The sequence below is a fragment of the Arcicella lustrica genome (assembly GCF_034930985.1).
Taxonomy (GTDB): domain Bacteria; phylum Bacteroidota; class Bacteroidia; order Cytophagales; family Spirosomataceae; genus Arcicella; species Arcicella lustrica.
The window spans coordinates 1-57,671 of the sequence record NZ_JAYGIM010000017.1; the positions used below are offsets into that span (position 1 = coordinate 1).

The window sequence follows — 57,671 nt, forward strand, 5'->3', positions numbered from 1 at the left end:
TTAAAATACATTTAGAAATAAAAAATAAATGGTGTAATCTTGGTAATACAATAAAAAAAACTTGACAATCAATTCAGTTTTTAACCCCTAATACTGTCAAGCTTTTTTAGGATGAGACACTTAGAGTGGTCTTTAGTTCACTTGGAGTAGTCTTGTAGTTCACTTAGAGTGGTCTTTAGTTCACTCGGAATGGTCTTGTAGTTCACTTAGAGCGGTCTTTAGTTCACTCAGAGTGGTCTTGTAGTTCACTTGGAGTGGTCTTTAGTTCACTTAGAGTGGTCTTTAGTTCACTCGAATGGTCTTATAGTTCACTCGGAGCGGTCTTTAGTTCACTCGGAGTGGTCTTATAGTTCACTTAGAGCTATTATAATTTCCTCTCAAACGTTTTAGCAATGCTTTTGTAAACCTGTAAATAGCTGTCAAATTGAATTGGTGCAATTCCAACGATTAAATAATAAGAGCTATTTGAAAATAGCATTACTTCATAAATTAATTCTTTTTGTCCTTTTTCATTTTCGCCAGTTCCAATTACTTCGTAGCCAGTCATACCATCAATTTCAATGGTAGATACTTTTTCAATTTTAGTTTTCTTGCCATTGGGGAATTTCTGCATTGTTTCAATAGCCAATAGTTTTTTGTCTGGAACAGTCGAAGTATTGACAAGTATTTGACCAACCGAAAGAAAAGCTTTGTCTGTATCGACAGGAGGTAATTGTCCGTCACTAGTAAAAATTAATGAGCCAGAAAGTGAATGAGCAAATTTGAACTTTGTATCAGCGGTATTTATCTTGAAATTTGCTTCTTCAAGCGGATTTACCTGTTTAGTACTTTGATAAACAACAGACGCTATTGCTTTGTCCATTTGTTCGGCTAAAGTTTTATCGTTTTCGGGGTACAGAAAATTTACTAAAAAGACTTTCTTAGAATCTCCAAAAACTAAAATTGTTTTTGAAAAATCCATACCATTAGCAGATTGCTTGGTGATGAGTAATTTTGCAGGTGTATTTTGAAAAGAAATATCTTCCGTTTTAATCAGAATAACTCCTCTCGTTTTAAGGTTTTCAGCAGTAAAAGATTTTACCATTTCTGGATAAGGAGCAGGAATTTCGGCAACTAAAATTGATGAATTCGTTTCGGCTTGTTGAAAGCCACTAAAGCCAACCCCTTTTGCAAAATTTGGCGGAGGAACTAATGCTATTTTTGTGGCTGAAATGAAAATATGTTCAGAACCAAGCTTGTTGTTAATAGAACGTTTTTGAGCAAATGTTTCTAAAGTAAAGAAACATAAAAAAAGGAAAAGCAATTTTTTCATTGGAGTGTAAATTCGTTAAAAGATTATTGTGATAAAATATTTCCAATATACAAGCTTCACGCAAACAAAACCAATCCCTTAAATTTTTATAGGTATTCTTTTTCAAAACCGCTAAATTTGCAACTCTTTAGCAATTCGGCTGTATTTATGTTGTTTTAGAAATTAGCCGACAAACAACCAACAATCTGTTTCATCATGATTCATTTCTTCGGGAGTCACTCCAGCACAGTTTATGCCGTGCAAACGCATGCCATTCTTTCAGATGAAGATATTCAAAAACTCTTTTGGCTTTTCAACAGTAAAATCGACCATACTTTTACCCTTGTAAACCAAGAAAATGCTACTTTGGAAGCTGTTTTTGTAGGTCCACGTGCAGCCATGATTACGCCGTGGAGTACCAATGCTGTTGAAATTACCCAAAATATGGGTATTCAAGGAATTGTTCGTATTGAGGAATTTACGGCAGTAGCGGAGGATTTTACTGATTTCGACCCGATGCTTTCGCAAAAATATACGCAATTACATCAAGGAATTTATACCATCAAGATTGAGCCTGAGCCAATTCTTGAAATTGATGACATTGCCGCTTATAACAAAGAACAAGGTCTCGCATTGAGCGAAGAAGAAGTTGGCTACTTGAATGGTTTGGCAGCAAATTTAGGTCGTAAATTGACAGACTCAGAAGTATTTGGTTTCTCTCAAGTAAACTCGGAACACTGTCGCCACAAAATCTTCAATGGTACTTTTGTGATTGATGGTGAGGCAAAACCAAGTTCTTTATTTAAACTTATCAAGAAAACTTCTGAAACGAATCCGAACGACATCGTTTCTGCTTATAAAGATAACGTTGCCTTTATTAAAGGCCCACGTGTTACCCAATTTGCTCCTAAATCTGCCGACAAACCAGATTTTTATGCAGAAAAAGAATTCGATTCTGTGATTTCTGTAAAAGCTGAAACGCACAATTTCCCAACAACTGTAGAACCTTTCAACGGTGCTGCAACAGGTTCTGGTGGTGAAATCCGTGACCGTTTGGCAGGTGGACAAGGTTCATTACCATTGGCTGGAACAGCGGTTTACATGACTTCTTACTCTCGTTTAGAAGAAAATCGTCCTTGGGAAAAAGCGGTTAACGAGCGTGATTGGTTGTACCAAACGCCAATGGATATTTTGATTAAGGCTTCAAACGGTGCTTCTGATTTTGGTAATAAATTCGGTCAGCCATTAATTACGGGTTCTGTTCTTACTTTTGAACACGAAGAGGAATCTCGCAAATTAGGTTTCGATAAAGTAATCATGTTGGCTGGTGGTATTGGTTATGGCAAAGAAAGTCAGGCGATAAAACAAAAGCCAAGCGTAGGCGATAAAGTAGTGGTATTGGGTGGTGAAAACTACCGCATTGGTATGGGTGGAGCAGCGGTTTCTTCGGCAGATACTGGAGCTTTTGGTTCGGGTATAGAGTTGAACGCTATCCAACGTTCAAACCCAGAAATGCAAAAACGTGCTGCCAATGCGATTAGAGGTTTGGTAGAATCTGACCATAATCCAATCGTTTCTATCCACGACCACGGTGCAGGTGGACACTTGAACTGTTTATCTGAATTGGTAGAAGAAACAGGCGGTTTGATTGATTTAGATAAATTGCCAGTAGGCGACCCAACGCTTTCAGCTAAAGAAATTATCGGTAATGAATCCCAAGAACGTATGGGCTTGGTGATTGGTGAAAAAGATTTAGCAACTCTTCAACGTGTTGCAGAACGTGAGCGTTCGCCAATGTACACTGTGGGAGATATTACTGGAAATAACCGCTTTACTTTCGAATCGAAATCGACTGGTGCTAAACCAATGGATTTTGCGATTTCAGAAATGTTCGGAAGTTCTCCTAAAATCGTGATGGAAGACAAAACCATTGAGCGTAACTACGCAGGTTTGTCTTATTCAGAAGCCGAAATTCCAACATATTTAGAACAAGTATTGCAATTAGAAGCCGTAGCTTGTAAAGACTGGTTAACCAACAAAGTTGACCGTTGCGTAGGCGGACGAGTAGCTAAACAGCAATGTGCAGGACCATTGCAATTACCTTTGAACAATGTAGGCGTAATGGCTCTAGACTTCAAAGGAAAAGACGGAATCGCTACTTCTATTGGTCACTCGCCAGTAGCTGCTATCGTTGACCCAGCGGCTGGTTCACGTACTGCCATTGCGGAGGCACTTTCAAACATCGTTTTTGCTCCGTTGAAAGACGGCTTAAAATCGGTTTCGCTTTCTGCTAACTGGATGTGGGCTTGCAAAAATGCGGGTGAAGATGCACGTTTGTACGAAGCCGTACAGGCTTGTTCGGATTTTGCTATCGAATTGGGTATCAATATTCCAACAGGAAAAGATTCACTTTCGATGAAACAAAAATATCCAAACGATGAAGTAATCGCTCCGGGTACAGTTATTATCTCGGCAGGTGCACATTGTTCGGACATCAATAAAGTAGTTGAGCCAGTTTTACAACGCAATGGCGGAGCAATTTACTATTTGAACTTATCAAAAGATAGTTTCAAATTAGGTGGTAGTTCTTTTGCTCAAATCTTGAACAAAGTAGGTAAGGAAGTGCCAACGATTCAAGATGCAGCGTACTTCAAAACAGCATTCGATACTTTCCAAGACTTAATCAAAGCAGGCAAAATCGCAGCAGGACACGACATCGGTAGCGGAGGTTTGATTACGACTTTGTTAGAAATGTGTTTTGCCGACGTAAATCTTGGAGCAAATATTGACCTTTCAGGTTTGGGAGAAGTTGATACTGTAAAAGCATTATTCAACGAAAACATTGCCTTGGTATTCCAAGCGGATGCTTCGGTTGAAGCGGTTTTTGCTGAAAACAATATTACTATCGTTAAAATTGGTGAAGTAGTAGAAGGTAATACAGTTTCGGTGAAAAACAATGATACTTCATTTGACTTTGCAGTAGCTGAATTAAGAGATGTTTGGTTCAAAACTTCCTTCTTGTTAGATTCAAAACAATCGAAAAACGGAACAGCTTTAGAACGTTATAGCAATTACAAAAACCAAGCTTTAGCTTATACTTTCCCTTCACATTTCACTGGAAAATTAACGGATAACAGTACAATTTCAGCTCGTCCGAAAGCGGCAATTATTCGTGAAAAAGGCTCAAACTCAGAGCGTGAAATGGCGAATGCGATGTATTTGGCAGGTTTTGATGTAAAAGATGTTCACATGACTGACTTAATTGCTGGTCGTGAAACCTTAGAAGATATTCAGTTTATTGGTGCAGTAGGAGGTTTCTCTAATTCAGATGTTTTAGGTTCGGCAAAAGGTTGGGCAGGAGCATTCTTGTACAACGAAAAAGCCAACGCCGCTATCAAAAAATTCTTTGCTCGTGAAGATACCCTTTCGGTAGGTATTTGTAATGGTTGTCAGTTGTTTATGGAATTGGAATTGATTAATCCAGACCACGAAGTACACGGCAAAATGCACCATAACGAATCGCATAAACACGAAAGTATCTTTACTTCGGTTACTATCCAGCAAAATAATTCAGTAATGCTTTCTACTTTAGCAGGTACTACATTAGGCGTTTGGGTATCGCACGGAGAAGGAAAATTTGTGTTGCCTTACGGAGAAGAAAAATACAGTATTGTAGGAAAATACGGTTACGAAGCCTATCCAGCCAATCCAAACGGCTCGGATTTCAACACCGCCATGATGTGTGATGCCACAGGTCGCCATTTAGTAACCATGCCACACATCGAACGTTCAACCTTCCCTTGGAACTGGGCAAACTACCCAGCCAACCGCAAAAACGACGAAGTAAGTCCTTGGTTAGAAGCATTTATTAATGCAAGGCTTTGGATTGAGGAGAAGAATAAATAGAAACAGAACTTTACTTTTTCTATTAGCTGGCGAATTAATTCGCCAGCTAATAGAAAAAAATAGGCTTTCAAAAGCCTGTATAAGCTGATTTTATAACGTAATGCTTAATCAAGCCTCTTTCTTGCAAGTTTATATATACTTCAAGAAACGTAATTAAGTGAAAGATTTAAAGCCCGTCGTTTGTCGATGGGCTTTTTAATTTAATGTTTTCACTTCTTTTTCATAAAGTAGATTGACGAGTATCTAATTGATTCATTCGAGCATTAAAACGATACTCACGAGCATCCAATTGATTCAATCAAGCATTAAAACGATACTCAAGAGCATCTAATAGATTCATTTAAGTCTTAAAATGATACTCACGAGTATCGAATTGATTCATTCGAGCATTAAAACGATACTCACGAGTATCGAATTGATTCAATTGAGCATTAAAACGATACTCACGAGCATCGAATTGATTCAATCAAGTCTTAAAACAATACTCACGAGTATTAAATTGATTCATTCAAGTATTAAAATGATGCTCTTTCTACTTCATCACCACTCCACCAGACCCTTCTTCCGAAGGAAATAATTGAAATATATTTCTTGGAAAAAGTCCTGCTTCGTTGCGATGCGAGACGTACAAAATGGTACTTTCACTTTCGTTAGCAATTTTGTTGATTAATGATATAACCAGTGAAGTATTGTGGTCATCTAAACCAGCGATGGCTTCATCTAAAATCAATAGTGGCGGATGTTTTACCATTGCTCTGGCTATCAAAGCCATGCGTTGTTGCCCTGTCGAAAGCATAAAAAATGGCTTTTTACTGAGCTTGTTCATCTCAATTAAAGTAAGCCATTGTTTGGCGAGCTTGATTTGTAAATCAGAAGGTTTATTATACAAGCCAATAGAATCATAAAAGCCAGACATTAGCATTTGTTCTAAAGTGTGACTTGCTGTAAATAAATCCGTCATGGCAGGCGTAACGTAGCCGATATTATTTTTAATCGACCAAACTGTTTCGCCAGTACCTTTTCTTCTACCAAATAGGGTTAAATCCTGTCCATATCCTTTGGGATTATCACCCGTAATCATCGACAACATAGTAGTTTTCCCAGAACCATTTGGCCCGACTAAATGCCAAAATTCATTTTTATGGATTGTCCAAGTAATGTCTTTTAAAATATGTTTTTCACCATAACTTACATTTACTTTGTTGAATTTAATCAATTCAGGATTGGGCAAATCGTAATGCTTGATAGGAGGAGGGATTTCTCCTGAAAAAGAAGAGGTTTGATTTTTTCTATAGTTTTTAAGAAAAATTTGAAGGTCTTCGTGTACAACTAATTGGTTATTTTTTTCGATACTTACAACATTACTGATGAAAGACAATAAGTCTCTTTCACGATTGATTAGCTGAATTAATGAAGTATGTGTACCAATTTCATGGAGCATTGCTAATAAAGAAGCCTGAGCCGCTACATCCAAATTATCAAAAGGATTATCTAAAATCAAGTAATCGGGCTTTTGTGCAACCAAGTAATTCAACAAAGCTTTTTTCTGTTCTCCGCTCGACATCGACTTCAAACTTCTGTCAAGATGTTTGGTTACAGCCGTAAATCCATGTCGATTTTCTTCATCAATAAAATCATTGACCGTCAGGCTTGAAAATAACAAACCGTTTGACTTGTTTAAAACTTCAAAAATTCCCGTAGCTTTCTGAGATAGCAATTGTTGAATAAATACTTGTTTGTTGGCACTGTTTGATAAGAATATTGCCCAATGTTTGGTGTTTTTCATAAAATAAACCGCTTGATTTTGAATATTTCTGCAAGAAGTAAAGGCCTTTATATTTAGGAGAAATAAAAAACTCCTCAAAAGCATTGCTAATGAGGAGTTTTTTGAATGTTAATTTGAAGTTTTGAAGGATAATTTAACTCATAATTCAAAACTCAAAATTCAGAATTGATATTACATCATTCCACCCATTCCGCCGCCACCACCGTGTGCGTGTGGAGCTTCAGCAGCTGGTTTGTCAGCAATAACACATTCAGTAGTCAATAATAACCCTGCGATAGAAGCAGCGTTTTCTAATGCTAAACGAGTTACTTTAGTTGGGTCGATGATACCCGCAGCAATCATATCTTCGTATTTGTCTTCACGAGCGTTATAACCGAAGTCACCTTCGCCAGCTTTAACAGCGTTAACAACTACTGAACCTTCACCACCAGCGTTAGCAACGATAGTTCTCAATGGAGATTCAATTGCTTGACGGATAATGTTGATACCAGTTGTTTGGTCTTCGTTGTCACCAGTTAAACCGTCTAATGCTTTGATAGCACGGATTAAAGCAACACCACCACCAGCTACGATACCTTCTTCAACAGCGGCACGTGTAGCGTGAAGAGCATCGTCAACACGGTCTTTCTTTTCTTTCATTTCTACTTCAGTAGCAGCACCGATGTAAAGAATAGCAACACCACCTGACAATTTAGCCAAACGTTCTTGCAATTTCTCACGGTCGTAATCAGAAGTAGTATTTTCGATTTGTGCTTTGATTTGGTTAACACGAGCTTCGATACCATCTTTAGCACCAACTCCGTTCACAACAGTAGTGTTGTCTTTGTCGATGATGATTTTTTCAGCTTGTCCTAAATATTCAATAGTAGCATTTTCTAATTTGAAACCACGTTCTTCAGAAATTACAGTACCACCTGTTAATACTGCGATGTCTTCTAACATAGCTTTACGACGGTCACCGAAACCTGGAGCTTTAACAGCAGCAACTTTCAATGCACCACGGATTTTGTTAACTACTAAAGTAGCTAAAGCTTCTCCGTCAACATCTTCAGCAATAATTAATAAAGGACGACCAGTTTGAGCAACGCCTTCTAATACTGGTAATAATTCTTTCATTGAAGATACTTTCTTCTCAGAAATCAAGATGAACGGACGCTCTAATTCAGCTTCCATTTTCTCAGTATTCGTTACGAAGTATGGAGATAAATATCCACGGTCGAACTGCATACCTTCTACTGTTTTAACTTCAGTTTCAGTACCACGAGCTTCCTCAACAGTAATAACACCTTCACGACCAACTTTGTCCATCGCATCAGCAATCATTGTACCGATTGTAGCATCCGAGTTAGCAGAGATAGTAGCTACTTGAGCAATTTGTTGTGAAGTTTCGATTGCTTTAGATTGAGATTTCAACGAAGCAACAACAGCACCAACTGCTTTGTCAACACCACGTTTCAAATCCATTGGGTTAGCACCTGCAGCAACGTTTTTAGAACCGATAGTGTAAATAGCTTGTGCTAATACAGTAGCAGTAGTAGTACCATCACCAGCTTGGTCAGCAGTTTTAGAAGCAACTTCTTTCACTAACTGAGCACCCATATTTTCAACAGCGTCTTCTAATTCGATTTCTTTCGCTACTGAAACACCATCTTTAGTGATTGAAGGTGATCCAAATTTCTTGTCAATAATTACGTTACGACCTTTTGGTCCTAAAGTTACTTTAACAGCGTTAGCTAAAGTATCGACGCCTTTTTTCAGTTTGTCTCTTGCGTCTGTGTCAAAAAATAATTCTTTTGCCATTTTTGGTATTAGTTATTAGTTATCGGTTGTCCGTTATCAGTAACGATGATTAAATTAATAACGGAGCAAACAACTTTTATTGAATTTTTTGAAATTATTCTGTCATCAGTGATAATGTTACAAATAACAATTAACGAATAACAGATAACATAAAAATTAAAGAATTGCGAAAATATCGCTTTCACGCATGATAAGGTAATCTTTACCTTCTACTGCAATTTCAGTTCCTGAGTATTTACCGTATAAAACAGTGTCGCCAACTGCAACTGTCAATGGTTCATCTTTTTTACCAGAACCAACTGCTACTACAATTCCTCTTTGTGGTTTTTCTTTAGCAGTGTCAGGAATGATAATCCCAAATGATGTTTTTTCTTCTGCGGCTGCTGGTTCTACCAGAACTCTGTCAGCCAAAGGCTTGATACTAACTGTTGACATTGTTTTTTTGATAAGTTATTTTTTGTATTTGATTTTTTAGGTAATTGTTGAAATGCGATTTGATTTTTGTAAATAATTTTCAAAAATCAAACGAATGTGCATACAACATTGCAATTTCATCATATTTTATGCCATTGTCTGAAAAACGGTAAAATTGTCAGGTTTTGATATAAAATAGAAATCTATGATTAGACGCTAATAACTATTTGACAGACTTTAAAATACTTTTCAGAAATCTTGGCATTTTCGTGGAAATCATTAATTTTATTATTCTAAAGCGAAAGCGAATGCTTTTAAGTTTAGTCTGTTTTTAAATAATAATCCTTCACTAAATGATGTCGCCTATGAAAAGCTTAGAGAAAGATTGGCTAACCACTGGACTCATTGATTTTGAGTACAAGAAATATGTGTTACTGGCATATTTGCAACAGGTTAAAAGTAATTTTAAAAGTAAGAAGTTATATCCTGACTTACGAGATTTGCAGTATCATTACGATTATTCTATGTATTTCAAGGATGGTATTAACCAGATGAGTGTTCAGTTTCCAAAAAGAATCAGAGGAGTAAATCCTGAAAGTTTGGATGTCGAATATGAATTTTCAAATCAACCTCAAAGTGAGTATTTATCTGAGATTGAATCAATCATGGAATATGCCTTGCCCAGATTTAAAAATGCTTTGCATGAAGGCGAGCAGATTGTAGCAGAAGTACAAAAGGATATTCATATTGCGCCGATTGGGATTTTACCACTTTACAAAAATGATGGTTACTTGTTATTGCATGAACCCATTATTCATGAAACAAGGGTTTATCAGTACAATCTTACAATTTTTGAAAACAAGCATGAACGATTGCGAGGCTTAAAAACCTTTTATGTAGAAACCATTAAAAAAAGTGCCTTGAGTACTTTCGAGAACATTAAAATAGATTTAGTAAAACGTTATAAGCATCTTCCTAATCCTGCTACTTATTTGGTAGAATCAAAATATGTTTTGCCATTGGAAGAAACCTTTTTGCCAATCGCTAAAAAGAAAGTAGTAGAAGTTGTAACGAATTGAGAAAAACAAAAAAGGTGATGGAATTCCATCACCTTTTTTGTTTTTCTATGTTTAATATCTAAATCTTACTCCTTCAAAATCAAAAAGAATAATTTCTGTTCCATTTTTCTTTTTCAAGATAATTTTTTCAGGTTCTTGTTGATTTACTCTTTGAATAATCTGAGAGTTTTTAGGCAAATAAAAATTAGTAAGCTGAGCATCTACCACTGAATAGGAAGGAATATCTTTTCCGCCAGGCGTAGTATCTTGATGGTTAGAATACAATACAGTATCGCCTTCAGCATAATTTTGTACAATTTTATTTGCCACTAATTGATATGGATTGTTTTTACGAGGTTCTGCAAAACTCATAAAATATCGTGGCGGATTATCCTGCCAAATATTTTGGATGATACCCGTCAATAAGTAACACTGTACGCAACACATTGCCAATAAAACATATTTTACATTCGATTTCAAATGCCAAATTTCTCTTATTAATAAAGCCACTAAGATAATGCCGAAAGAGTAGGAGTATCCAACATACCTTGGCATAATTCTGAAAGTGTTACCATCTTGCCAAGAGAAAAATATTAAGAAAACAAAAGGTAAAACAACTAAAGAGACAAGAAATAAGATTAGGTTATTCCCTTCCTTTTTTCTATTCTTCCAAATAAGATTTATCAAGATAAATACCAATACAATATTTAGCCCCAACACCAAAAATTGCCCTTTGGCAACAGTACAGAAAACTAAAATTGCAATCGCCATTGAAGTACAGAGCGCCATTTTAAGCTTTTCAGATTTTATCAGGATGAATCCTAAAATCCCTGTCAATGAAGCCGCAATGGTCAATAAAGTGTTTCTTAAACCTGTTAACTGAAGATAAAGCCCTTCGCTACTGATAAAGGCACAAGAAATTACATGACGAATTTGTCTGGTAATATTCTTTACTGTAGCTACCGAAAGGTATTCATCTGGCGAGTTTTGTGCGAGATAATTATAGGTTTTTACACTGTTCTGTACATAATCGAACAGCCATTTTCCTCCGTCTGATTTTAACCAAAATATTACGCCAATCAAAGGAATAATCATTGATAAGCTGAGTCCAATCCAAGTACGTAAAACTCTTACATGCAAGAGTACATACAAACCATGAATAAAGAATAAAGGGAAAGTAGAAAAATGGCAAAGCTCACAAGCTAATACTGTTAAGCCATAAAGTAAGTAATATCCAACAGGTTTTTCGGCTTTTTCTTCTTTCTTTACAATCAATAACAAAAGATGTGTTGCTAAAATTGAAAGGAAATATAGTAAAGCATAATTACGGGCTACCTGCGAATAATTGATGTAAAAAGGAGAAATCGCAGCTAGGAAAGATGCTAAAAGTGCTAGTCTGACAGATTGAAAATGTGTTTTGACGAAAGCAAAGATGACCAGAATTGTCAACAAATTAAATATCAACGACGGAAATCTCAAACTTTGGTCTGACAAACCAAAGGCACTCGTCCAATAATGCAATGAATAAGTATAGAGTGCGCCATTGCCTGTGTCTAAGCGAGCAATTGAATCAAAGAAATCGTGATAATCCTTTTCCGACCAAAATTCTTGAGGGGTAAAGTAAGGATTTTTAGGTTTGCGAACAGAGTCTTTCTGATTGTTCCCTTCATAGCTTGTAAACTGACTTACAAAGAGAGAGTACTTTTCATCACCCGCCAATCCGTGTTCGCCGATGTTATGAAAGCGTAAAAAAAAAGCAAGCATTAGTATGCTTGCTAAAATTAAGTATTGATATTTTTTCATTAAGTCTCGCATGAACTATCTTAACTAAAATGACTATTCTAATTAATTTAATTGTAAAATATGTCTTGAATAGACGATATTCCGAAAACTATTTAATGTGATAAACCTTATTTTTTTGAAGTATCAGTAGGGTTTGTTCCTAATGCGGGTGCTGCTGCTGGAATACCTGCTTTTTTAGAAGCTGCCTCTGTATTTACTGATTTGAACGTTTCAGCACTTTCAGTAGGTGTGATAAACTTAGTAGCTAAAACTAATAAAGCGATAGTAATTGCACCTCCCCAAGTAATTTGTTCTAAAAGGTCTCCTGTACGTTGAACACCAAACATTTGGCTTGCACCAGCCGTTCCGAATTCTCCTGATAAACCACCACCTTTAGGATTTTGAACTAATACTACAAATACTAATAACACTGCAATGATGCAAATAACTACGATAATTGCTCCGAACATCTTTTATTTAATTTGAAAATTTGAAAATGAAATTCTAATATTTTTAAACTCACTGAAACGAGCTGACAAGTCCTTAAATAATAATGGTAAATTTAAAATTCTGATAGCTCTTGAATTTTGCTTGCAAAGTACGCCTTTTTTTCTGGGAATTTCAAAATTAATTTCTCATAAACTCCTATTGCTTTCTCTTTCCTTCCTTGCATCGTAAGGATTTTAGCATAGCTTTCCGTCACAATTCCTTTGTCTAATTTACCGCTATTCAATGATAAATCTTCTTGTTTTCCCATTGCTTCGAGCTGGCTTTTACTACTTCTGATTAAGCCGGGGTCTTTCAATAAAAAGTTTTCAATGATGGTATTTTGCAATTGCTGTTTCTGAGCTATTTCATTCAACAACATATCTTCTGCCACGGTTGAATAACTCAAGAATTCTTTATCCGATAATACTTCTTGCTGATACTCTTGTTGTTTGCGTTTGTCTTCATCTTCTTTGGCTTCTAAGATTGTTTCTAGCTTTCTTAAGAAATCAGAATCGAACTTTGCAGTTGTAGATACGTTCGAGTGGTTTGTAAAAGTACCATTCATAATTCTACGCAGGGCATTTCTGCTTAATGAATAAGCGGCAGCTTTACGTAATTTAGCCTGTTTGGCAAGCTCATCGTTTTCATAAGCTTTTGCCAATAAAGTATGAGCAAGCGAACAATATGGATATTGTTGAATGGTTTCTTCCAGTCCATTTATTTCAAGTGCTGAAACTTCTGAAAGGTTAGCCACCAGATATGTAAAGGTTTCTTTAGTCATTTTATCAATAGCTAGCTTTTTGAGCTTTGAATAATGGGCTTCTAATACAGGAAAAGTGATTCAGGAGTCACAAATTATGTCTTCTGATACAGAAAAAGTGATTCAGGAATCACAAATTATGTCTTCTGATACAGAAAAAGTGATTAAGGAGTCACAAATTATGTCTTCTGATACAGAAAAAGTGATTCAGGAGTCACAAATTATGTCTTCTGATACAGAAAAAGTGATTCAAGAATCACAAATTATGTCTTCTGATACAGAAAAAGTGATTCAGGAGTCACAAATTATGTCTTCTAATACAGGGAAAGTGAGTTAAGAGTATCAATTTGCTTTAAATCAATATTTTAAAACTCACAACTCATCATTCTTAACTCACCATTCTCCAGCAGTTTTATTGAAAATATCTAATACGATTTGGTCAAGTATTTTAGGAATTAAAGTGCCTTGAGCCGCCGTAATAGTCTGTGTTTGAGGGAAATCCTGATAAAAAGAAAACTCTTGGTCATAGTTTTTGTTTTCATCCTTAGCATTCGTAAACTTCACTTGAATACGAATCGTCAACCTATTCAAACCACCTTTATCATTTGCCGTGGGTGCTTGTGCTTCTACATCAAAACCAGTGATAGCACCTTCAAACATCAAATCAGGATTGCTGTTTGTCATTTTCAAGGAAGTGTTTCTTTGAAAATACTCTTTGATTTTCTCGTTGAAAGTCAAACTCAAATTGGCAGGTCCTCCAGCTGTTTGAAAAGCAAAGTTTTGAATTTGAATCGTTTTTAAATTCGGGTCTAAGCTAGCTCCACGAAAAGAATAGCAGCCACTCAACACTAACATACTCAAACTTAAAAGAGCAACAATGCTAACTTTCGAGGAAGCCCAAAAAGGAGTTTTACTCTTCTTCAATATCATACTGTTTGATTTTTCGGTACAATGTTCTTTCTGAAATTCCCAAATCTTGTGCGGCATATTTACGCTTGTTTTTATTTTTTTGTAAAGCCTTGATAATCATGTCTTTTTCTTGTTTTTCTAAAGAGAAAGATACTTCTTCGGCTTCGTGGGTAACGTCTATGAACGCATTTTTATTCTCAGAATTATTATTTCCTAAGTTAATAATTGTTAATTCGTTATCAGGCTGATTATTCGAGAAATTATTCGCTGTTGGCGGTAATGTTCTCGGATTGTTGAATTCAGGTTGATAATTGGGTTGGAATGGAAATGAACGTTCCTTTTCAATGTTTTGGAAAAGGCTTTCATTTTGTTTCAGAATATCTGGATTTACTTCACCGTTTTGCAATACTTCTAAGAACATTCTTTTTAATTCGGTCACATCCTTTCGCATGTCAAACAGAATTTTATAGAGTAATTCTCTTTCGGTGAAATTATCGTTTTGTTGTGCTTCAAAATCTCTTCTAACCAAACTATTACCCATCATTTTTCCATTGTTCATCTGGAGATAATGCGCTAGTTTTTCGCCATCCACAATTCTCTCATCAGTTTCAAGAATAGAAATCTGCTCGGCAAGATTCTTTAATTGTCTGATATTTCCCGGAAAGCGTTGGGTCAACAAAATTTGTTGTGCATCAGAAGTAAGCTGAATCGGTTTGATACGATATTTTTCAGCAAAATCGCTACTAAATTTTCTGAAAAGTAATTCAATATCCATTCCTCTGTCACGCAAGGGTGGCACAAAAATCGGAACAGTATTCAAACGATAATATAAATCTTCTCTGAATTTACCACGTTCAACGGCAGTCATCAAATTGATGTTGGTTGCTGCAACTACTCTAACATTTGTTTTCTGAACTTTAGAAGAACCCACTCTGATAAACTCGCCGTTTTCTAATACTCTTAACAAACGAGCTTGTGTTCCCAATGGCATTTCGGCGATTTCATCTAAGAAAATCGTACCGCCATCGGTTACTTCAAAATAACCTTTTCGGGCATCAATTGCGCCAGTAAAAGCACCTTTTTCATGTCCGAAAAGTTCAGAATCAATCGTTCCTTCTGGAATTGCACCGCAGTTTAAGGCGATGAATTGTCCATGTTTTCTGGCAGAAAGATTATGGATAATCTTTGAAAATGATTCTTTCCCAGAACCACTTTCTCCAGTAATCAGCACAGTCATGTCGGTTGGGGCAACTTGTGAAGCCACCTCAATCGCATGGTTTAATGCTGGAGAATTGCCGATAATACCAAATCGGGCTTTTATGGATTGTAGTTCGGACGTTTGCATTTGAATAAGTGTTTTTTGTAAAAATGAAATGAATCTGTTTAAACAAGGCAGATATTTCTTTTTACTCTACTTCTCCAAACAAAGTAGCTGATGAACATGAAGTGATTTTTACATTCACATAATCGCCTTTTTGATGATTTCCCTTTGGTAAAATCACCATTTTATTTTGGTCATTTCTACCTTGTAAGAAATCTGCTGAACGCTTAGAATCACCTTCAATCAATACTTTTTGAATTGTTCCAACCGACATTTCATTACGTTCCTGAGAAATTTTGCGTTGAAGTGCAATGATTTCTGCCAAACGTCTTTGCTTTTCTTCGTCAGAAATATCATCTACTAATTTCTTAGCCGCAGGTGTACCGGGACGCTCAGAATAAGCAAACATATAACCATAATCGTAACGAACGTATTCAATTAACGAAAGTGTTTCCTGATGGTCTTCTTCGGTTTCTGTACAAAAACCAGCGATAATATCTTGAGAAATACCACATTCTTCGCCCAATACTTCACGGATTTTATCAACACGATTGATGTACCAGTCACGGTCGTAAGTACGGTTCATCAATTTTAAAATTCTACTACTTCCGCTTTGGGCTGGTAAGTGAATATAATTACAAACATTTTCGTACTTTTTGATGGTATAAAGTACTTCGTCTGTAATATCTTTTGGATGAGACGTTGAGAAACGAACTCTCAATAATGGATTAATCAAAGCGACTCTTTCTAATAATTGAGCAAAATTGACAGTTTCAGTTCCATCAGCAGAAGCCCATTTGTAAGAGTCAACATTCTGACCTAATAAAGTAACTTCCTTGTAGCCATTGTCTAATAAATCTTGACATTCTTTCAAGATAGAATAAACATCACGAGAACGCTCACGACCACGAGTAAAAGGAACTACGCAGAAAGAACACATATTGTCGCAACCACGCATGATTGAAACAAAAGCCGTTACGCCATTTGAATTCAAACGAACTGGCGAAATGTCTGCATAAGTTTCTTCTTTAGATAAGAAAACGTTAATCGCTTTATTGCCTTCTTCTACTTCTTCAAATAAATTAGGTAAATCACGATATGAATCTGGCCCTGCTACTACGTCAACGATTTTTTCTTCTTCCAAAAACTTCGTTTTCAAACGTTCAGCCATACAACCCAAAACACCTACGACCAAACTTGGACGTTTTTTCTTGAGATGCGTAAAATTCTTTAAACGATTTCTTACTTTTTGTTCTGCATTATCACGAATGGCACAAGTATTCAAAAGAATAACGTCTGCTTCGTCAAATAGAGAAGTAGTCGCATAGCCATTTTCTTGTAAAATCGAAGTAACAATCTCGCTGTCAGAGAAATTCATCTGGCAACCGTAACTCTCAATGTAAAGTTTCTTTTTGTCTTGTTTTCCTATTTCATCCACAGTAGTGCGTGGAAGATCTAAAGCTTCTTTATCTTCTTCAGTAAGTATTTCTAAATTTCTCATATCTTTTTGTTCACCAATTTTGCTACAAATGATTGAGCAAACGTGAAAATTATTTTTGGACTAATGGAATCACAAGCCTGTGATGAGGGGCAAAATTACGAAGAAATATTGTTATGTCTGACAGAATGTCAGTAAATTGTTGTAATTAAAAAGGATAACCAATTCCGAAGTTTAAAACCAATGGATTACGATAAGTAGAAGGCAGTTTTTCACTAGGTTTAAATAATACCCAACGATTGTTTTCTGGTAAAGAAGGATCTACCATTCTTACCGCCCAATCTAAACGCAAAACAAAAAATGATAAATCGACACGAACACCAAAACCAGTTCCGACGGCAATTTCTTTATAAAATCTATCAAACTGAAAATCGCTACCAGTAATCCCTTCCGTATTTTGTCCTTGAAAACGCCAAACATTACCAGCATCCACAAAAAATGCTCCGTTAATATTATAGTCTCCGTAAAATCTTAAAATTTTGAAACGATATTCTGCACTTGCTTCGAGAAGAATACTTCCGGGTTGGTCGAAATTACCTTGTGCAGAACCAGGGCCTAAACCTCTTGGTTTCCAAGCACGCAAACTGTTTGGTCCACCTACAAAGAAGTTCTTTTCATAAGGTAAACCTCTTTCTGTACCATAAGCATAAGCCAAACCCGTATTGATTTTATAAACGAAAATGGAATTGCCTTGAGGATTTAAAGCAAGGTATCTTCGATAATCAGCATTAATTTTCAAGAAACGATAGAATTGTAAACTATCACCAAAAACGTCTGCGACAAAACCTATTTTGCCTTTCGGGAAAAAGTTAAGGGTAGTTCCGCCAGATTCTAAGAGTACTCTTAAATAATTTCCTTTGGTGATTTGTCCATAAGGATTATCGGTATAAGTATAAGAAGCACTGATGCTAGAAACGAAAGATTTATTAAAGCTTCGCCCCAAATTGTTACCTGCATAGCGTTGAAGGCTATCCAAAAAGTTTTTGAAATCACGAGCTTGCTGATTGTTCGGATACGAAGTAGAAAGTAAGTTTAAGTCAATCAATGAAACTTGCCAGAATTTATTTGGCGAAGGTCTCCATAAATAAGTCTGGTTAATTTTAAAGTTTAATCGGTTATATTCTTGTCGCCCGACAAATTCAACTCCACCACCCAAACGAGTTTGTGGTGTAAAATCATTCAATCGTTGAGCGATAAAATTGGGTGCTAAAATTTTTGGAATGATAATCGAAGAGTTGAAGCCCAATTCTAAATTTCTACTCACAATATCTGGGCGAATGAAACCAGCTTGGGCTTCAAAACCAAAGCGAAAATTCGTTTCTAAGGAACTCGCACTACCTCTTAAATTACGCAGTTTGAAAGAAGTATTAAAGAAAGGTCCTAAAACCAATTTATAAATACTTCCACCTGTTTCGGCAGTGAACTGATATTTATCTAAAGGACGAGCATAAATCGTAGCATCCAAAACACCTTTGGTTGTATCAAAATTTACTCTTGTGAATTGGAATTGGTCAAGTCCATACAGTTTTTTTTGAGTTAAAGTTACCTTTTGAAGACTGTAAGGCTCGTTCGGACGAATATCAATTTTGGTATCTAATAGCTTTTCAGAGAATTTTTTATTCACGAATAAGTACTGGATATTCCCAAAAACTACGGTATCTACCTTTGCCTTAGGAATATTCGGTGAAGTACCATCCGAAATAAATGTTACTTTGTTAAGCAGATACGATTTATTGTAATTCGGGTTTTGCGGAGGACGGTCGGGATTTGGCACAAAAGTAATTGCCTCAATTCCTTTTGTAATGGCAGTGTCCAAATCGTTAATACGGATACTTACGTTCTCTTTTGTAAAATGATAATAGCCATTGTTTTTCAATAATTCTTCAATTCTACTTTTTTCGGCATTATAAGTTTCTACTTCCAAACGATTGCCATTTTTTAGCAGACTTTGGTGTTGGTTTTTCTTTAAGATAGCATAAATCGCTCTGTCGGGCGTAACCAACGAATCTGTTTTATAAAAAGGATAATAATTGCCTTCGTTTACCAAATAGGTAACAGCAATACTTCTTTTTTTGAAGAAAAGGCTATCAGCTTTGTAGCTTACAGCATAATTGAAAAAGCCATGATTTTTGAAATAGGTTTTTACTTTCTCAACATTTTTCTTGGCATCTTCTTCATAAAAATAAGATGGAGCTTCGCCAAAAGTGCGCATTCCCCAATTGCCTTCGTTGATTTTTTTAGTGAGTTTTTGTGCTTTACTTTCTTTCTTTTTTGATAATTCTAAGAAAGCCAAAGAATTATTATCAATTGAATTTGCTACACGGTCGAAATCCTCGTTTAACTTTGTTAGTTCTTTTTGCCATTTTAGCTTTTGATTTGGATAATTTTGAGCAAAAAGCTGGTGAAAATATAATCCAAGCGTAAGAGGCGTTTTAAGTATTCTTTTGTTGGGTCTTTGTGGAAGTAAAGATTCTAGTTTTTCGGTGGTAACAATTTTATTCCCTTTAAAAGTCTGTGAATACAGCAAAGGGTCAGTTAATATGACTTTTGGTGAACATCCTGATAAATAGATGATTATCGAAAACAAAGAGATATGGGAAAGCGTTTTTTTCAAGGATAACAATGATAATAGATTTTATAAATAATCAATAATTTTTAGACTGATGCTATCAAAAAATCAAATTAAATACATTAATTCTCTGCAACAAAAAAAGTTTAGACAAGAGCATCAATCTTTTATTGTAGAAGGAGCAAAAAGCGTGCTCGAACTTATTCAATCTGATTTTGAAGTAGAATTACTTTTTGTTACAGATGATTTCTACAAAGAAAACGAAAGCCTTTTAGAGAAACAACCCATTCGTCCAGAAATTGTTACACAAGCTGAATTAGAACGTGTTGGTTCATTTAGTTCAAACAATGCGGCTTTGGCTACTGTGAAAACGAAAGCGAACCAAGAAATATTTGCGCAAGAAAATGAATATGTATTAATCCTTGATGATATTCGAGACCCTGGGAATTTAGGAACAATTATTCGTGTGGCAGATTGGTACGGAATCAAAAAAATTGTATGCTCGAAAGAAACAGTTGATTTTTATAGTCCAAAGGTGATTTCATCAACAATGGGTTCATTTACCCGTGTAGCAATTTATTATACAGACTTGCAGATGTTTCTGGCTGAAAACAAGCTGAAAGTTTATGGTACTTTTTTGGATTCTGCTAATGTTCATCAAACTGTTTTTGCTGAGGCAGGATACATTGTAATTGGAAATGAAGCCAATGGAATTTCGGAAGGAGTAGAGTGTTTGGTGACTGATAAAATTACGATTCCACGCTTCGGAGCGGCCGAATCTTTGAATGCTGGAATAGCCACTGCGGTTATTTGTGATAATCTTAGAAGAGGAAAATGATAAAATCTGAGGTTTTTGTATGAATTTACCTAGTTTAATCGGTTGATTTTCAATATTTTATTTAAATTTAAATTCGAGATAAATCCGTAACGATTTGTTAACTATTTACTAACCACTGTGAAAAGCAATTCTGTTTTTTTTGCATTTATATAAATTCTGGAGCTATGTTTTGGTACGAAGACGAAGTAAAAAGATTAGAGCAAGAGCGTTTGAAATTACCATATCAACCCAAAACGGCTTTTTATGGAAGTTCAACAATAACCCTTTGGGAGAGTTTATATCATGATTTTCAAGAATTTTCTCCTGTTAATTTAGGTTTTGGAGGTTCTACTTTATCGGCTTGTGCTTGGTATTTTGATAGAGTGTTTGCTCAATTTGAAGAAATTAATTCGGTAATTATTTATGCTGGCGACAATGATTTAAGTAATAATCGTCATCCAGAAGAAATTTTTCTTTTTCTTTTTCAATTATTTGAAAATATTCAAAGACGATTTGGATTGATTGATTGTACTTATATATCTATCAAACCGAGTCCACAACGTTGGTATTTGAACGAACAAGTGAAATATACCAACAAGATTATTGAAAGAGAAATAAAAAGTAGAGGCGAACAACTTCATTTTGTAGATATTTATGACCAATATTTGGATGATAAACATCGTCCTGATTCAAGATTTTATCAAAACGATGGTTTACATTTCAATAAGTTGGGTCACGATTTACTAAAAACTAAGCTAGTTGAACATCTTTCAACCCTTGTTTTACAATAAAATCAAAATATGGTATGATTAACAAAGCATTTTTTCATCAAGAGTATCGATATACATTACATGGTAATGCTTATAAATCAAATATAATTTTTATTAGTGTTTCTAAACCACAATTTTAGAAAAGTATGAAAAGAGAATATCATAAATGGTTTAGTAATTATCTACAGAAAGATATGGAAATGCTAGTTTTCGGTCATGCCGGAGCTAGGGTTTTATTTTTTCCTACTCGTGGTGCTCGTTTTTATGATTATGAAGATTGGCATGTAATAGATGCCATTAAAGATAAAATAGAAGCAGGTTATTTACAGATTTTTTGTGTTGATAGCGTAGATGCTGAAAGCCTTTACAGTGTTGAAAGTTCGCCGAGTTATCGTATTCAAAGACACATGCAATACGAAGAATACATCATTAATGAAGTGTTGCCTTTTACTCGACAAATCAATCCAGACATGACGATGATTTCGGCGGGTTGTAGTTTAGGTGCTTATCATGCTATGAATGTTGCCACAAAATACCCCCAGTTTTTTACAAGGGTTGTCGGAATGAGCGGGCGTTATGATTTAACTTGGCAAGTTGGTGTTTTCAAGGATTTGTTTGATGGCTATCATGACGAAAATATTTATTATAACAATCCTGTTCAATTTATTCCTAACATTAATGATGAAAATATACTAAATGAACTGAGAAGAGTAGAGTTTATTTTAGCAATTGGTCAGGATGATGCTTTTCTTGAAAACAATAAGTATTTTAGCGATATTCTCTGGAGAAAAGGAATTGTCAATAAATTATACGTTTGGGACGAAGAAGCTCATAAAGCTCGATATTGGCGTAAAATGGTTCAGTTATATTTATAAAACCAATATTTTGACGTTAAAAAGCCATTAACATCATAAACTTAAAGTTTGAATGTTAATGGCTTTTTTATGTATTTTCTTAAAACTTACTCTTCAGAAGCTGCTTCAACTTGTAATTTATCCGTCACATCATTTCCTAGATATTTATCAATCAAATTATGAGCCAAGTAAATAATTGGCGTTAATAAAATTGCCGTAAAGAATTTATACAAATAACTGTTTAATGAAGTAGAAAGCCATTGGTCAATTGTCCAATTCCCGAAAAGTACAAATGCAATTCCGATTACAACAAAGCTGTCAATTAATTGTGAAACTAAAGTAGAACCAGTGGCACGCAACCAGATTTTTTTGCTATCTGTTACTTTTCTAATCGCATGAAAAATATAGGCATCTAATAGTTGACTAATCAAAAATGCTGTCAATGAGCCAGTAATAATTCCCAAACCTTGTCTGAAAATTTTCCCAAAAGCATAATCAATATTAAAGTTATCAGTGCCTTTGTTTACTTCTAACCAAAAAGGAGCTGGAGTAAGGAGCGTAGCACCATAAATAATAATAAAGCAATATGCTATAAAACCAGCGGCTAAATAGGATACTCTTTTAACGCCCCTTTTTCCAAAATATTCATTAATAATATCAGAAGTAATAAATACAAATGGCCAGTTTAATGCACCAGCGGTTTGGTTAATATCCCAAGTTCCTAAAAAGGTTTGTAAATGAAGTGGTTTAAAACCAAAAGTAGATTCTACAGAAAATATTTTAACACCAATAATTTCAGCGACAATAGCATTTGATAAAAAAATGCCAAATAGGAAGATGAATAATTTGTTTCTTTTGGAGCTAAGAATGGAAAATTTTGAGTTCATTATTTTTAAGAATGAATATTGATAAAAATAGAAAGTCAGATAAATACAAAAGAGGCTAGATGTTTGAAAATCTAACCTCTTTACGAAGATAACAAATTATGTTAAAAATTGTTGATTTCGATTGCTTATTTAGCTTGTGTAAGCAAAATGTATCTTTCCCAAAATCTAAATTTACTTTTTACGATGATTATCAAAATGAAGTGCGATTTTATTCATCGCCAATTCTAATTGCTCCAAATGTGGAAGAAAAACGATTCTGAAATGGTCTGGTTCTTTGAAGTTAAAGCCTCTACCCCCAACAACCAAAATACGTTGATCTTCTAATAAACTCAATACGAAATCGCCATCATTTTTGAAATCAAATTGCTTTAAATCAAACTTTGGAAATAAGTACATTGCACCTTTTGGTCGTACACAAGTTACACCCGGAATAGCAACAAGTTTTTCATGGGCTAAGTGCATTTGCTTGTACAAACGCCCAGTTGGAGCGACTAAATCATTAATCGACTGATAACCACCTAAAGCCGTTTGAATACCATATTGTGTAATAACATTAGCGCACAAACGCATTGAAGCTAAAAAAGTAAGTCCTTCAACATACGATTTTGCCTTATGCTTTGCGCCAGTCAAAATCATCCAGCCACCACGGAAACCTGCAGCACGGTAATTTTTTGACATACCACCCATTGTTACAATTAAAGTATCTTCCGACATTCCAGCTGTAGAATGATGAATGGCTCCATCATAAAGAATTTTATCGTAAATCTCATCAGCAAAAACAATCAGCTTATGTTTTTCAGCAAGTCTAACAATACCTTCAACAATTTCCTTGTCATAAACAGCTCCAGTCGGATTGTTTGGGTTAATTAAAACAATTCCACGAGTTTTTTTGGTAATTTTTGATTCAATATCCTTTAAGTCTGGATTCCAGTCAGAAGATTCGTCACATACATAATGTACAGGAGTTCCACCAGCGAGTCCCACAGAGGTTGTCCAAAGTGGATAATCTGGAGATGGAATCAAAATTTCATCATGAGGATTTAATAAAGCCATCATTGTTAATGAAATCAACTCGCTTACACCGTTACCTATATATATATCTTCAATTTCAATATTTTTTACTCCTCTACTTTGATAATATTGCATAACGGCCTTTCTGGCGGCGAAAAGTCCTCTGGAATCAGCATATCCTTGTGCGTTGCGAATGTTCATGATAATATCATGAATGATTTCCTCAGGGGTTTCAAAACCAAATGTCGCCGGATTGCCAATATTTAACGAAGTAATTTTATAGCCTTCACGTTGTAATTGAAGTGCTTTTTCGTAAACTGGCCCACGAATATCGTAGCGTAGCGAATCAAGGCGACTACTTTTTAAGATTTCCATGCAATATTATTTTTACATTGTTGTTTGAAAGCCAAACATATAGATTGAAAATAAGCTATTGTTTGATTTTCAATTTTGAGTCTGCAAAGGTGGGAAAAAATAAGCAAATACACTTAACTGAAAATCAAAAAAGGTTTATTGAAAGCTAACTTGTTTCAATAAACCTTAATAAATATTTAAAAATTGTATTATTTTACCGTTTCTCAAACCATTGTTCAAATAGAAAATTGATGTTACTTCTTTCAGATGTATAGTTTAGTTGAACATATTTTGCTTGAGTATTTGCCTCTAAGAAAATACCACCACGGATAGAAGTATGCGGCGCTAAAGTTGTGGCTTTGAAGTTTTCATTCATCCAAGTATTTTGTTCCCCACTAAGTTTGTCCATTCTTGAATAATAATGTTCATGGTCTGCAATGCGTTTAATTTGCGCTACTTGTACCATTGTTTCTCCTATATTCGCATTTCGCCAAGCCCTTTCTGGATTTCTATTCGAAGAACTTGCAATCATTGCCACAATGCCTCCTATAAATAAAACAGTATTGACCGTTTTCGCTCTTTTGATTTTCGTTTCCTCATAATTCATTTCTTGGCGTACTTTACTTAACTCTTCTTCGGGTTCAACAGCTTCATAACTATAAGTGTATTGTCCATTCGCAGAAATCAATTGATTTTTATTAATATCAAGAGGTATTGCTTTGAAATCTTTAGGTGAAATAGTAAGAGGTTCGTCGGTATTATTAAAGAGTTCAACATCGAAAACCATATATTTTTGATAACGTCCATCATAAGATGCTACGATTTTTACCTCATTATTTTCTTGTTTAACGATTTCTTTGCCATTATCAACAATACTTTCTTGTTCAATCGGACGCATTTTCATGATATTTACTGAAGAACAAGAAATAAATAAGCTCGAGCAGCATAGTATTTTTAGGTATTTGATCATTTTTTTCAGAATTATTAAAGATTATTGATAGAACATTGACATACAAAATATAGTTTTCCCCTACACACAAAAGCTAATTTTTATAAAAATGAGATGAAGAAAATGAAAATATTGAAAAAATATTAATTTTTTTTGGCTTCTAAGTGGTATAATAACCTTTTGATTATCAATTTTGTAAGAAAATGTTATCAAATAAGGTTAAAATTATTTCATTTTTTTTTTGAGAGAGGGCTTGCGAAATAGAAAAATCGCCGTACCTTTGCATCACCTAAACACAACGACAGTATCACAAGCGATACTAAATGTGTTAAGGAGAGTTGCCTGAGAGGCCGAAAGGAGCCGTTTGCTAAACTGCCGTACCTCACAAGGGTACCGAGGGTTCGAATCCCTCACTCTCCGCTTAGAAGTAATGATTATTTCTAGCAAGGGAATATTTCGGGGTGTAGCGTAGCCCGGTATCGCGCTTGGTTTGGGACCAAGAGGTCGTAGGTTCGAATCCTGCCACCCCGACATTTTAAATGTGTTAGTTTGAAGATTTGAGAATTTGAAAATTCATTTCCTTGATTTTCAAATCTTAGAGGTCTCAGATTAACACATTTTTTTTAGGTTCCATAGCTCAGCTGGATAGAGCAACTGCCTTCTAAGCAGTAGGTCTCAGGTTCGAATCCTGATGGAATCACTTTTATTAAAAACCGCTTAGATTCGCTTTCTAAGCGGTTTTTTTGTAGGAAAATACTTTCGATAACGCAAACTCATCCTATGAACCTTTATAAAAACCTGTCGATTATCGCTACAGTAATACTGTTGTTATTTTCAATGTTGAGTGTTTATTACGGAATAATTTCTCCTCCTCCATTAGTTACTTATACTACCGACGAACATTTTATTAGTGAATCAGGCGTTTTCCTTTGGTATGGATGTACGCCAAGAACTTTAGAATGGGCAGGTTTGCCTAGTATTTTTATCGCTTACTCCTTATTTATCATACAGTGTGTATCACAGATTGTGAACCATTTTTCTGAACTCCATCAAATTACTGACTTTTTGAGAATTTTTGATGATAGTGCTTATTATTACTTAAATCATCGAAACGAATTTGTTCTTTGGGAGCGTGCAGCTCAAATTATCATTGTTGGAATTATTCTTTTCAATACTGTTCGGTTTATTCTAAAATCATCCCATTTTTTGTTGACAAATCATACAAAAGTAATTTTGGTATTATTATGTGTATGTGTTGAATCTATTTGGGTGACCATTACACTTATCAGACCAGAAGCTATTTCTGGAAGTTTATTTATTTATCTTGTTCTTAGGATTTTATTTACAGAAAAAATTACACCACAAATAGCTACTACGATATTTATACTTTTTATCGTAACTGTTTCTCAGCGATTAATTTTCTTATTTATTACTCCATTTATCATTGGAAGCCTGGCTATTCATTTGCGTGCGCAAAAAATTGCACTTAAAACATATTTGAACTATTTTTTAGTAATTCTATTCGCCTTATTTACTTTTATCCCATTTGCGCTTACAGATACTTTTGTGGTATTGAAATCTTTTTTTGGTGTAATTTTTATCAAAATGCACCAAAGTCCGATGCCAACATTCTTTAATTATGCTTTTATCTTGGACTTTCTATCGAGTCCGATGAATATATTCTTCACAATTTGTACGATTGTTGGAACTTGGTTTTTATTGAAGGTTTATCCTTCCAAAACAATCATACTTATGTATCTAGGTAATTTGTTGTTTTTCTTATTTACTTCGTTAAAATCAGCTCAATTATATCCTTCTCATCTTTTTCCAGCAACCATGATGTCAATTATCTTAATTGGTTTTGGTTTTGTTGGGGTAATCCAAACACAAAAGGAAGACTTAAAGAAGTATTTGGTAACAGTATTTTGCTTACTATTAGTCGTTAATTCAGGATATGGTATCTATCATAACAATAAAAGAATGGCTGCTGAACAAATAAATTTGGCGGAGGCAATTAGTTGGATTAATTCTTTGGACAACAACGAGACAATCGCTTTAGAGCTAGATTTTGATGGATTTATTCCAAAGAATTTAGCCTGTTTGGAAAGAGAAAAACAAGCCAATATTAGTGAAGCTTACAGAGTAGATAAATTAAGTAAACTATTAAAAATTCCAGTATCAGATTCTACTCAACAAGTGAATGCTTTACCAATTATTGCGCAAGCTTTTGCTAGTGAAGATGAAAAACTAATGGATGTTGAATATCAAATTTTACTAAAAAATATTCATACAGATTCTTCAAAACGATTTAATACTTATTATTTCTTTGATACGAGTAGTATGATGAGCCATTGTATGGTTCGTGATGAAGCCTATCAGAAATTTGAGGAAAACCAGTATCATTATTTGATAAGTGCTAAGCAATTGACAAAGTATAAACCAATCAAGGCATTTGATAAAGACGGTGGAGCAAAGTATTGGGTGTATGAACAGAAAGGTTTTAGTAAAGTACTAGCTGACTAACAGCTTAAATTTGTTATTTTTGTAATTATGAAAGCGTACTTTAATTTTAAATATAGTATTCAGTCACTTGGTTTGTTCATAGTATTTATGGGAAACCCATTGATTTTCTTTTTTAAAGAAGTTTTAGGCTTTGGAGGAAGTTCAACTTTTACGATAGGAAGCTTATTTTTAGGGTTAATTTTAATGATTTCTCCTTCAGATATTTTTAGAAAGTTCTACAAACCCAATATTCCTATTTTTAGGGTTGCTAGCTTTTTCTTGATTCTAGCATTATTGGCTTGTTTGTTTTATAACCCGTTTTTTGGATATGATAGAGACCGTACTGCATTTATAAGAGACATAGGAAACTTCATTTTTATTTTTGCATTCTTTTTTTTGGTATTAAGTGTTTCGAACGATATTGCTGATTACTTTTTACCTGTAGCCATTTTGCTTACTTTTTTAGGAAGTATATGTTTGATTTATTCAATGGCAACAAATCCTCTGTTTATTATTGGTCAAAGAGCAACGGTTGTTTTTGGTGATGGAACAACTACTGCAAGTGGAAATCCTCACGTATATGCAAGGAATGCTTTTGCAGGCGTCTTTGCTTCTTATTTTTTCTTGAAATCAAAAAGTCTTTTTTGGAAATTATTATCATTTGCCAACTTAATCTTATCAGTAATTGTAATTATTCTTGCTCAAGCAAGGTCAATATTGCTGGCATTTTTATTTGCTGTTGCTTTGTTTTTTTACTTCAATGTAACAAGAGAGTCTGTATCTGGATTTATTAGAGGTATCTTCAAACCTTTAAACCTAATAGGTATTTTCTTGTTTATTGCAGGAGTAATTTACTTTATAAGTACTCAGCAAAGGATTGTTGACATTATTGATTTATATTATAATACATTCTTAGATACTTTTTCAAGAGCTTTATTAACTGCCTTTGGATTACAAGATGAAAAAACGGTAGATTATTCAGCATTGGGGAGAGTAAACAATATTGATAATATCATATTTATTTTTTCTGAAATTCCTTATGCTTTTATATTGGGTGGAGGTTTTAGGTTTATTTATGTAGATGTCCCGATTATTGAAACATTTGTAGATTTAGGCGTAGCGGGAATAGTTTCTTTTTCATTATTCAACTACATGATTTTTAAAGAGGCTATTTATACTTTAAAATGGAAAGTAAATCCCTTTGCCTGTTTTATAGCCTATTTTTACATGACTTATTTTGTAGGGATTTTTACTGGAGGTGAACCATACGGAACTTCTTACTGGTTTATTTTTGGAGTAGCTATTCGTTTTTTGGGCGTTAAATATTTAGAGAAAAATCCTGAAAATAATTCATCAGAAGACGAACTTTCACCTGTTCAGCCACCTGTTCTTACTTCGTAAAAATGAAGGTTTTAATTGTTCATAATCAACTTTGGGCTCATTACAAAGCCATTGTTTTCAACGAATTACAACTAATTTCAAATCAAGAAAATGATTTTGAGCTTTTGGTTTTACAATTAGCCAGAATTGAAAAAAGTAGATTGAAATTTGATGATACAAGTGTATTTAAGCATCAATACAACTATCAACTTTTGCATGATGGTGTGCTTGAAGATTTAAGCTTAAAACAAAGGGTTCTCGGAATTTTACGAACAATTCAGAGCTATCGCCCTGATATTGTTAACTTGACTGGCTACTATGATTTGGCTTCATTAATTGTTCTATGGTATTGTAAACTGACAGGAATAAAAACTGTACTTTCCAATGAATCTACAAGTGGTGATCATACTCGTAACTTTTTAAAAGAGTTGTTTAAATCACTTTTTATCATAAAGCTTTTTGATGGATTTTTTAATTTTGGACAACAATCTAAAGGGTATATGTTAGCTTTGGGAGCAAAGGCTTCGCAAATGTTGGTTAATAGAAATTGTGTTGATAATCAATTACTTGAAGAGATTTATAAGGAAAATTATCAACAAAGAGCAACCAAACAAGCTTCACTGAAATTACCCAAACATAATTTTATTTTTGTAGGTCGATTAATTGAGTTTAAAAATTTATTTAAACTGATTGATGCCTTTAAAATAGCACAAAAAAGAGAAGATTGGGGCTTAATAATACTTGGTGATGGTGATTTGAAAGCTACTTTAAAGCAATATGCTCAAGATTTAGGAGTACAAAATGTGTTCTTCTTTGAAGGTGTGAACTGGCAACAAGTTCCCCAATATTTATCATTGAGCGACGTGTTGGTATTACCAAGTTTTTCTGAACCTTGGGGTTTGGTAGTTAACGAGGCGATGGCTTGCGGCTTACCAATAGCAGTTTCAAACAAATGTGGTTGTGCTGCCGAATTAGTAAAAGAATCTGAAAATGGATTCACGTTTAATCCAGAAAATGTTAACGAAATAGCTGAGACATTAGTGAAGTTTATGGATAAAAAGCTAGATTTGGTGAAAATGGGAGAGGTTTCAAAACAAATAATCCAAGAATATTCACCCATTAATGTGGCGAAAGAAATGTTTCAGGGCTATCAAAAATTATGTCATCCAAAAAAGTAATTAATTCAATTCAGTTTTTAAGAGGTTTTGCGGCTTTTGTGGTAGTTTTTTATCATATCGGTGGCTACATCAAAAAGAATTTTCCAGTCGATTTTTTAGGAGATTTTTTTGGTTTTGGCTTTGCTGGTGTCGATTTGTTCTTTGTTATCAGCGGTTTTATTATTCATTTTACAAGTAAACAATATTTTGGTAAACCGAATTATTTACTAGAATACCTCAAAAAACGCTTTTTTAGAGTATTTCCGATATATTGGTTAGTGATGACGAGCCTATTTTTGTTAGGCTGGTTCATGAGTGATTTTCTTCATAAAGAAGTTTTAAATACTGCTTATCCTCATACATTTTCTGCTTATTTTCAAACCTATTTTTTAATTCCTTTTCACTTTGCTATCAATCCAGTTACTTGGACACTGAGTTACGAGTTGTTTTTTTATGGCTGTTTTGCCATTTTAATTCTCTCAAAAAGACTCTGGATTATGCCTGTAGCTATTTTGCTGATTTCGATACTGAATATGATTGTTGGAAATTCTTTCAACAACAAATATTACGATTTCGTTTTCAGTGGTTATAACCTTGAATTTTTCTTCGGCTTCATCATTTGTAAGTATTATGAACAATTCAAATTGAGTAATCTTCTTGCTTTTTTATTACTCATCATTGCCATTATAATTATCGTTATTTTTGGTTTTGAAATTAGTGATATTGATTATTGGCAACGTGTAGTGGTGTTTGGTTTTCCTTCTGGATTTATACTAATATCGTTGTTAAACCTTGAAGCAAATACTGCGATTACTGTACCAAAATTTACAATTTTACTTGGAGATGCTTCCTATGTTTTATATCTGATTCATTTTCCAATGTTACTTTTATTGAATAAAATGCCTTCAATTTTAGGAAGTACTTTGTCTGCTAGTCAAACAGTTTTTTACAATTATTTTATCGGAATCTTGATTCTTCTTGTAAGTATTTTGATTCATAAAATGATTGAAAAGCCACTTTCTAAGTACTTGATGAATGTATCCAAATGATAAAACCTGTGAGAATTCTAAATATTTGTGCCTATTCTTGGGACATTGGCGGGCCGCCCAAAATTATTTATGACCATGCCGTTGAGCAAATAAAACTTGGTGCTGAAGTAACCATATTAACCCCAATTACTGAAGGGCAAAAGCTATACGCTTTGCCAGAAGGAGTAAAAATTGTAGTGTGTAAAAGACATTGGTTAGCAAAATTATGGGCTGAATTTTCGCCTGAATTATTTTTTTGGATAAAAAAACATGGAAAAGAATATGATGTAATTCATATTCATGGGCTTTGGCATTTTGCGGGTTTAGCGCCATATTTAGCGGGTGTTAAAACGCCAAAATGTGTAACAATTCACGGCTTGCTCGACCGCTGGGCTTTGGCAAATGGTTATTGGAAGAAAAAACTTTTTGGTACACTTTTTCAAAAAAGTGTTTTGGATAAAACGGAATTGATTCAAATCAATAATCTTGACGAAAAAAATGATTTACAAAACTTTTTAGGACACACTCATCCAAATGTTAAAATTGTTCCAAATGGAATGAATTTGAGAAATTTTGAAAAGCTTCCAGAGAAAGGCATTTTTAAAGAAAAGTACAATATTCCAAAAGATAAAAAACTGATATTATTTTTAAGCAGGATAAATATTAAAAAAGGCTTAGATTTATTGTTGCCAGCTTTTAAAACAATTCTTGATAAAAGAAACGATTGTATTTTGGTTTTAGCTGGTCCAGACGATGGTTATTTAAGCGAAACAGAAAGATTTATTGAAACGGAATCATTACAAGAAAGTATCAAATTGGTAGGAATGTTGGTTGGCGAAGATAAATTAGCAGCTTTTGCAGATGCCGATATTTTTGTATTGCCATCACATTCAGAAGGCTTTTCGATTGCAACACTTGAAGCCTTAGTTTCTGGAATTCCATCTTTATTATCAGATAGAGTAGGTTTTGGTGAAAGTATTCGAGAAAGTAACGCCGCTCATTTAGTAGAATTGAATCCACAAAGTATTGTAAATGGATTGACCAAAATGCTTGATGATGAAAAGTATTGTGAACTTTTAGCCAACAATGGAAAAGCTTTGGTAAAAGAAAAATATGATATTGAATTAGTTGCCAAGAATTTATTTGAAGAGTTTAAGAAAATTGCTAAATAAGAATTAATGCAAGATATTTCCGTCATCATCCTTACTTTCAACGAAGAGAAACATATCAAAAGATGTATAGAATCTTTGTTGCTTTTTACTGATAAAATTTTCATTATTGATTCTGGCTCTACTGATAAAACTGTTGAAATAGCCGAATCTCTTGGTGCAAAAGTGGTACAGAATACTTGGGTGAATTATGCAGTTCAGTTTAATTTTGGTATTCAGAATAATCCTTTCAATACCAAATGGTTAATGAGGATGGATGCAGATGAGTATGTATTGCCTGAATTAGCGAAAGAAATTAACCAGAAATTGGGAAATATCACACCTGAAATTGCTGGAATGTATATCAAAAGAAGAGTAATTTTCATGGACAAATGGATTCGTCGTGGAGCTTATTATCCCATTTGGTTATTGAGAATTTGGCGAAATGGACAAGGTGCTTGTGAAGAGAGTTGGATGGATGAACACATTACTTTGACGACTGGAAAAACAATACAATTAGAAAACGATTTAGTAGATCACAATTTGAATAATCTTACTTGGTGGACACAGAAACACAATTTATACGCTATCAGAGAAGTAATTGATTTATTGAATATTAAATACAATTTCAGAAATTTTGAATCGGTAGAACCAAATTTCTTTGGTTCGCAAGAGCAAAGAACTAGATTTTTGAAAGTAAAATATGCTTCAATTCCATTGTTTATTCGTCCGATAATTTACTTTCTTTATCGATATATTTTTAGATTAGGATTTTTAGATGGAAAGCAAGGATTCATTTGGCATTTTTTACAAGGTTTCTGGTATAGATTTTTAGTAGATGCTAAGGTGTATGAAGTATATCATCGTGTAGGAAGAGACAAAAAAGCTATTGAAAAGTTTTTCAAGGAGGAATTTAATAAAGATTTAACGAAATGAAAAAAACAACAGATTTGTCTTTGTACGATAATGCTTGGTATAAACCTGGAGGCTTTATTAAAAGAACAATTTGGCATATTGTAGGGGCTATAGTCATCAATTCTAATATTCCATTTCCAGTGTCGTTTAAGATTTTTATGTTGAAATTGTTTGGAGCGAAGATAGGAAAAGGAGTAATGATTAAACCCCAAGTAACGATTAAATATCCTTGGTTTTTATCAATTGGAGATTACGTTTGGATTGGAGAAATGGTCTGGATTGATAATTTGGCAATGGTAAGCTTGGGAAATCATGTTTGTATTTCGCAAGGAGCGATGTTATTAACCGGAAATCATGATTATTCAAAAACAACTTTTGATTTAAAAGTAGCTGGGATTAATTTAGAAGATGGGGTTTGGATTGGCGCTAAATCTGTTGTTTGTCCGGGAGTATTGGCAAAATCTCATTCGGTTTTATCGGTTAATTCAGTGATGACAAAGCAAATGGAGGCATATACCATTTATCAGGGAAATCCAGCGAAAGAAATTAGACAAAGAAATATCATCAACTAAAGCGTTTGGTGCTTTTATATTTTAATTGTAATTTGTGTTGCATAGTACTACTTTAACCCTATTAGGATACTTCCTGACATTTTAGCTAAATTTTGAATTGATAATATACAACGATGACTAACTTCTTTTGGACATTTTATAACAACAACCTTTTCCATATCATTGTTTCGGCAGTGGTTGCTTGTGCTACATCAATTACTGCAATTCCTGTTATCATTAATATTTCCAGACTCAAGAATTTGGTTGCAACACCAGTAGAGAGAAGTTCTCATGAAGTTGCAACGCCTACTTTAGGTGGTGTAGCAGTCTTTGCTTCTACTTTAATTAGTTATTTTTTATGGGAAAACCCTGATGAAGGGCAGCTTATCCATCTTTCAATATCAGCGATTGTAATTTTGTTTTTTTTGGGCGTGAAAGACGATATACTTATCCTTGCACCCAAGAAGAAAATGTATATCCAAATTGCAGCTTCATTGCTCGTTGTTGTACTTGGTGACTTACGGATTGAAAACCTTTTTGGTATTTTTGGTATTTACTCAGTTCCCTATATTATTAGTTTGCCACTTACTGTTTTCGTTTTTATTGCTTTGATTAATGCTGTAAACCTAATTGATGGTATTGATGGCCTGATGGGAGGAATAGGAATGATAGCGGGAGGATTGTTCGGTATTTGGTTTTATTTGAACGAACATTATGCTTTGGCTTGTTTGGCGGCATCAATGTCTGGAGCCTTACTTGGTTTTTTGAGATTTAACTTTTCAAAAACCTCTAAAATATTTATGGGCGATACTGGGTCTTTGATTGTAGGCTTTATTTTAGCACTTTTTGCAGTTAGATTTATTCAGTTAAATATCCAATACAGATTCGACCCTAACAGTACTTTTGCTGCACCAATATTAGCCATTATAGTATTGGTTGTACCGATTTTTGATACATTAAGAGTATTTATTATTCGTCTGAAAAACAAGAAGTCTCCTTTTGTTGCTGATAGAAATCACTTACATCATCTTTTGATTGATAGTGGTCTCTCTCATTTTCAAGCTTCGCTAGTACTTTGGAGTTTTACGGTTATTGCTACCTTATTATTTGTTTTCATCAGCAGAAAAGCCGAAAATACTACTTCACTTTACTTATTATGTGCTTTGTTTGGCTTATATATGTTTACAGCACATTTACTGAAAAAAAATAATGAAAAGCATTTAAAGAAATTATCAAATGAAGTAAAATCTGAAGAAAAAACATCAAAAAAGAAATTACAATCAATTAACCAAGAAGTAATGAAAGCTTAGTTTTTATTCATTTTTCTTGAGCTTTCTTGTAGTTTTTGTTCAATTCTTTGAATTACTTTTTTGCTATTTTCTAATTGCTCACTTACTGAAGAATCTCCATTATTGTATTTATCTTGTAAATCTCTTCTAATGCTAATCCATTTGTCTTTTTGTTCTACGAGTGCATTATAGTTTTGTTCTTCTTTCTGAACATTGAAATTATTGGTTTTATTCTCCGATTTTTGTGGTGTTTTGGCTGGTTCTGAGCTTGGTAAATCAGCATTTGCTGTTTCTACTTTGCTAGTAATTGGTTTGGCATTTGGTTCATCAAATGAATTATTACTTTCGATATTTTCTTCCGTTGGATTACTTTCAAACGAATTGTCGGTAGCTTGATTAGACTGGAAAGGAGTAAGTGAATCTTTTTTAATAATGCTACTAACACTATCACTTGCAACGGCAGTTTGATTTGTTTGGCGATTGAAAAAGCCTGAAATGTCAAAAGTGTTTTTCCTTCCGTAAGAATAAACTAATAACCCAATGCCCAATAAAACAATTGGGATGAACAAGTATTTATCATTTGATTTAGTAATGAAAGGATTGTTTTCGTCAGAAATAATCGGAGTGATAGTTTTTTGTTGATCAATTACTTCTAAAACAACAACATTGTGTACGTTGTAAACATTGTATGGAGTATCAATATTGGCTATTTTTAATAAATTCAAGCAAGAATCTTTTGGACCTGAACTGTTTTGTAGAATTTCATCAATCTCATTATCTGATATTTTCTTACGTAAAGAATCTCCACAAATTAAAAGTTTATCACCTTCTTCAAGATGAAAACTGATAATTTCTAATTTTGACGGTCTAGCCAAAAACTGTAATTTCTGTCCTTTTCTACTAATATAACAGTGAGTATCGCTAATCCAATTTATTAAAGAAAGGTCTCCTAATTCCCAGAATGCTTGAAGTTCATGACTTGGATTTGATTTCTTAGCGAGCTTATTAGTGAACCTTTGTATTTTCAAAATGGAGTTCTCCAAAGTTCGATAAGTTTTATCAGACTCATTTAATTCAGAAGTATTTGTCATGATTTTGGTATCCATTCGAAAAAAGCTATAACTAAATAAAACAAAATATTTTTGATGTTTTCAATAATGTTCAACGCCGAAAATAATACGTTTAAAACATATATTCATTATCGAAATAATGATTACAAAAAGGATGCCGAATTTAGTAGTTTCAACAAATTAGTTTTATTCAAGACAGGATTATAGATAAATAAATGAAAATTTATATTCAAAAACGTGTGTTTTTACTTCAAATCAAACAACTCGGTCATCGCTAAAGTTGCTACTTTGGGTAAACTTAGCTCGTCTAAAGAAGGAATGTATTGAATCTTCATTTGTTTTCTGAACGAAGTAATATTTTTTGAATATTTATGATCATGAATAATGTAGGTAGGTTTGGCATTAATTGGAAAATACTCTAAACCAGTCCCTTCTTTAAAAAGACAAAGCGTAGAAGTAAGGGTAGAAGCAATATGAGCAGGAAACGAATCTAGCGTTAGCGCACCAGCTGCTTTTTGTAAAATAGGAACCATTTGAGGAATAGAAACTTTTCCAACGGCATCAATAATTTTTTCTGGATGTTTTTTTTCAAGCTCAATCTTTAATTTGGTTGAATATTCTGTAAGCCCACAAATCATCACTTTAGCCTCAGGTCTTTTTAGCAAAAGATAGTTAATCAAGAAAATCCAAAAATTATTTGAAAACATTCTGTTCCTTGTTCCAGCTTCTGGAAATAACATAAAATACTCTCCGCTAATATTGAAGTTTTTGTTTTCTTCAACCGCCATTGAAAGAACAGGTTCAATATTTTTACTAGTCTGCTCAATTCCTAAACTTCTTAAACTTTGTATCTGCTGGTCAACAGAATGAAATGGTGTTGGAAGCATATAATATTCAATATCCAACAAACTTCCCATTCCTCTGGTCCCAAAACCTATTTTTTGGTCAGCATTTAAAAAAGGGAAAAGCATATTGGCATTATAACCAGAATACCTAAAATCAAAAGAATGAGTATAGTGTAACGATTTATGCGTTGTTAAAAAGTCGTTTATATCATTAATATACAATTTGAATTTAGCATAAAGTGATAAAGCACTCCTGTTTGTTCTGTAGTGATTAATGAAAAAGACTTTATCGTATAAAGGATTATTAACAATTAAATTTTTACACCAACTTCCCGCTACAATATGAATTTCAACATTAGGATATTTTTTTTTGAAGATATCTATCATGTAGCTCATCATCAGCATATCACCAAGATGACCAAAGTTGAAAAGTAAAATTCTCTCTGGTAATATGAACGCTTTATTTTTATGTTTTCGGAAAATAAAAACAAAAAAGTCAACAAGGAGGTCTAATACTCTTAGTCTAAGTTTTGTTGGTCTATTTCCGCAATACTCTCTTTTTAGCATAATCTTTAAATACCTTCTTGTATGAAATACAGGTTAGACGAAAAACACTACTGTTTGTTAATCAATTAACGCCAGTACTTTTCTAAATGGTAGCTGTAAAGCTTTTCGAACTCTTTTATATCTTTTTACTTTAGGTGGTTTAATATAGAAACAAGGAATTTGAATATAATAATCATTAAAATTATCTTTTAATTTTTGTGCATAATCTTTAAATAATTCAATAATATCTGGTCTGTTTTCAAAAGTTGAGCGATCTTGATATTTAGAAACACTGTTAGGTTTACTAAGTTGATAGCCACTGTAATGAAAAAAGATAATGGGTTCATGATTACTTAAAAAAGTATCGACTTCTTTGGTGATTTGCCTCTCATGAAGATTCCAATAGGCAACATTATAACCTGGATGTTTTTCAATCAGTACTGAATCTTTATAGAAAATAGGCACAAAATTTATCCAGTGTTGATCTACAAATAAACCATTGCATAAATCAATCCTACAATCATTTTTAAGGCGCTCTTTCCACCAATTAATCATTTGTAAGCTTTCATCACTTCTTCCAACTCCGATAAATCCTAGATTGTAAATTCCAGTATTCAAATGTGCAATTTCTTTTGTGTCAAAATCGTCGAGAATCTGAGAAGAAATATGTGGTGTAATCACGATACTTTTTTCTGCCAGACTTTCAGTTAATCTACTTAGTTTTTGATAAACAATGATGTCTGGGTCGAAATAAATAACATTTTGAATATCTTTTCTATTTTTAAAAAAGTAATCAAAATAGAAAGGCTTTACAGCCGTATTGAGTTCAGTGATGTCATAATTTTCACACATTTCATCCAAACAATCAATACCGATTTTGTCAATTTCTAATAGTTGAAAGGGAGGGATTTTATCTGTATCCAAAGTAACTTGGTCAAGCCTGTCAACTAAGCCAATTACATATTCAATATCGGGGTTAGTTTTTTGGAGAGACTGCCCCAAAGTCTGAGCTTGAGCAAGATAATTTATGGAACAAATGGTAAATGCTAAAGTCATAATTTCTTGAAAATTAAGCCAAACTTTATCTGATGAAGTAAATAGGGTTTAATTAATATGTGAAAATAGGGATGCTTTATCAATTAACAAACATTGTTTAATACAATATTTTATCATAAACAAGGCTTCTCTGTCGAATGAAAAGATAATATACTCGAAAATAAAGTTACGACATTATCCCTAAAAGGGAATACAATATCTTTTTTATCAAGTAAGTTGCTCAAAACCAATCCTCAATTTTAACATTACTTTCTATTCTTTGCTCTAAATCATCAGGCAATTTTGCGAAAAAATCAATTGAAGTAAGTTTTTCAATAGCGTTGATACTAACAGCGAAATATTTAATCGATTTTGTTGAACCTTCGTTAGGAATTAAAAATGCGATGGCTTCTTCTGTTTCAGGGTCATAAACTATTTTATAAAACGAATTAGGAACTGCTACTAAATTACTTTTTCCGATAGTTTTTAAGCCTTTTTTCAGAACAGGACCAGTCACAATAATCAATTGTTTTCTACTAATAACCCAATGACGAATTTTATCCTCTAAATTACTCCAAATTCCTCGATTAAAATCAGGGTTCTGTGGGGACATGTTCGACATATAAAAGGTTTCGTCTTGTAATTCCTTGTCGTGTTTGAAATCTGCCGCTGGACATAAATGCCCACGGTCATAACCAGAGCGAGAGTAATCTCGTGTATGAGCTGAACCTGTTTCAACCAAAGGGTCTTCAATGAATTCGTTTGAACGAGCCTCGTGACCATCAACTGCTTCTTTTTCCAAGCGATGCAAAACCCATGACGCTTGTTCATATTCTTCACGATAATTTAGGATAAAAGCTTTATGACGAACAATTTCAGTATTGTTTTTGAAGTATGGAATATAATCATCCAAAGTTCCGCCATCGGTATTTTCTTCATGCTTATTAGAATTCCCGAAAACCTTTTCTTGGATTGTTTCTAAAACTGAACTTTCTACTTTTTCTTTAATTTTCTTAGAAACATCATCGGTAAAGCTGGCAGTTTCCTCTTCATTCGTTGTTTCTTCTTCTTGATTTGGCGCTTCCTTTTCTTTACTTTTTTTCTGGCTACCAATTTTTGCAAAGTCATTTTGCAAAGATTTCATCGGCGAAGGTTTGCCCCAATAGTATAAAACGATACCAAGGAATAGCAGAAAAACTAGAAATTTTATTTTACCCATAATTTTGTTGCGTAAAACACACCGCTTTAAATGATAATTGATGTTAGAAAATACTCAAATTAAAATTCAGAGAACATTTTTCGTAATTTTACTTTTCGAGCAAGTAAACAAATACGGCTTCGATAAACTAATCAATGTCTCAAAAAAATATAATTATTATTGGTGCCGGAGCTGCTGGATATTTCGGAGCAATATCTGTTGCTGAAAGTAATCCAGATGCGAAAATAATACTTTTAGAAAAGAATAGAACGGTTTTGAACAAAGTTCGTATCTCTGGTGGTGGGCGTTGTAATGTTACACATGCTTGTTTTGATAATAAACAGCTATCTAAGTTTTATCCAAGAGGAGGGAGTTTTCTGAGAAACTTATTCAATCAATTTAATGCAAGAAATACTGTTGAATGGTTTGAAAAACAAGGAGTTACTTTAAAGACAGAAGCTGATGGAAGGATGTTTCCCGATACGGATAGTTCTGAAACGATTGCTTTGTGTTTAGAGAAAAAGGCGAAAGAATTAGGTGTAAAAATCATTACTTCTGCTGGCGTTAAATCTGTTTTAATAAATGAAAATAAAGTAATTGGCGTTCAGCTTTTGAGTGAAGAAAAGTTAGATTGCGACGCTTTACTGATTACAACAGGTGGAAACCCACAAAAATCTGCTTATCAATGGTTGGCAGATTTAGGGCATCAAATCGTTGAGCCTGTTCCTTCATTGTTTACTTTTAATGTACCTGATTCACTTTTTACTGAATTATCAGGAGTAAGTGTTCAACGTGCTTCGGTTAGAATTGCAGGAAAGAAAATTGTGCAAGAAGGTGCTTTATTGGTAACACATTGGGGGTTTTCTGGACCAGCGATTTTAAAACTTTCGGCTTGGGGAGCGAGGGAATTAGCGGATACAAATTATGATTTTACGGCATTAATTAATTGGATTCCTGAATTTTCAGAAAATCAAGTCAGAGAAAATTTTACTTTACAAAAGAAAGTAAGTCCTAAGAAACTTATTCAATCGAATCCTCAATTTACTTTACCTACAAGACTTTGGAAGAAGTTTTGTGAACTTGCTGAAATTGATGAATCAATGCGTTGGATTGATATTTCGAATAAATCAACCAATAAATTGATTGAAAATTTGCTGAACTGTCCACAAAAAGTAAAAGGTAAAACCACTTTCAAAGAGGAGTTTGTTACTTGTGGAGGCATTGATTTGGCAGAAGTAAATCCACAAACATTGGAAAGTAAATTCATCAAAAATCTATTTTTTGCTGGTGAAATTTTAGACATTGATGCAGTAACTGGTGGTTTTAATTTTCAAGCAGCTTGGACAACGGGTTTTGTAGCAGGGAAAAATATGTAATTTATTTTAATTATTTTCACGTTTTTTTGGGAACAACTGACAAAATGAATTGAGTCATGTTATCAGTGAGCTTACTTCATCAAAAAATATTAATTTTCAAATCTTCAAATCACCACATTTTCAAATTATCATGTATTCTCAACAAATAACAGAAACTTCTGACTTTATTCAACAACAAGTACCTAATTTTAAACCTGATTTTGGAATAATTCTTGGCACAGGATTAGGTGCTTTGGTCAATGAAATTGACATTCTTCAAAGTATTAGTTATGCAGATATTCCTAATTTTCCAGTGTCAACGGTTGAATTTCACCAAGGAAAATTGATTTTTGGGCAAATCGGAGAGAAGAATGTCATTTGTATGCAAGGTCGCTTTCATTTTTATGAAGGCTATTCTATGAAAGAAGTTACTTTTCCTGTTAGAGTAATGCAGCAATTGGGCGTGAAAGAATTAATTGTTTCAAATGCTTCGGGTGGTATGAACCCAGCGTTTAAAGTAGGCGATTTAATGATTATTCGAGACCATATCAGCTTATTTATGCCAGAAAATCCATTAACAGGTAAACATATCCCTAGTTTTGGAGACCGTTTCCCTGATATGTGTGACCCTTATGATTTAACACTGATTGCTAAAGCTGAAAGTATCGCTCATTCTTTGAATATTCCTGTACAAAAAGGTACTTATGTTATGGCACCAGGCCCACAACTAGAAACTCGTGCAGAATATAAATTACTGAGAATTTTAGGAGCTGATGCCGTTGGAATGTCAACTGTTCCAGAAATTATCGTGGCACATCAAATGGGTATGAAATGTTTCGGGATGTCAATCATTACAGATATGGGAATTCCTGAGACCTTAGAAAAAGCAAGCTTAGAGAAAATTATTGCCGCCGCCGCTAAGTCTGAACCTTTGATGACAAAAATTATTAGTACTTTGATAAAAAGTGCTTAATTTAAGAGAATCGGGTATCCTTACAGGAATTATGATGAAAGGATACCCAGTTTTTTATAGTTCTAATCTTTGTTTATCTCTTAACAATACAGCTTTCAGTTTACTATAAGGTAGTTGCTGAGGCGATACTTTGTTGTTAATAGAAAGTACTGCTGCTGTAGCTGCCGATTGCCCTAAAATCATAAAAACGGGTTCCATCCTGATAGAACCATAAGCAATATGCGAACTTGATAAACAAACAGGAACTAATAAATTATTGCATTCTTTTTCTTTAGGTAAAATAGAGCCATAAGCAATTGAATAAGGCTTATCTGGATGTACTCCTATATCTCCTTCGTTTTGTACGTAGCCATCCTTTTTAATATAACGTTGTGCATTATGAGCATCCAAGGCATAAGAGCCCATTCCTATTGGATTAGGAACTTGGGTTTTTCCTAAAGCATCAGCCTCTTTCATCACAAATTCACCAATCATTCTTCTTGCTTCACGAATATACAATTGATGTGGCCAATTACCATTGTCTTTAAATTCATCTTTAGGTAAACCCCATTCTTGCATTTTATCACGAACATCAGCAGGAACACCTTTGTCGTTTTGTAAAAAGTACATTAGTCCTTTTTGATATAATTCATGTTCTTTGATGATTTGCTTACGGCGTTCATAACTTGCTTCTGGATAATCATAGTTTTTACCAATATAGTCTGTACTAAAAGGTCCATGATTATTGGTATCTGTTTTTCGATTAGGAATGTTGTCAAATTTATCAAATGTTTCACGCCAGCCAGAGGCAAAAACTCGGGCAAGTAATTCATATCGAGCAGGGTCATAACCTTCTGGTTTAGGAAAAGGTACTCTATTTTCTGGATGATTACTCAGGCACATTCTGAAACAATAAGCTTGAATTTTATTATCTCCTGAACCATATTCTGCAATTGGTTCTGATGAAATTTCAGGCAAAAGTCCACTTGTGGAATCGTTGGCTATTTTATATGGACTAATTTTCACTTTAAAATGATGACCATGTTGAAATACTTCTGGTTGAACCCCATTCCATTGCTCACCATAGACACTATTGGCTTCACGACCAACATGATAATCGACACCTGCCACCGCCATGAGGTCGCCTTCATAAGTAGCATCAATAAACATTTTTGCTTGATAAACATTCCCACTTAAAGTTCGAAAAGAGTGAATACTTCCTGATACTTTTACTACGCCTTTCTCAGAGCGGTCAAGCCATTCATTTCGGTAAACAAGTAGTTTGTTTTCTTTGACAAAATCTTCAAATACTTGTTCTGCTACATGAGGTTCAAAAATCCACATTGTTCGATTTATACCATCAATTGCAGGAGTACCTTGCCCTTTATTGCCGTATTCTTCTTTTTTCTGCCATTGCCAAGTACTATTATTTTGATAATATTGATACAGTCTTTGATAAAATTCACGAGAGAGTCCACCAATTACTTCTTTGTTACCCGTATCAGTAAAGCCTAAACCACCAGAAGATAAACCGCCCAAGTGTGTATCGGGAGAAACAACGATTACGCTTTTCCCCATTTTTTTTACTTGTACCGCCGCTATAACTGCAGCCGAAGTTCCGCCATAAATAATTACATCTGCTTTGTAAACTTGTGCTTTGGTATTGTTATTTAGCTGGAATCCAGAGAATAAAAAAACTGTAATCGTAGCTTTCAAAAGCCAAAATAAAGGTTTAAATTTTTTCATAGTTTAGTTTGAGATTAATTTACGGAAGAACAACTATTACCAAAACACATCAAAATTTCTACATATCCAATTCATCCAAGAATAATTGATAAGCCCCTTTCAATTCCTTTAAAGCTTTTTCATTTCCTACTTTTTGGGCTAAAGCAATGCCATCTTGATAGGTCTTTTCAGCCAATTCATTTTCTCCAAACTCCGAAAACAATGCGCCTGCATGATAATAAGTAGGCAAGTAGTCGGCATGGTTTTTTAATAAATACAAGTAAATCTTACTGGCTTCTTCGGCATCAGTTTTTAATAATTCTGTTGCTAATGCGTAATGATTAAAAGGGTTTTCTGGCTCTTCTTCCAAAAACTGTTTTAATAATGCTAATCTGTTAAATGACATTTGATAAAATATTTAGAAATAATAGTATGCTTGCATACTATTATTAAAACTTTTCGTTATTATTGTGAATTAATAAGGAATACTACAAATTAAACCTTAAAAAGTTAAATTTATGTACTGTTCTTTGAAACAAAACTCAAAAGATTAACAAAAATAAACGATATACGATGAAAATTTTAGTTTGTGTAACCAGCGTACCCGATACCACAGCGAAAATTTCGTTCACGGACGGAGATACAAAATTCAATAAAGCGGGCGTAACCTACATTACAGGTCCTTATGATGATTATGCACTTTCTCGTGCAGTTGAATTAAAAGAACAACATGGCGGAACAGTAACAGTACTAAACGTTGGCGAAGCCGATGCAGAGCCTGTTATCCGTAAATGTTTAGCAATTGGTGCTGATGATGCAATTCGTGTGAATTGCGAAGCGACGGATTCTTATTTTGTAGCGACACAAATCGCTAACATTGCTGCTCAAGAAAAGTACGATTTGATTTTGATGGGTCGTGAATCTATTGATTTCAACAGTGGTGTTGTACATGGATTGGTGGCTGAATTGCTTGGCATTCCATCATTATCGCCTGTAATGAAATTGGATATTGAAGGAAGTACTGCAAAAATTACTCGTGAAATAGAAGGAGGAAAAGAAGATTTAGTAGCTAGTTTACCTTTAGTGTTAGGTTGTCAGGAACCAATTGCAGAATGGAAAATCCCGAATATGAGAGGTATCATGACGGCTAGAACAAAACCTTTGAAGGTAGTTGAGCCAGTAGGAGAAGGTTTGACAAGTACTGATAAATACGAACTTCCTGCTCCCAAAGGTGCTTGCAAAATGATTCTGGCAGAGAATGCAGAAGAATTAATTACACTTTTAAAAACTGAAGCAAAAGTCTTGTAAGCTAGGAATTATGAATTGTGAAAGATGAAGCATTACCTAAAATACTAACTATTTTGAGTAATAACAAATTCATAACTCAGCATTCACAATTCAAAACTTATACTTACTTCCATCAAAAATCTGAAAAAATATGTCTGTTTTAATATTCACCGAATTAGATAATCGAGCGATTAAAAAATCATCGCTCGAAGCCGTTTTTTATGGTGCAGAATTGGCTAAAATACAAGGTACAAGTGCTACAGTTTTAGCCATCGGCGATGCTTCTGAAGCTGAACTTGCTAAAGCTGGAAATTTTGGAGCTACTAAAGTACTTCATGCCAATGATGCTAGTCTGACTGTTTCAAATATTCAAGCTTATGCTTCAGTTTTAACTGAGGCAGTCAATGCGGATGGTGCCGATACAGTTATTTTAGCAAAATCATCTTTGGGTGATGCCGTTGCTGCCAGAGTTGCGGCTAAATTGAAGGCTTCAATCGTTTCTAATGTTACGGCTTTGCCAAATCTTTCAAATGGTTTTGTCGTGACAAGAAGTATTTACACTGGGAAAGCTTTTGCAAGTGTTTCGATGAAAAGTGATAAAAAAATTATCGCTATCAAGAAAAATGCAGTGAGTCCAGTTGAAACGGATGCTTTGGCGAAAGTTGAAGTTTTCTCACCAGCTTTATCTGACGCAGATTTTGGCGTAAAACTCGTAGCTACGCACAAAGCTTCAAGTACCATTTCATTACCAGAAGCAGATTTAGTGGTGTCGGCTGGTCGTGGTTTGAAAGGACCAGAAAATTGGGGAATCGTTGAAGATTTAGCCAATGCTTTGGGTGCTGCAACGGCTTGTTCTAAACCTGTTTCAGATTTAGATTGGCGTCCTCACCACGAACACGTAGGTCAAACAGGCATCAAGGTTTCTCCGAATTTGTACATTGCGGCTGGTATTTCTGGCGCCATTCAACATTTGGCTGGCGTAAATTCATCCAAAGTAATTGTGGTAATTAATAAAGATCCTGAAGCTCCTTTTTTCAAAGCGGCTGATTACGGAATTGTAGGAGACGTTTTTGATATTTTACCAAGATTAACCAAAGCTGTTTTGGCTGCAAAGTAATAATATTTCTATTTCTCTGATGAAGACCTGTGATTTTTATAATTTCACAGGTCTTTTATTTTGAATGAATATCCAGAAAACTTTTTTAAATTTATCGGGGTTTATATCTTTGTTCCCTGCTAATGGCAAAACCCTCAATTATTAAAAGCATATATTTGTAAAGTGGAAAAAATAAAATTAGAAATATTAGGATTGTCGCCTAGTTCATCTCAAACGGGTTCGTTCGCATTGATATTAGGAGAAGAGTTTGGACCTCGAAGATTGCCCATCATTATTGGTATGTTTGAAGCACAGGCGATTGCTATTGAAATTGAGAAGATTGAGCCTAATCGCCCGATGACGCATGATTTATTTAAATCTTTTGCTCGTACTTTTCATTACTCTGTCAGTGAAATTTCAATTACCGATATAAAAGAAGGTGTCTTTTTTGCAAGAATTCATTGTACAGATGGCATCAAAGATACTTATATTGATGCTCGTCCATCAGATGCCATTGCCATTGCTTTACGTTTCAATGTTCCGATTTATACTTTTGAAAATGTATTATCTGAAGCAGGCATTTCAACTAACGAAAGTTCGAAAGACCCACTAATTGATGATATTGAACCAGAAATTAAGCCGAAAAAGACTTTCGGTGAGATTTTGAAAGAAAATCCAATCGAACAATTGAATAAAATGTTGCAAGAAGCCTTGGCAAATGAAGAATATGAAAAGGCTGCCAAAATTCGTGATGAATTAGACAAAAGAAATTAAACATGATTCCAGTAAAAGCCATCTGAAAACCTCAGATGGCTTTTTGTTAAAAAGCGTTAATTGCCTTTCATTGCGATAGAAAAATCGTAAATTTGTTTGTAATCTTTGCCTCAAGATATTATGGCTAAAATAAAGAAATTAGGAAGTACTCCGAATGTCATGGTTGTTATTAGTTTAACAATTGCACTTTTCTTAATCGGAATGTGTGGTTTGTTGACACTAAATGCCCGTAAACTCGCAGAATTGGTTAAACAAAATGTGGAGCTACAAGTGTATTTAGACGATGATTTGACAACCAGCAAGCTAGATTCAATCTATAAAATATTGATTAAGAAAGAGTTTGTATTACTGAAAGAAAACTCTCCGCAAATCAATTTTATTTCTAAGGAAGTAGCTGCAAAACAATTCATTGAAGAGTCGGGAGAGGATTATAGAAGATTACTTGGCGATAATAATCCACTTCATAATTTATATGCTGTAAAGATTAAGCAAGAGTATTTTAACGATGCTAAATTAAAAGAAATTAAAGCCGCTTTAGAATTAATTCCGGGTGTTCACGAAGTAGCTTATGTTGAGAATTTTGTGGATGAAGTCAACAAAAATATTTCAAAAATCTATTTAGTGCTTTCGGTTTTTGTGATGTTGTTACTCTTGATTATCATCATTTTAGTGAATAATACCATCAAATTATCATTGTATTCTCAGCGATTTTTAATCAGAAGTATGCAATTAGTGGGAGCGACCAACGGTTTTATTCGTAAACCATTTATTATAAAAGGTGCTTTGCAAGGGCTTACGAGTGGTTTAGTGGCAAGTTCTTTCTTGATTTTATTACAACAATTAGCTGTGCGTAAAGTAGAAGGATTAGTTTTATTACAAGAAATGGATAAAATGATTTATTTACTTTTGGGCATTTTAATCATCGGTACTTTGATGGGTATATTAAGTACTTTCCAGTCGGTAGAAAGATATTTAAGATTATCACTTGATGAATTGTATTAGACTTTTACCAATTAATTTTCATACGAAATTCAAAATAAAAATATAAAATGACTAATAAAGAGAAACTTCCTTTTGGAAAAACAAATTATCTAACCATGTTGCTAGGAATAGCAATTATTCTTATCGGCTTTTTTATCATGAGTTTAGATAAAGAAGAATTTGGATTTGGGTTTTTAGGTTTAACATTAGGACCTATCATCGTTTTGGCTGGTTTTACTATTGAATTTTTTGCCATCCTGAAAAAATTATAAAGACTGAAAATATTCATTCAAAAAGCTCTCTTTAACCAATGTGTTGAATAGAGCTTTTTGTTTATCATAGAGTATGTCGTTTGATACTTTTTTGCGGGAAATTGCGGTATTTAGTATGGATGGAGATACTTGGAGTATGTCGTTTGATACTTTTTTGCGGGAAATTGCGGTATTTAGTATGAACGGAGATACTTGAAGTATGTCATTTGATACTTTTTTGCGGGAAATTGCGGTATTTAGTATAAATGGAGATACTTGAAGTATATCATTTGTTACTTTTAATACTTAAAAAAGGGAACTAGCCTTTTGCTAATTCCCTTTTTTAAGTATTAAACTATCAGCTTATTTCACATCCAACATTTTTAAACAAACTGGAGTTGGTACTGAGATTTCCTTTCCCGTAGCTGTCAAAGTACCTTTAATAGCGTCACGTTCAAAAATGGTGATATTATCACTGTCTTGATTGGCTATCAAAACAAATTTTCCAGTAGGGTCAATCATGAAATTTCTTGGTTTTTTTCCTAACACCGACTGATTGGTAATATAAGTAAGTTCGCCTGTTTTTTGATTGATGGCATAAATCGCAATGCTATCATGAACTCTGTTTGAACCATACAAAAACTTACCATCGGGCGAAATATGAATATCTGCACAAGATTTTCCACCTGTATAATCTGCTGGCAAAGTACTAATCGTTTGAAAAGCCTCAAGCGAACCTTTTTTATAATTAAAGCCCGTGATTTCTCCACTTAATTCCTGAATAACATAAGCAAACTTTTTGTTAGGATGAAAAGTGAAATGTCTAGGACCTGTACCGTCTTTTACTTTGGTGAAAGCTGGATTTCCCGCATTTAATTTGCCAGTTTTAGCATCCAATTGATAAGTAACGATTTTATCAATTCCTAAATCAGGCACAAAAACATCTAAATTATTTGGAGCAATGTTAATTGAATGCACATGTGGTTTGTCTTGTCTGTTCACATCTACACTTTTTCCTTCGTGTTGAATGGTTTGAATCGCTGCTGCTACGCCTCCATTGCTTTCTACAGGTAAAACACTTAGGCTTCCAGCCCCATAATTCCCCACAATTACCCATTTTCCTGTTTTATCAACTGCTACATGGCAAGGACCAGAACCATTGGCAGATTGTGTACTCAATTGTGTTAATTCCCCTTTTGTTTTATCGAACTCAAAAGCATACACAGCACCGCCATTATTGAATTCACCAACAGAATAAACATACTTTTGATTAGGTGAAATCGCTAAAAAAGCCGGATTTTTTAGATTTTTAGCAATACTAATTGCTTGGAAATTACCTGTTTCACTATTGAATTTATAGACATAAATTCCTTCACTTTTTCCAGAAGTATAAGTGCCTACCAATAAATAAAATTCTTTTGAAGGAGGTTGATTGTACTTTACAGTAGCAAAAGCAATGCTTTGAAACAGCACAAAAAGTACTAGTAAGAGTTTAGTTTTAATATTCATAATAAGGAGATTTAGGATGAATTCGATTATGGCTGAAAGATAAGTATTTTCCAGTTTTTACTTGTAGAGTATTGTAAGGATAGATTTTTACTCAATTTTTCCAAAAATCTTTTAGAATTTACTTTTGTGGATTTATTGAGGATTATTTTCTACAAAATAGCAGGATTCCCTTTGGTATAATTATTTAGAAATGCTTTTTGATTAAATTATTAACAACATTAACATGAAAAAACTCTTATTCAGTGCTTTTATACTCGTTTTATTGGGTGTAAGTACTTCGGTAAAAGCTCAAGGGCAGTACAAGTCAGCTTTAGGTATTCGTTTGGGTAATACGAATGGTATTACATTCAAAACCTTTGTGAATAACAAAGATGCTGTAGAATTGATTGGTTCATTCCGCTATGACGGTTTTGGCTTAACAGGACTTTATGAAGTACACGGTAGGGCTTTTAATTCCAGAGATTTCAACTGGTTCATTGGTGGTGGTGGTCACGTATATGTTTGGGGAGATAAACGTCCAGGCTTTTTAGATAGAGACCAAACAACCGTATTAGGTTTAGATGGTATTTTAGGCTTAGAAGCTTATGCTAGAACTATTCCTTTAGCTATCAGTTTAGACTGGAAACCGGCAATCAATATCATCAATTATAGTAGTTTCTGGGCAGATGAAATAGCATTATCGTTCAGATATACTTTCTAAGATTTTAAGAAAAAGAAAAGCCCTACGAAAGCGTAATCGTAGGGCTTATATATTGCATTTTGTTTGCTTAGATTTCTACATCAATTCTCTTCTTGAATCCTTTTCTATGTTCATCAATTGGCATTACAATTTTCCATTGATGGTTATAATACTTCGCTGAAATATTTTCTAGGTCAACAAAATTGGGTAACATAATTTGTCCGATGGTTTGTGGAACAAAATTTTGTGCTTCGTCTTCTTCCGCCTTTTTCAAAACAGGTTGTAAAGCATATAACCAAAGTCGGTTATCCTGAACATCCATTTGTAAATGATCTGCACTTAAACCAGCTACTTTTACAAAAACTTCATAAGCATTTTCAGTTTGATTCACCTCAATATTAGGTTCTGTTCTACCGCCATTTAAAGTATTGTTAAAATCAATGTCAGCTAATATATTTCTCGGAATTTCTATTTTCTTTTTCATCTTCATTTACTTATTAAAGGTTTACACAGATTCCTTTTTAGGTTATCTATCTTCTTTCAAATCCTATACCAGTGGATTTTGTCAGACAAAACGGCTTGTTTTTAAATGGTATTCAGCCATTATGTCCTTTTTTCCCTTTTTAAGAAAGACTAATAAGCCATTTTGTAAAGAAATAGCCGAACGACTTTTTATTTGAACCTACTTAGTATGTAACTTTATGGCTCATTTAAAAATGTTAGATTCGATGACTTACGCTGAATTTAAAGCAACACTTGCTGAACCTGCTCCGCCTTCTTCTGTTCATGAATTACTCGTAGCACTTTGGTACGATGCTAATGACGATTGGGAACAAGCACATGAAGTAGCGCAAAGTAACGAAGGTTCGAAAAATTATGACCAATTACATGCTTATTTGCACAGAAAGGAAGGCGATAATTGGAATGCCAGATATTGGTACACTCGTGCAAAATCGTCAGTTTTTGTAGGTTCATTGGCAGATGAGTGGGAAATGTTAGTAAAGCAGTTTTTGACTCTGTAAGTTTTGCCTACCTTTGTAAAAATATAAATTAATGCTATCTACGATACTTTGTTGAAGCAATTCACCGAAAGGACGGAGATTTATTATCTTAATTATGACCAAAATTACCCAATACATCGAGCAAGCAAAAGGTAAGACCTTGTTTTCAATAGAGATTATTCCGCCAGTTAAAGGGGAAAGTATTCAAGCATTGATGAGTAATATTGAGCCTTTGATGGAATTTAAACCGCCTTTTATTGAGGTAACCTATCACCGTGAAGAATTTTTAGAAAAAATAGTGAACGGTCAGATTGATAGAATTCCAATTCGCAAACGTCCGGGTACAGTAGGTATTTGTGCAAGTTTGATGAATCGTTTCAATGTTGATGCAGTGCCACATGTAATTTGCGGAGGATTCACGAAAGAAGAAACAGAAGATTTTTTGTTTGATTTACACTATTTGGGTATTGATAATGTATTAGTACTTCGTGGTGACCCAGTGAAAGGAAATCCAGCATTTACACCGGAAAAAGGTGGTCATGCTTTTGCAAGTGATTTATTACAACAAGTAGTAAGAATGAACAATGGAGAACTTTTGCATGAAGAAACACAAGCGTCGCCAACCAACTTTTGTATTGGTGTAGCGGGTTATCCAGAAAAGCATTTTGAAGCGCCCAATTTTAACATGGACTTTGCTTATTTGAAAAAGAAAGTAGCATTAGGTGCAGATTATATCGTTACACAAATGTTTTTTGATAATCAGAAATACTTTGATTTTGTAAAGAAATGTCGTGAAGAAGGGATTAATGTACCAATTATTCCCGGCTTAAAACCTTTGGCAACTAAGAAACAATTGACAGTTTTACCAAGAATTTTCCATTTAGATATGCCAGAAGATTTGGTAACAGCAGTAACAAATTGCAAAACAGATAAAGACGTTAAACAGGTTGGCATAGAATGGTGTATTCAGCAATGTAAAGAATTGATGGCTTTTGAAGCACCAATTTTACACTTTTATACCATGAGTAAATCAGAAAGTACTAAGAAGATTGCTGAGGCAATTTTTTAAGTAATTTCATCCAAAAATATTTTAATTTCCTTTTAGAAGAGTCTTTTGAACAATAGACTCTTCTTTTTGTTTCATCAAAAACACTTATTTTAAAAAAATAGAGTATTTTTGATAAAATGAGTAAATCCTCTTTGTCCAATAAAACTTTAAAAACCATGTTTGTGCTATTTTTTGTTTGAAAAGGCTTCTGTTTCAGATATAAAGAATAGATTGCCCACAAGTAAAATGTTATGAATCATACATTTACTAAATTTCTTATCTCATTTTTCCTTAAGAGAAATATCTTTTTGAGTTTGGCTTTTTTGTGCTTTGGAATAGCAGCATTTTTATATGTTGTTATTGGCGATGGAATTAGTAAAACATTCGAAGAGAAGTATCTGTTTGATGTTCAAAACAAAGTGAGCCAAGAAATTAAGCAATCAAATTCGGATTTAGACAAGGTTTTTGGAACAATTACGAATGCAAAGAGTAATAGATTTAGTACTTTCAGAACTACAACAGCTTATCCATATTTCGTTTTTAGAAATGGAAAATTGATATTTTGGTCTGATTACCAATTTGTACCTGATTATACTTTTATCAAAGGAAATTACAGTACCAAAGCCTTAGAATTAGAAACAGGAAAGTTTATTTTGAATCGACGTTGGGTAACAGTTGGTACTAATACTTTTGAAGTTTTTTCGATGATTAATCTTTCTTATTCAAAAGAGTATCGAGGAAATGGACAAAAAACGGTTTTCAATGAAAGTATTTTTAAGGTTGACCCGAAAGAAATCAGCATCATTCCAGCATCAAAAGTTCAACATAATATTTTTACTCCTTCCAAAACCTTCCTATTTTCAGTATTTTCAGACGAAACAGATAATTCCCAGCATCATATTATTCCTGATGCGGTTATCATCGTTGGCTTTTTGTGTTTACTTTTTTCAATCATATATTTATTTACTTGGATTTGGTACTTCAATAATAGTCATCAATACGGTTTGGCTTTTATGATTTTGGTGGCTTTCTTTTTGTTATTGAGAGTAGCCATGTTGTTTTGTTCAATTCCATTTATTTTCAGTGAATCAGAGCTTTTTAATCCCAAATATTTTAGCGTATCCATTTTCTCACCTTCTTTGGGCGACCTAATTATTAACTTATTAGTACTTGTGTTTATCTTGTTTTACTTGATAAATTACTTCTACAAAATGAGTGTGTATTTGTGGCTGATGAATTTAGAAAAGCCTATCAAACGCATTATTTCAGTGGTACTTCTGATTGGTAGTTTTGGAGCGAGCCAATTAATGTACAGCGTGCTGTTAGATATTTATCAAAAGTCAAATAATGAATTGAGTTTGGCATTGAATATTGATATTTGGGAAAAACCACTGGTTTTTTATTCATTGCTGATTTATGTTTTAATATCATTAGGATACTTCTTAATCTGTCATTTTCTCATCATTTTGGTGATAAAACTTAACAGACAACATACAAAATGGGTTTATCAAGCCTTGCTATTGGCTTTCGTTTTTGCGAGTTTAGTTTGCTTTGTTTTCTCCAATTTTAATATTGTCGTTTTCGGAATACACGCTGTTTATGTGCTAGTGCTGTTTTTTACTTCCTTCCCACGTTATTTATATACTTTCCGTTATCAAACTTCCATTTATTTCTTTTGTGGAGCATTAGTTTGTGCTGGTATTGGAAATTATGTAGTTAGTCAACAAAATGTGGAAGAAGATTTTACTCAGAAAAAACAATTTGCCAAGAGTTATTTTGACGAAAATGATGAAAAAGCAGAATTTCTTTTAAGTAAAGCAAGTCTTGTAATTAGTAGAGATTCAATAGTAATGAACTTGTTGAAATCAGACTTTTTACCCAAAGAACAAGTAGAGAATTATATCAAACATAATTTATTAGATAGCTATTTTTCTTATTATGATGTTAATGTTTTTGTGTTTGATTACACAGGAAAATCCCTTGATAATACGGATGAAATAGAGAATTATGAAACTTTTGAAAAGATATTTAAACTGCCTAAGTACCAAACAAAAAATGCCAATGTATATTTTGTGAATGATTTAGAGGTTTATTCGGGTAAACAGTATTTTAATTTTATTCCACTTTTAAATAAAGAAGACTTAGTAACTGGCTATATAATTTTAGACTTAAAAAAGAAAAAAGAATTTACTGAAAGTTCAACTGACGGAGAATCGCCTATTATTTCAGGAAATAAACTGAAAGCTAATACTTATAGTTTTGCGATTTATGAAAATGGGAAAATTGTAAAAACAGGAGGAGAGGGCTTCAACTACGAAAGTAAATTATCGAACGAAACTTTATTAGGAAAAGAGATTATTGAAGAAGGTGTAGAAGAAAATGGCTACAAACATGTAGGTTTTATTGGTAAAAATGGCAGAGCAATTGTGGTTTCATCAGAAACACAAAGTATTGCATCTATTTATGCCAATTTTTCTTTTCTCTTTTTAATATTAGTTTTTACCATCATCGTTGTTATTTTATTTTATGCTTCGCAATATGGATTGTCGAAGATGAATATCAATATTGCTAGTAAAATTCAAATCTATCTTAATATTGCTTTTTTACTTCCGCTGATTTTGGTAGTAAGTATTACATTTAGTATTATCGGAACCAAATTTTCAGAAAGTCAAGAAAACAGTTATTTAAACCAAACCGAAAGTATTGGCATCAATCTGATGCCAGCTGTTGATAGATATATTCAGGGGAAAATGAGTAAACAGTTTTTGTCTGACACCATCAATAGTATCGCTGTAAGTACTAAAAAGTACATCAGCGTTTTTGACACTAAAGGTCATTTATTAGCAAGTAATAAACCTTTGAGTTTTGAACAAGGCTTTATTTCTTCATACATTAATCCAATTGCTTATACGCAATTGATGGAAGAAAAAGAGAAGAAAGTGATTTTAGATGAAGCCATTGGGGATTTATCTTTTAAAACTTCTTACTTAGAATTAAAATCGAATGAAGGTAAGTTATTGGGAATTGTTTGTATTCCCTTCTACGATTCAAAAACTTATTTTACCAAAGAAGTAAGTTCTGTAATAGGTTCTTTATTGAATACTTTTACCACTATTTTCTTAGTATTATTATGGTTTTCGTATTTGGCTTCTAATCTTTTGGTTGTTCCGTTACAGATGATTACCAATAAATTGCGGAAAATTGATTTAAGTAAACCAAGTGAACCACTTTCTTGGCGTTCGGATGATGAAATTGGTGTTTTGGTAAAAGCCTATAACGAAATGCTGGTAAAGTTGGATGAATCTAAAGTGGCTTTGACTGATGCCAATAAGCAATCTGCTTGGCAACAAATGGCAAAACAAGTAGCTCATGAGATTAAAAATCCGTTGACGCCAATGAAATTGTCTTTGCAATTATTGTTACGTAAGATTTCAAGAGGGACAGAATTGGATATGTCGCAAGTAAAAGACCAAATAGAATCTTTGACAGGGCAAATTGATAATCTTTCATACATCGCTACTTCTTTTTCAGATTTTGCTAGATTGCCAATTCCTAAAAGTGAAGTATTTGATTTTGCCTATGAAACCAGAAAAGTAGTCAATCTTTTCAAAGACGATACTCAACAGCATATTCGAATGATGGTTCCTGTAAAAGCCATTAAAGTAGTTGGTGACCGCCAATTAACGGGAAATATCATTAAGAATTTAATAATGAATGCCATTCAATCCATCCCAGAAAGTAGAAATGCGGAGGTGATTATTGCCGTAGAAGTTGGGCTTGAAGCAGTGACTTTCAGTATTCAAGATAATGGCATTGGAATTCCTGAAGAAAATCAAGGGAAAATATTTATGTTAGATTATTCAACGAAAGTACAAGGTTCAGGTGTAGGTTTGGCTTTAGCAAAATGGGTAGTTGATAATGCCAAAGGAAGTATTTGGTTTGAAACCGTTGAAAATGAAGGAACTAAGTTTTTCTTTACTCTGCCTTTAGCACTTTGAGAAGATGAAGGAATTACTTCATCTTCCCTCTTTTTACCAAATAAGCTGAAAGTATTTGTTCAAAGCCTTCAGCGATGTCTGCTTCAATAAAATCAATTTTATATTGTCCACAACGAAGTTTGAGTTCTTTATAAAACTGATGTAAGGTTTTTTGATATTCCGCTTTTACTTGTGCAGGATTCAGTTTAATACTCTCATTACTTTCTAAGTCGATAAACTCATAAGGACGATCATCAAAATCAAAATCTGATTCTGTCTTTTTGTCTGTAACATGAAAAATCAATACTTCATGAAGATTATGTTTTAGGTGTTGTAAGGAAGAAAAAATCTTTTCAGCATTTTCAATATCATCAAACATATCGCTGAAAAGAATGACTAACGAACGTTTGTGAATATTTTCAGCAATTTGATGAATCACCGATGCCACTTCCGTTTTTTTATGTTCTTTTGGTTTTTGAAGTAAGTTTTCTAAATCCAGAAATATTTTATGAATGTGTGATGGCGTCGATTTTACTGGCGTTTGAATCTCAACTGACGATGAAAAAGTAATCAAACTAATGGCATCTTTTTGCTTTTGAAGCATATAAGCCAAAGCCGCCGCTGCCATAGTAGAGAACACAATTTTCCCATTCGTTTTTTCAGGATAATACATCGAAGAAGAAGTATCAATAATTAAATGACAACGTAAATTTGTCTCTTCTTCATAACGTTTGGTATAAATTCTATCTGTTTTAGCAAATACTTTCCAGTCGATATGTCTAGTGCTTTCGCCATTATTGTATAAACGATGTTCGGCAAATTCAACTGAAAAACCATGAAATGGCGATTTATGAAGACCCGTAATAAAACCTTCTACCATTTGTTTGGCTAAGAATTCTATATTTCCATATTGGCGTATTTGTGCTAAATCCATGATTTTATAATTGTTGATTGAACTAATTATTTACTCTTTTTCGGAGGAATTATTTTTGTTTTTTGTGCCTCTTTTGCTACTTTTTTAGCTTTAATTCTTTGTTTTGAAAGTCTTCTCAAATAAGAATTTACCTTTAAACGTCGATGTTTGAGATTTGGGTATTTGCGTTTTTGCCAATTTTTTTTGAGGCGATAATAACGATGATACTTTAAT

50 protein-coding genes and 3 tRNA genes (1 of these 53 running past the window's edge) are annotated in these 57,671 nt (G+C 33.8%); 28 read left to right on the forward strand and 25 right to left on the reverse strand.

Annotation, left to right across the window (positions count from 1 at the left end; all coding sequences use genetic code 11):
• Positions 1–364: 364 nt before the first annotated feature.
• A complete protein-coding gene (locus VB798_RS20475; RefSeq protein ID WP_323689104.1) occupies positions 365–1,312 on the reverse strand; it encodes a hypothetical protein in 948 nt (315 codons plus the stop codon).
• A gap of 195 nt (positions 1,313–1,507) precedes the next feature.
• Here VB798_RS20475 and purL point away from each other — a divergent pair, with 195 nt between their 5' ends.
• Positions 1,508–5,197: a phosphoribosylformylglycinamidine synthase gene (purL, locus tag VB798_RS20480; RefSeq protein ID WP_323689105.1), complete on the forward strand. Its 3,690-nt coding sequence runs from the start codon at positions 1,508–1,510 to the stop codon at positions 5,195–5,197.
• A 340-nt stretch (positions 5,198–5,537) separates the two neighbouring features.
• Here the strand turns inward: purL and VB798_RS20485 are convergent, their stop codons facing one another.
• From VB798_RS20485 to VB798_RS20500, 4 genes are all read right to left on the reverse strand, one after another.
• Positions 5,538–5,663, reverse strand: coding sequence for a hypothetical protein (locus VB798_RS20485; RefSeq protein WP_323689106.1), 126 nt, complete (start codon positions 5,661–5,663; stop codon positions 5,538–5,540).
• A gap of 66 nt (positions 5,664–5,729) precedes the next feature.
• Positions 5,730–6,983, reverse strand: coding sequence for an ATP-binding cassette domain-containing protein (locus tag VB798_RS20490; RefSeq protein ID WP_323689107.1), 1,254 nt, complete (start codon positions 6,981–6,983; stop codon positions 5,730–5,732).
• 171 nt (positions 6,984–7,154) lie between these two features.
• Positions 7,155–8,783, reverse strand: a complete 1,629-nt coding sequence (gene groL, locus VB798_RS20495; RefSeq protein WP_323689108.1) for a chaperonin GroEL — start codon at positions 8,781–8,783, stop codon at positions 7,155–7,157.
• A gap of 156 nt (positions 8,784–8,939) precedes the next feature.
• Positions 8,940–9,218, reverse strand: coding sequence for a co-chaperone GroES (locus VB798_RS20500; RefSeq protein ID WP_184135555.1), 279 nt, complete (start codon positions 9,216–9,218; stop codon positions 8,940–8,942).
• A 344-nt stretch (positions 9,219–9,562) separates the two neighbouring features.
• On the opposite strand from VB798_RS20500, the gene VB798_RS20505 reads away from it, so the two are divergent.
• Entirely contained in the window at positions 9,563–10,276 is a 714-nt protein-coding gene (locus VB798_RS20505) for a hypothetical protein (RefSeq protein WP_323689109.1), read from the forward strand.
• Positions 10,277–10,327: 51 nt separating this feature from the next.
• On the opposite strand, the gene VB798_RS20510 is transcribed toward VB798_RS20505, so the two are convergent.
• From VB798_RS20510 to VB798_RS20520, 3 genes are all read right to left on the reverse strand, one after another.
• Positions 10,328–12,019: a glycosyltransferase family 39 protein gene (locus VB798_RS20510; protein WP_323689110.1), complete on the reverse strand. Its 1,692-nt coding sequence runs from the start codon at positions 12,017–12,019 to the stop codon at positions 10,328–10,330.
• 146 nt (positions 12,020–12,165) lie between these two features.
• On the reverse strand, positions 12,166–12,507 hold the full coding sequence (secG, locus tag VB798_RS20515) for a preprotein translocase subunit SecG (protein WP_184135550.1): 342 nt from the start codon (positions 12,505–12,507) through the stop codon (positions 12,166–12,168).
• A gap of 92 nt (positions 12,508–12,599) precedes the next feature.
• Entirely contained in the window at positions 12,600–13,307 is a 708-nt protein-coding gene (locus tag VB798_RS20520; RefSeq protein ID WP_323689111.1) for a hypothetical protein, read from the reverse strand.
• A gap of 76 nt (positions 13,308–13,383) precedes the next feature.
• Between VB798_RS20520 and VB798_RS20525 the strand changes: the two genes are divergently transcribed.
• Positions 13,384–13,623, forward strand: coding sequence for a hypothetical protein (locus VB798_RS20525; RefSeq protein ID WP_323689112.1), 240 nt, complete (start codon positions 13,384–13,386; stop codon positions 13,621–13,623).
• 56 nt (positions 13,624–13,679) lie between these two features.
• Here the strand turns inward: VB798_RS20525 and VB798_RS20530 are convergent, their stop codons facing one another.
• The 4 genes from VB798_RS20530 to tamL all read right to left on the reverse strand — a co-directional run bounded on the left by VB798_RS20530 (position 13,680) and on the right by tamL (position 19,628).
• Positions 13,680–14,216: an LptE family protein gene (locus tag VB798_RS20530; RefSeq protein ID WP_323689113.1), complete on the reverse strand. Its 537-nt coding sequence runs from the start codon at positions 14,214–14,216 to the stop codon at positions 13,680–13,682.
• The gene (locus tag VB798_RS20535) at positions 14,197–15,540 is read right to left on the reverse strand and encodes a sigma-54 interaction domain-containing protein (protein ID WP_323689114.1); all 1,344 of its coding nucleotides are present in this window, start codon (positions 15,538–15,540) and stop codon (positions 14,197–14,199) included. Before VB798_RS20535 ends, VB798_RS20530 begins: the two co-directional genes overlap by 20 nt.
• Before the next feature lie 61 nt (positions 15,541–15,601).
• Complete coding sequence (gene miaB, locus VB798_RS20540; protein WP_323689115.1) at positions 15,602–17,017, reverse strand: tRNA (N6-isopentenyl adenosine(37)-C2)-methylthiotransferase MiaB; 1,416 nt, start codon at positions 17,015–17,017, stop codon at positions 15,602–15,604.
• 145 nt (positions 17,018–17,162) lie between these two features.
• Positions 17,163–19,628 carry a translocation and assembly module lipoprotein TamL gene (gene tamL, locus VB798_RS20545; RefSeq protein ID WP_323689116.1) on the reverse strand — a complete coding sequence of 822 codons (2,466 nt, stop codon included), beginning with the start codon at positions 19,626–19,628 and terminating at the stop codon, positions 17,163–17,165.
• 49 nt (positions 19,629–19,677) lie between these two features.
• Between tamL and VB798_RS20550 the strand changes: the two genes are divergently transcribed.
• The 3 genes from VB798_RS20550 to VB798_RS20560 all read left to right on the forward strand — a co-directional run bounded on the left by VB798_RS20550 (position 19,678) and on the right by VB798_RS20560 (position 22,045).
• Complete coding sequence (locus VB798_RS20550; protein WP_323689117.1) at positions 19,678–20,421, forward strand: TrmH family RNA methyltransferase; 744 nt, start codon at positions 19,678–19,680, stop codon at positions 20,419–20,421.
• Positions 20,422–20,585: 164 nt separating this feature from the next.
• Positions 20,586–21,191, forward strand: a complete 606-nt coding sequence (locus VB798_RS20555) for a GDSL-type esterase/lipase family protein (protein ID WP_323689118.1) — start codon at positions 20,586–20,588, stop codon at positions 21,189–21,191.
• 125 nt (positions 21,192–21,316) lie between these two features.
• Positions 21,317–22,045: an esterase family protein gene (locus VB798_RS20560; protein WP_323325403.1), complete on the forward strand. Its 729-nt coding sequence runs from the start codon at positions 21,317–21,319 to the stop codon at positions 22,043–22,045.
• Between the two features lie 86 nt (positions 22,046–22,131).
• Here the strand turns inward: VB798_RS20560 and VB798_RS20565 are convergent, their stop codons facing one another.
• The 3 genes from VB798_RS20565 to VB798_RS20575 all read right to left on the reverse strand — a co-directional run bounded on the left by VB798_RS20565 (position 22,132) and on the right by VB798_RS20575 (position 25,180).
• Positions 22,132–22,911: a queuosine precursor transporter gene (locus VB798_RS20565; RefSeq protein WP_323689119.1), complete on the reverse strand. Its 780-nt coding sequence runs from the start codon at positions 22,909–22,911 to the stop codon at positions 22,132–22,134.
• A 171-nt stretch (positions 22,912–23,082) separates the two neighbouring features.
• On the reverse strand, positions 23,083–24,297 hold the full coding sequence (locus VB798_RS20570) for a pyridoxal phosphate-dependent aminotransferase (RefSeq protein ID WP_323689120.1): 1,215 nt from the start codon (positions 24,295–24,297) through the stop codon (positions 23,083–23,085).
• A 193-nt stretch (positions 24,298–24,490) separates the two neighbouring features.
• Positions 24,491–25,180: a hypothetical protein gene (locus VB798_RS20575; RefSeq protein WP_323689121.1), complete on the reverse strand. Its 690-nt coding sequence runs from the start codon at positions 25,178–25,180 to the stop codon at positions 24,491–24,493.
• 377 nt (positions 25,181–25,557) lie between these two features.
• Here VB798_RS20575 and VB798_RS20580 point away from each other — a divergent pair.
• The 11 genes from VB798_RS20580 to VB798_RS20630 all read left to right on the forward strand — a co-directional run bounded on the left by VB798_RS20580 (position 25,558) and on the right by VB798_RS20630 (position 35,216).
• Positions 25,558–25,645 (forward strand) — tRNA-Ser (locus tag VB798_RS20580).
• Between the two features lie 37 nt (positions 25,646–25,682).
• Positions 25,683–25,756: transfer RNA gene (locus VB798_RS20585), tRNA-Pro, on the forward strand.
• Positions 25,757–25,851: 95 nt separating this feature from the next.
• Positions 25,852–25,925: transfer RNA gene (locus VB798_RS20590), tRNA-Arg, on the forward strand.
• Positions 25,926–26,005: 80 nt separating this feature from the next.
• Positions 26,006–27,748, forward strand: coding sequence for a hypothetical protein (locus VB798_RS20595; RefSeq protein WP_323689122.1), 1,743 nt, complete (start codon positions 26,006–26,008; stop codon positions 27,746–27,748).
• A gap of 87 nt (positions 27,749–27,835) precedes the next feature.
• On the forward strand, positions 27,836–29,128 hold the full coding sequence (locus tag VB798_RS20600) for a hypothetical protein (protein WP_323689123.1): 1,293 nt from the start codon (positions 27,836–27,838) through the stop codon (positions 29,126–29,128).
• Positions 29,129–29,130: 2 nt separating this feature from the next.
• Entirely contained in the window at positions 29,131–30,285 is a 1,155-nt protein-coding gene (locus VB798_RS20605) for a glycosyltransferase (protein WP_323689124.1), read from the forward strand.
• Positions 30,267–31,313 carry an acyltransferase family protein gene (locus tag VB798_RS20610; protein ID WP_323689125.1) on the forward strand — a complete coding sequence of 349 codons (1,047 nt, stop codon included), beginning with the start codon at positions 30,267–30,269 and terminating at the stop codon, positions 31,311–31,313. Before VB798_RS20605 ends, VB798_RS20610 begins: the two co-directional genes overlap by 19 nt.
• Before the next feature lie 8 nt (positions 31,314–31,321).
• A complete protein-coding gene (locus VB798_RS20615; RefSeq protein WP_323689126.1) occupies positions 31,322–32,464 on the forward strand; it encodes a glycosyltransferase in 1,143 nt (380 codons plus the stop codon).
• Positions 32,465–32,470: 6 nt separating this feature from the next.
• Complete coding sequence (locus tag VB798_RS20620; RefSeq protein ID WP_323689127.1) at positions 32,471–33,376, forward strand: glycosyltransferase family 2 protein; 906 nt, start codon at positions 32,471–32,473, stop codon at positions 33,374–33,376.
• A complete protein-coding gene (locus tag VB798_RS20625) occupies positions 33,373–33,927 on the forward strand; it encodes a WcaF family extracellular polysaccharide biosynthesis acetyltransferase (protein ID WP_323689128.1) in 555 nt (184 codons plus the stop codon). The genes VB798_RS20620 and VB798_RS20625 overlap by 4 nt, the downstream gene beginning before the upstream one ends.
• A gap of 113 nt (positions 33,928–34,040) precedes the next feature.
• Complete coding sequence (locus tag VB798_RS20630; protein WP_323689129.1) at positions 34,041–35,216, forward strand: glycosyltransferase family 4 protein; 1,176 nt, start codon at positions 34,041–34,043, stop codon at positions 35,214–35,216.
• Here VB798_RS20630 and VB798_RS20635 read toward each other — a convergent pair.
• The 4 genes from VB798_RS20635 to VB798_RS20650 all read right to left on the reverse strand — a co-directional run bounded on the left by VB798_RS20635 (position 35,213) and on the right by VB798_RS20650 (position 39,910).
• Complete coding sequence (locus tag VB798_RS20635; protein WP_323689130.1) at positions 35,213–36,286, reverse strand: hypothetical protein; 1,074 nt, start codon at positions 36,284–36,286, stop codon at positions 35,213–35,215. The genes VB798_RS20630 and VB798_RS20635 overlap by 4 nt on opposite strands.
• A 224-nt stretch (positions 36,287–36,510) precedes the next feature.
• Positions 36,511–37,677 carry a glycosyltransferase family 9 protein gene (locus tag VB798_RS20640; RefSeq protein ID WP_323689131.1) on the reverse strand — a complete coding sequence of 389 codons (1,167 nt, stop codon included), beginning with the start codon at positions 37,675–37,677 and terminating at the stop codon, positions 36,511–36,513.
• 57 nt (positions 37,678–37,734) lie between these two features.
• Positions 37,735–38,712 carry a glycosyl transferase gene (locus VB798_RS20645; protein WP_323689132.1) on the reverse strand — a complete coding sequence of 326 codons (978 nt, stop codon included), beginning with the start codon at positions 38,710–38,712 and terminating at the stop codon, positions 37,735–37,737.
• A gap of 220 nt (positions 38,713–38,932) precedes the next feature.
• Positions 38,933–39,910, reverse strand: coding sequence for a DNA/RNA non-specific endonuclease (locus VB798_RS20650; RefSeq protein WP_323689133.1), 978 nt, complete (start codon positions 39,908–39,910; stop codon positions 38,933–38,935).
• A gap of 134 nt (positions 39,911–40,044) precedes the next feature.
• Between VB798_RS20650 and VB798_RS20655 the strand changes: the two genes are divergently transcribed.
• Positions 40,045–41,265: a BaiN/RdsA family NAD(P)/FAD-dependent oxidoreductase gene (locus tag VB798_RS20655; protein ID WP_323689134.1), complete on the forward strand. Its 1,221-nt coding sequence runs from the start codon at positions 40,045–40,047 to the stop codon at positions 41,263–41,265.
• Between the two features lie 130 nt (positions 41,266–41,395).
• Positions 41,396–42,217, forward strand: a complete 822-nt coding sequence (locus tag VB798_RS20660) for a purine-nucleoside phosphorylase (RefSeq protein ID WP_323689135.1) — start codon at positions 41,396–41,398, stop codon at positions 42,215–42,217.
• A 54-nt stretch (positions 42,218–42,271) separates the two neighbouring features.
• On the opposite strand, the gene VB798_RS20665 is transcribed toward VB798_RS20660, so the two are convergent.
• Both VB798_RS20665 and VB798_RS20670 read right to left on the reverse strand, forming a co-directional pair.
• A complete protein-coding gene (locus VB798_RS20665; RefSeq protein ID WP_323689136.1) occupies positions 42,272–43,942 on the reverse strand; it encodes an FAD-dependent oxidoreductase in 1,671 nt (556 codons plus the stop codon).
• A gap of 58 nt (positions 43,943–44,000) precedes the next feature.
• Entirely contained in the window at positions 44,001–44,327 is a 327-nt protein-coding gene (locus tag VB798_RS20670; RefSeq protein ID WP_323689137.1) for a tetratricopeptide repeat protein, read from the reverse strand.
• Between the two features lie 167 nt (positions 44,328–44,494).
• Here VB798_RS20670 and VB798_RS20675 point away from each other — a divergent pair, with 167 nt between their 5' ends.
• From VB798_RS20675 to VB798_RS20695, 5 genes are all read left to right on the forward strand, one after another.
• Entirely contained in the window at positions 44,495–45,229 is a 735-nt protein-coding gene (locus VB798_RS20675; protein ID WP_323689138.1) for an electron transfer flavoprotein subunit beta/FixA family protein, read from the forward strand.
• 130 nt (positions 45,230–45,359) lie between these two features.
• The gene (locus tag VB798_RS20680) at positions 45,360–46,325 is read left to right on the forward strand and encodes an electron transfer flavoprotein subunit alpha/FixB family protein (protein ID WP_323689139.1); all 966 of its coding nucleotides are present in this window, start codon (positions 45,360–45,362) and stop codon (positions 46,323–46,325) included.
• A gap of 162 nt (positions 46,326–46,487) precedes the next feature.
• A complete protein-coding gene (locus tag VB798_RS20685; RefSeq protein ID WP_184135498.1) occupies positions 46,488–47,078 on the forward strand; it encodes a bifunctional nuclease domain-containing protein in 591 nt (196 codons plus the stop codon).
• A gap of 120 nt (positions 47,079–47,198) precedes the next feature.
• Entirely contained in the window at positions 47,199–48,080 is an 882-nt protein-coding gene (locus tag VB798_RS20690; protein ID WP_323689140.1) for a cell division protein FtsX, read from the forward strand.
• Between the two features lie 47 nt (positions 48,081–48,127).
• The gene (locus tag VB798_RS20695; RefSeq protein ID WP_323689141.1) at positions 48,128–48,331 is read left to right on the forward strand and encodes a DUF3098 domain-containing protein; all 204 of its coding nucleotides are present in this window, start codon (positions 48,128–48,130) and stop codon (positions 48,329–48,331) included.
• Positions 48,332–48,673: 342 nt separating this feature from the next.
• Here VB798_RS20695 and VB798_RS20700 read toward each other — a convergent pair whose 3' ends face one another.
• The gene (locus VB798_RS20700; RefSeq protein WP_323689142.1) at positions 48,674–49,819 is read right to left on the reverse strand and encodes a lactonase family protein; all 1,146 of its coding nucleotides are present in this window, start codon (positions 49,817–49,819) and stop codon (positions 48,674–48,676) included.
• A 223-nt stretch (positions 49,820–50,042) separates the two neighbouring features.
• On the opposite strand from VB798_RS20700, the gene VB798_RS20705 reads away from it, so the two are divergent.
• Positions 50,043–50,519: a hypothetical protein gene (locus VB798_RS20705; protein ID WP_323689143.1), complete on the forward strand. Its 477-nt coding sequence runs from the start codon at positions 50,043–50,045 to the stop codon at positions 50,517–50,519.
• A gap of 67 nt (positions 50,520–50,586) precedes the next feature.
• Here the strand turns inward: VB798_RS20705 and VB798_RS20710 are convergent, their stop codons facing one another.
• A complete protein-coding gene (locus tag VB798_RS20710) occupies positions 50,587–50,982 on the reverse strand; it encodes an Hsp20/alpha crystallin family protein (RefSeq protein ID WP_323689144.1) in 396 nt (131 codons plus the stop codon).
• Between the two features lie 217 nt (positions 50,983–51,199).
• On the opposite strand from VB798_RS20710, the gene VB798_RS20715 reads away from it, so the two are divergent.
• From VB798_RS20715 to VB798_RS20725, 3 genes are all read left to right on the forward strand, one after another.
• Positions 51,200–51,520, forward strand: a complete 321-nt coding sequence (locus VB798_RS20715) for a hypothetical protein (protein WP_323689145.1) — start codon at positions 51,200–51,202, stop codon at positions 51,518–51,520.
• A gap of 94 nt (positions 51,521–51,614) precedes the next feature.
• Positions 51,615–52,568 carry a methylenetetrahydrofolate reductase gene (locus VB798_RS20720; protein ID WP_323689146.1) on the forward strand — a complete coding sequence of 318 codons (954 nt, stop codon included), beginning with the start codon at positions 51,615–51,617 and terminating at the stop codon, positions 52,566–52,568.
• A gap of 230 nt (positions 52,569–52,798) precedes the next feature.
• Positions 52,799–56,545: an MFS domain-containing histidine kinase gene (locus VB798_RS20725; protein ID WP_323689147.1), complete on the forward strand. Its 3,747-nt coding sequence runs from the start codon at positions 52,799–52,801 to the stop codon at positions 56,543–56,545.
• 13 nt (positions 56,546–56,558) lie between these two features.
• Here VB798_RS20725 and VB798_RS20730 read toward each other — a convergent pair whose 3' ends face one another.
• Complete coding sequence (locus VB798_RS20730) at positions 56,559–57,458, reverse strand: DUF58 domain-containing protein (protein ID WP_323689148.1); 900 nt, start codon at positions 57,456–57,458, stop codon at positions 56,559–56,561.
• A gap of 26 nt (positions 57,459–57,484) precedes the next feature.
• Positions 57,485–57,671, reverse strand: the 3' end of a protein-coding gene (locus VB798_RS20735) for a septal ring lytic transglycosylase RlpA family protein (RefSeq protein WP_323689149.1). 452 nt of this gene lie beyond the right edge of the window; only the last 187 of its 639 coding nucleotides appear in the window; the start codon falls outside the window, past its right edge; its stop codon occupies positions 57,485–57,487.

Excerpts from the sequence above, each read along its gene's own strand:
- VB798_RS20655 (WP_323689134.1), top strand. The coding sequence starts at position 40,045 with ATGTCTCAAAAAAATATAATTATTATTGGTGCCGGAGCTGCTGGATAT.
- VB798_RS20730 (WP_323689148.1), bottom strand. The coding sequence starts at position 57,458 with ATGGATTTAGCACAAATACGCCAATATGGAAATATAGAATTCTTAGCC.
- VB798_RS20670 (WP_323689137.1), bottom strand. The coding sequence starts at position 44,327 with ATGTCATTTAACAGATTAGCATTATTAAAACAGTTTTTGGAAGAAGAG.
- VB798_RS20500 (WP_184135555.1), bottom strand. The coding sequence starts at position 9,218 with ATGTCAACAGTTAGTATCAAGCCTTTGGCTGACAGAGTTCTGGTAGAA.
- VB798_RS20570 (WP_323689120.1), bottom strand. The coding sequence starts at position 24,297 with ATGGAAATCTTAAAAAGTAGTCGCCTTGATTCGCTACGCTACGATATT.
- VB798_RS20715 (WP_323689145.1), top strand. The coding sequence starts at position 51,200 with ATGGCTCATTTAAAAATGTTAGATTCGATGACTTACGCTGAATTTAAA.
- VB798_RS20620 (WP_323689127.1), top strand. The coding sequence starts at position 32,471 with ATGCAAGATATTTCCGTCATCATCCTTACTTTCAACGAAGAGAAACAT.
- groL (WP_323689108.1), bottom strand. The coding sequence starts at position 8,783 with ATGGCAAAAGAATTATTTTTTGACACAGACGCAAGAGACAAACTGAAA.
- VB798_RS20550 (WP_323689117.1), top strand. The coding sequence starts at position 19,678 with ATGCTATCAAAAAATCAAATTAAATACATTAATTCTCTGCAACAAAAA.
- miaB (WP_323689115.1), bottom strand. The coding sequence starts at position 17,017 with ATGAGAAATTTAGAAATACTTACTGAAGAAGATAAAGAAGCTTTAGAT.
- VB798_RS20665 (WP_323689136.1), bottom strand. The coding sequence starts at position 43,942 with ATGAAAAAATTTAAACCTTTATTTTGGCTTTTGAAAGCTACGATTACA.
- VB798_RS20535 (WP_323689114.1), bottom strand. The coding sequence starts at position 15,540 with ATGCAAACGTCCGAACTACAATCCATAAAAGCCCGATTTGGTATTATC.
- VB798_RS20625 (WP_323689128.1), top strand. The coding sequence starts at position 33,373 with ATGAAAAAAACAACAGATTTGTCTTTGTACGATAATGCTTGGTATAAA.
- VB798_RS20690 (WP_323689140.1), top strand. The coding sequence starts at position 47,199 with ATGGCTAAAATAAAGAAATTAGGAAGTACTCCGAATGTCATGGTTGTT.
- VB798_RS20710 (WP_323689144.1), bottom strand. The coding sequence starts at position 50,982 with ATGAAAAAGAAAATAGAAATTCCGAGAAATATATTAGCTGACATTGAT.
- VB798_RS20520 (WP_323689111.1), bottom strand. The coding sequence starts at position 13,307 with ATGACTAAAGAAACCTTTACATATCTGGTGGCTAACCTTTCAGAAGTT.
- VB798_RS20605 (WP_323689124.1), top strand. The coding sequence starts at position 29,131 with ATGAAGGTTTTAATTGTTCATAATCAACTTTGGGCTCATTACAAAGCC.
- VB798_RS20525 (WP_323689112.1), top strand. The coding sequence starts at position 13,384 with ATGTCTTCTGATACAGAAAAAGTGATTCAGGAATCACAAATTATGTCT.
- purL (WP_323689105.1), top strand. The coding sequence starts at position 1,508 with ATGATTCATTTCTTCGGGAGTCACTCCAGCACAGTTTATGCCGTGCAA.
- VB798_RS20680 (WP_323689139.1), top strand. The coding sequence starts at position 45,360 with ATGTCTGTTTTAATATTCACCGAATTAGATAATCGAGCGATTAAAAAA.
- VB798_RS20505 (WP_323689109.1), top strand. The coding sequence starts at position 9,563 with ATGAAAAGCTTAGAGAAAGATTGGCTAACCACTGGACTCATTGATTTT.
- VB798_RS20650 (WP_323689133.1), bottom strand. The coding sequence starts at position 39,910 with ATGGGTAAAATAAAATTTCTAGTTTTTCTGCTATTCCTTGGTATCGTT.
- VB798_RS20600 (WP_323689123.1), top strand. The coding sequence starts at position 27,836 with ATGGGAAACCCATTGATTTTCTTTTTTAAAGAAGTTTTAGGCTTTGGA.
- VB798_RS20475 (WP_323689104.1), bottom strand. The coding sequence starts at position 1,312 with ATGAAAAAATTGCTTTTCCTTTTTTTATGTTTCTTTACTTTAGAAACA.
- VB798_RS20700 (WP_323689142.1), bottom strand. The coding sequence starts at position 49,819 with ATGAATATTAAAACTAAACTCTTACTAGTACTTTTTGTGCTGTTTCAA.
- VB798_RS20705 (WP_323689143.1), top strand. The coding sequence starts at position 50,043 with ATGAAAAAACTCTTATTCAGTGCTTTTATACTCGTTTTATTGGGTGTA.
- VB798_RS20510 (WP_323689110.1), bottom strand. The coding sequence starts at position 12,019 with ATGCTTGCTTTTTTTTTACGCTTTCATAACATCGGCGAACACGGATTG.
- VB798_RS20660 (WP_323689135.1), top strand. The coding sequence starts at position 41,396 with ATGTATTCTCAACAAATAACAGAAACTTCTGACTTTATTCAACAACAA.
- VB798_RS20695 (WP_323689141.1), top strand. The coding sequence starts at position 48,128 with ATGACTAATAAAGAGAAACTTCCTTTTGGAAAAACAAATTATCTAACC.
- VB798_RS20575 (WP_323689121.1), bottom strand. The coding sequence starts at position 25,180 with ATGAAAATGCGTCCGATTGAACAAGAAAGTATTGTTGATAATGGCAAA.
- VB798_RS20725 (WP_323689147.1), top strand. The coding sequence starts at position 52,799 with ATGAATCATACATTTACTAAATTTCTTATCTCATTTTTCCTTAAGAGA.
- VB798_RS20560 (WP_323325403.1), top strand. The coding sequence starts at position 21,317 with ATGAAAAGAGAATATCATAAATGGTTTAGTAATTATCTACAGAAAGAT.
- VB798_RS20640 (WP_323689131.1), bottom strand. The coding sequence starts at position 37,677 with ATGCTAAAAAGAGAGTATTGCGGAAATAGACCAACAAAACTTAGACTA.
- VB798_RS20720 (WP_323689146.1), top strand. The coding sequence starts at position 51,615 with ATGACCAAAATTACCCAATACATCGAGCAAGCAAAAGGTAAGACCTTG.
- VB798_RS20610 (WP_323689125.1), top strand. The coding sequence starts at position 30,267 with ATGTCATCCAAAAAAGTAATTAATTCAATTCAGTTTTTAAGAGGTTTT.
- VB798_RS20645 (WP_323689132.1), bottom strand. The coding sequence starts at position 38,712 with ATGACTTTAGCATTTACCATTTGTTCCATAAATTATCTTGCTCAAGCT.
- VB798_RS20490 (WP_323689107.1), bottom strand. The coding sequence starts at position 6,983 with ATGAAAAACACCAAACATTGGGCAATATTCTTATCAAACAGTGCCAAC.
- VB798_RS20565 (WP_323689119.1), bottom strand. The coding sequence starts at position 22,911 with ATGAACTCAAAATTTTCCATTCTTAGCTCCAAAAGAAACAAATTATTC.
- VB798_RS20635 (WP_323689130.1), bottom strand. The coding sequence starts at position 36,286 with ATGACAAATACTTCTGAATTAAATGAGTCTGATAAAACTTATCGAACT.
- VB798_RS20675 (WP_323689138.1), top strand. The coding sequence starts at position 44,495 with ATGAAAATTTTAGTTTGTGTAACCAGCGTACCCGATACCACAGCGAAA.
- VB798_RS20595 (WP_323689122.1), top strand. The coding sequence starts at position 26,006 with ATGAACCTTTATAAAAACCTGTCGATTATCGCTACAGTAATACTGTTG.
- secG (WP_184135550.1), bottom strand. The coding sequence starts at position 12,507 with ATGTTCGGAGCAATTATCGTAGTTATTTGCATCATTGCAGTGTTATTA.
- VB798_RS20530 (WP_323689113.1), bottom strand. The coding sequence starts at position 14,216 with ATGATATTGAAGAAGAGTAAAACTCCTTTTTGGGCTTCCTCGAAAGTT.
- VB798_RS20630 (WP_323689129.1), top strand. The coding sequence starts at position 34,041 with ATGACTAACTTCTTTTGGACATTTTATAACAACAACCTTTTCCATATC.
- VB798_RS20555 (WP_323689118.1), top strand. The coding sequence starts at position 20,586 with ATGTTTTGGTACGAAGACGAAGTAAAAAGATTAGAGCAAGAGCGTTTG.